We start from the raw sequence: 56,801 nt of genomic DNA, 5'->3' as shown, positions 1-56,801 counted from the left end.
CCTGCGTGAGGTTCTCCTCGTAGTAGAGCTCGGCGGCGCGGATCGAGAGAAGCTCGTCGACGGCGTCCACGATCCTCCCTTCGTCGTCCAGTCCAGGCTGACACAGACCAGAAGTCCGCGCCAACATCTGCACAGACTTTGCTCAGATGAGCACCACCGGAACCGCAAGAGGACGGATGCCTCAGCCGGTGCTCGCCGGCGGGACGGCGAGCTTCGCCTGCCGCAGCAAGACGATGACACCGATACCCACGACGACGACGAACGCGATGGTGAGCGTCGTGAACGCGAACCAGTTGTCATCGAGCGCGAGCACGATGGCTGCCGACACGACCGCGATGGCCGCCGCGATGAGCTTGGACGCGAACTTCATGCCGATGCCCGGTGTCAGCCGCCCCGCCGGCGAGTCGCCCCGCGCGAGGATGAGATCGGCGAACGCGTCGAGGGTCGCCAGCAATGAGGCGGAGTATGCGACCGCGCACCCGAGCGCACCCCACAGGTTGACGGAATCGCCGGCCGCCGCATCGGCGGCCATCAGGACCAGCGCGTGCACGCCTCGATCGTAGGGGCGAGCGGGCGCACCGGTCTACGGGTTCGGCGCTGCGGAAGAGCCGTCCGCGGGCGGCGGGTCGTACGGGGGCGGCGGTCCGTACGCGACAGGGAGGCCGGGAGACCGTGGGCTCACCAGCGACGCCACCAGCTCGTCGGGCGTGATGCCGCGCTTGGCCGATTCCGCATGCAGGAGGGCGAGCGAAGCCGGCGACAGCGAAGGGCCCGTTCCGAGAGCGTCGGCGGGACGCTCGCGCAGCAGGAGCGAGAGCACCGGGAGCACGACGGCCCCGAGCGCCGCCAGGATCGAGAAGATGCCGAGCACGCGCGAGTACATCTCGCCGCCGTAGTCGTCGGTCCAGAGCGGGACGACCACCATCCCGAAGACGATCGCGAACAGCGCGAGGGTCACCATAAGGCCGATCCGCACCGCCGTGCGGCGCCGATCCGCCAGGAGGAGGAGCAGGGAGGCGAAGGAGAATCCGATGGATGCAGCCACCGCCGTCCACAGCGCGTCCCAGAACACCCCCGAATCCCCATCGGGCTGCGCCCACACGGCGACGAGAACCAGCACCGCGGCGAGGACCGACACCCCGGCGCCGATGAATCCGAAGGTCTGGAGCCGTCGCCCCACGAGCGACACGCAGCAGAGGACCGCAACGCTGAACGCCCCCACGACGGACGTCGTGCTGAGCACGCGCCACGCCGTGGGTCCGAGTTCAGCGCCGAGCAGCACGACGATGCCGCTGATCGCGGCGGCGCTGAACGAGACGACGATGACAGCGACGATGATGCGGCGGGCGAGCGACACAGGACCTCGCGTTCGGCCCGCCGGATCTGTCATGTCAGCTCCTCACGCACCTTTGCGATGTCCGCGGTCATCGTCTCGATGAGCGGCTCGATCCCCTCGAACGCGACCATACCGCGAATCCGCGACTCGAATTCGATCTCGACGACGTGTCCGTACAGGTCGAGGTCCGTCTCATCGAGCACATAGGCCTCGACCTGGCGCACCTCGACGTCGTCGAACGTCGGATTGGTGCCGATGCTGATCGCCGCGGGGTACCGCACGCTGCTGCGCGGCTCGGATGCTCCGTTCCGCGGCCTCCCTTCGTCCACCAGCCATCCGGCATAGACGCCCTCGGCGGGCACGAAGCCTTCCAGGTCGGCCGAGAGGTTCGCGGTCGGGAAGCCGAGTTCGCGGCCGCGCTTGAGTCCGTGGACAACGTGGCCGCGCACCGCATGCGGGCGCCCGAGAAGACGCGCGGCACCGCTCACGTCGCCGGTGTCGAGCAGTTCGCGCACCCACGTCGACGAGACGCGGCGACCGGCGTCGATCGCCCGCACGTCGTCGACGACGTCGACCTCGAAGCCGAACTCCGGTCCGAGTTCGCGCAGCAGCTCGGGAGTGCCGGCACCGCCGCGACCGAAGCGGAAGTCGGCGCCGACCATCACGATCCGCACGCCGAGAGCGCCGACGAGCACGTGCTCGACGAACTCCCGCGCGCCGAGGTCGGCCAGCGCACGGTCGAAGGTGAGCATGAGCGTCGCGTCGACGCCGGCGTGGGCGAGCAGGCGGAGCTTCTGCTCGACGCCGACGAGGCTGTCGGGGCAGATCTCGGGGCGCAGCAGTGCCAGCGGGTTGCGGTCGAAGGTCACCGCCACGACGCGCGCACCGGAGGCCTCAGCATCCACTCTCGCCCGATCGATGACCGCGCGATGCCCCGAGTGAACACCGTCGAACTTGCCGATCGCGACGACCGAGGGCCCGAAGCCCACGGGAACCTCGCTCGGATCGCGGAAGACGATCACGACCCGACCGCCGCCGCTGCGGGGGTCCGCGTCTGTGCGGCGGGGTGGTGCGTCGCGAGCCACCAGATCCCGAGGAACGGCAGCACGAGCGGCACGAAGAGGTACCCCCTCCCGAACCACGACCACACCGTCGGGTGGGCGAAGAGCTCGGGCATGACGAGGCTCAGGGTTCCGATCACGAGGACGCCCACGAGCTCGAAGACGATCGCCACCCATGCCACCGCGTACCAGCCCCGGCGGCCCGCGAACACCAGCGCCAGCGTCGCGACGATGTAGACCACCGCCGAGAGCGCCGAGAGCGTGTAGGCGACCGGCGCCTCGTCGAAGCGCTCGACGATCTGCACGAAAGAGCGACCGGTGGCACCGAGGGCCATGATCGCGTAGACGATCACGAGCACGCGGCCGACGCCGGTCATGCGGGGGCGAGCGGGTGTGGTCGACATAACCAGACGAGTTTATAGTTCGTGTCGCCGGGCCGCGGATTCGTCAGGCGACCTGGACAGTCCAGATGACATACATGCGCCACACCATCACCGCGACGGACAGCGCCGCAATGCCCATGATCACGGTGCTCCAGCGGCTTCGTTCCAGCAGGGCCCAGGCGACGGCCGCGAACGGGAGCAGCACGGCCGAGACGAGATACACCCAGAATTCCAGCAGGCTGCCCGACGGCGGATTGCCGACGAACGGCGCGATGATCGCGACCACGACCTGCACGAGCAGCAGCAGTTCCACGAGGGCCAGCGCGCCGACGGTCCCATCGCTCGGGCGGCGTCCCGCGAGACCGGCGATGACGCAGAAGAGACCCGCCGCGACAGCCACGACGACCTGTGCGATCGTGAACCACAGGATCATCGGGCGGCCTCCTCGGGCATGTTCATGGCGCTCTTGACGTCGGCACCTCGTCGCTCGACGATGCCGACGAGCGCACCGTCGGGGTCGATCGCGGCGGTCGGGGTCGCGGGCAATCGCCCCGCCGCGCCGAGGAGCCGCTTGCCGTGGCGGAGGTCGCGTGCCTCGTCCGCCGTCACGTCGAACCGGCCGAGCACGCGAGCGGCCGCGGCTGCGGGATCGAGCAGCGGGGCGTCCGCCAGCGCGTCCACGGCGGCGGCCGACGTGACGTCGAACGGGCCGATGCGCGTGCGCCGCAGGGACGTGAGATGACCGCCGACGCCGAGCGCGACACCGAGGTCGCGCGCGAGCGAGCGGATGTACGTGCCACTGGAGCAGTCGACCACCACGTCCAGGTCGATGGTGCCCCCGGACCGGCGTTCAGCGAGCAGGTCGAACCGTGACACGATGACCTCGCGGGGCTTGAGCTGCACGTCCTCCCCCGCCCGCGCGAGATCGTACGCGCGGCGCCCGTCCACCTTGATCGCCGAGTACGTGCTCGGCACCTGCGAGATCCGTCCGGTCAGCGCGGCGATGCCGTCGGAGATCGCGACGTCGCCGAGGGACGCAGCATCCGTCTCCGCGATGACGGTGCCGTCGGCGTCGTCGGTTTCGGTCGCGACCCCGAGGCGGATGGTCGCCTCGTACGTCTTGTCGAGCCCGACCGCGAAGGTCAGCAGCCGCGTCGCGCCCTCGACGCCGAGCACGAGCAGTCCCGTCGCCATCGGGTCGAGCGTGCCGGCGTGGCCGATCTTGCGCGTGCCGAGCGCGCGACGAGCGCGCGCGACGACGTCGTGCGAAGTGATGCCACCGGGCTTGTCGACCAGGAGGATGCCGGGGACCGCCATCAGCTGCGCCCGACGATCCGGGGGTGTGCGAGATCCGCGTTGTCGACGATGACGGATGCAGCCTCCCGCGGCCGCGCCTCATTCACGTAGATCTCCTGTCCCTGCCGGTGGCGTGCGTTCGACGGCGCGTCGGGATCGGGATCGGAGTCGTCGCGGAGCGCCATTCGCGCATATGAGATCTCGAGGGGAACGTCGAGCCACACCGACCAGTCCCACAGGTCCTGCAACTCGGGGCGGTGGAGGAAGGTGCCGTCGACCACGAGCACCGCGTCGAGCGGGGCGGTGACCCACTGCGACTCGACGGGCGCGTCGCGCGCGACGTCGAACGCGGCGAGCTGGAAGCCCGTCGTGCCGGCCGTCTGCGCGCCGTCGCGGAACGGGTCGATGAGCACGCGGCGGAACGTGGCGTAGTCGTAGGAGTCCTGGGAGAAGCCCTCGGGGCTCCGCCGCCCGCGGACGTACCGCTCCGCGCGCGGACGATGGAAGCCGTCGATGCTCGCCCGGAACACGGCGTCGCCGGTCTCGGCGAAGACCTCGGCGAGGCCATCGGCGAACACCGTCTTGCCCGCCCCGTCGAACCCGTCGATCGCGACGATCACCCGCCCGGCGGGGTAACGCCGCCGCACGCGGTCGCGCAGCTCGCGCCACAGCGTCGTGGTCGGAGTGACGGGCAGGCGCATGGTTCCAGCCTACGGCGCAGGCCCGCGCGCCCAGATCAACCGCAGAGTTCGTACGGTGGCTCCTCCGCGCTCGTCACCGTGACGGATGTGATCACGGGGTCGTCGCGGTACGTGAAGAAGATCCGTCCGGCCCGCAGATGCACGATCGACGGATCGACCGACCCCGCGGTCTCGACCGCGTCAGGGTACGCCGCCCGGACCTCGTCGACCGACGACCCCACCCCGATGCCCTCGGCGGTGCGGGGACCGGTGGAGGCGGCTGGCGCGTTCCTGGCCGAAGTCCCCACCAGGCTGACCGGCATGTCGTCGGTCAGCGCCGCGCCCGTCACGAACAGGTCGTAGGCATCGGCGCCTTCGTTCCACCAAGCCAACCACTCGCAATAGTCGGTGTCGCGGGCCGTGCCCTCCGGCATCAGGGCCAGGGCGTCGGCGAGGGGCGCGCCGAGAGCGATAGGACCGATGCCGCTGTCGGAGATCACCCAGATCGACGGATCGTCCGCATCGACTGTCGGGGTCGGGGTCAGGGTCGGGGTCGGGGTCGGGGCGGTGGATGCCTCCGACGACGGCGTTCCTACGGACTGTGCCGACGGGGTTGTGCAGGAGGAAAGCAGCGCTGCGGAGAGAATCAGGACGATGGGGGATGCCGGCAGACGCATATGACTCCTCGTGTTCGCCTGACTACACGCTAGGGAGGCTGCGCCGTCCCCGCGGCGCGCTTCGGCAATCGTGACGAGGTCGTAACAGATCGCTGCGGACGGCCTCGAGGCCTTGGGCCCACGGCCGTCGTGCAGCGCCGAGACATAGGCTGGAGCGCATGCCCGATCTCGCCGCTCCCCTCGTGGACTGGTACCGGGTGAACGCCCGCGACCTGCCCTGGCGGCGACCGGGCTTCGGGGCGTGGGGCGTGCTGGTGAGCGAGTTCATGCTGCAGCAGACGCCCGTGAACCGCGTCATCCCGCATCTCGAGGCCTGGCTGGTGCGCTGGCCGACGCCGGCCGATCTCGCGGCAGCCGCCCCTGCCGACGCGGTGCGGCAGTGGGCGAACCTCGGCTACCCGCGGCGGGCGCTGTGGCTCCAGCGCGCGGCGGTCGAGATCCGCGATCGCCACGACGGGATCGTGCCGCGCGACGTCGACGCGCTGCTCGCGCTCACCGGCATCGGCGACTACACCGCACGCGCGGTGGCCGTCTTCGCCTACGGCGACCGGCATCCCGTCGTCGACACCAACACGAGGCGGGTCCTCGCCCGCGCGATCGACGGGAGGTCGCAGCCGGGTTCCCCGTCGCGGCGCGACCTCGACGCGATGGAGGCCATCCTGCCCGGCGACCGCGAGACGGCGGCCCTCGTGAACGCAGCGGCGATGGAGCTCGGCGCGACGGTCTGCACCGCGCGGACGCCGCGGTGCGAGCTGTGCCCACTCAGCGATCGCTGCGCCTGGCTCGCCGCGGGTCGCCCCGACACGGGCGACGAACGCCGCAAGCAGGCGCGCTACGAGGGCAGCGACCGGCAGACGCGTGGTGCGGTGCTGAAGACGCTGAGGGATGCTGCGACCCACTCCGTGCCGCTCGCCGACGTCGTCCCCGACTGGCCGGACGCGCTGCAGCGCGACCGCGCGATCGACTCGCTCATCGCGGACGGGCTCGCCGAGGCCGCCGAGGGGATGCTTCGCCTGCCGCAATGAGGAAAGCCCCGGGAACGCGGATCGCCGCGACCGGATGGAGCCGGTCGCGGCGTTCTGTTTGAGCTGCGCGCCGCCTACTCGTCGTCGTCGAGTTCGCGGGGCTTGAGGTAAGGGTCGGCGTCACCGGCGTAGGTGGCCGAGGCGGCGAGCCCCGCGACCGCGGCGTCCCGCTCCTGCGCTTCGCGCAGGAGGTCGGCGATGTGGCCCGCGTTCTCGGGGATCGCGTCGGGGATGAACTCGAGCGACGGGGTGAGGCGCACGTTGAGGTGCTTGCCCACCTCGGAGCGCAGCATCCCGGTCGCCGCCTTGAGCGCCTTCGCGGAATCCTCGCGCTCCTCCGCGGAGCCCAGCACCGTGTAGAACACGGACGCGTGCTGCAGGTCGCCCGTGACGCGCACGTCGGTGATCGTGACGAAGCCGAGACGCGGGTCGCGCAGACCCTTCTCGAGCCTCTCGGCCAGGATCACGCGGATGCGGTCACCCAGACGGGCCTGGCGTTCCGAAGACATGATGATGTTCCTTTCGAAGCGTGAGGGACGTCCTGGCGATGCAGGACGCCCCTCACGTCGCGCGGATTACGCGCGGGGCTTCTCGACCATCTCGGTGGTCTCGATCTCGTCGCCCACCTGGATGTCGTTGTACTTGCCGAGGCCGATACCCGCCTCGAAGTCCGTGCGGACCTCGGTGACGTCGTCCTTGAAGCGGCGCAGCGACTCGATCGCCAGACCGTCGGCGATGACGACGCCGTCGCGGATGACGCGCGCCTTGGCGTTGCGCGTGATCGTGCCCGAGCGGACGATGACACCGGCGATGTTGCCGAACTTCGAGGAGCGGAACACCTCGCGGATCTCGGCGACACCCGACTGGACCTCTTCGTACTCCGGCTTGAGCAGGCCCTTGAGCGACTGCTCGACGTCGTCGATCGCGTTGTAGATGACCGAGTAGAACCGGACATCCACACCCTCACGGGCGGCGCGCTCGCGCGCCTTCGTGTCGGGACGGACGTTGAAGCCGATGACGATCGCGTTGTCGATCGTCGCGAGGTTGATGTCGGACTCGGTGATCGCACCGACACCGCGGTGGATGATCCGCAGCTGGACGGAATCGTCGACCTCGATCTTGAGCAGCGACTCCTCGAGCGCCTCGACGGCACCCGACACGTCACCCTTGATGATGAGGTTGAGCGACTCGACCTTGCCCTCTTCGAGAGCGCGGGTGAAGTCCTCGAGCGAGATGCGCTTGCGGGCCTTGGCCAGCTGGGCGTTGCGCTCGGCGGCCTCGCGCTTCTCGGCGATCTGGCGGGCGGTGCGGTCCTCTTCGGTCACGATGAACGTGTCACCGGCTCGCGGCACCGAGTTCAGACCCTGAACCTGCACCGGGCGGGAGGGGAAGGCCTCCTCGACCGGGTCGCCGTTCTCGTCGATCATCGCGCGCACGCGGCCGTAGGCCGTGCCCGCGACGATCGCGTCACCGACACGCAGCGTTCCGGACTGGATGAGCACCGTGGCCACCGAACCGCGACCCTTGTCGAGCTTCGCCTCGATGGCGACACCGCGGGCGTCCTTGTTCGGGTTGGCCGTGAGGTCAAGACCCGCGTCGGCGGTGAGCAGCACCGCGTCCAGGAGCTCCTGGATGCCGGTGTTCTGACGGGCCGACACGTCGACGAACATGACGTCGCCGCCGTACTCCTCGGCCACCAGACCGTACTCGGTCAGCTGCTGTCGCACCTTGGCCGGGTTGGCCTCGGGCTTGTCGACCTTGTTCACCGCGACCACGATCGGCACGTTCGCCGCCTGGGCGTGGTTCAGCGCCTCCACCGTCTGCGGCATGATGCCGTCGTCGGCCGCGACCACGAGGATCGCGATGTCGGTCACCTGCGCACCGCGGGCACGCATGGCGGTGAACGCCTCGTGACCCGGGGTGTCGATGAAGGTGATCGCGCGCTCGATCCCGTCGTGCTCGGTCCAAACCTGGTAGGCGCCGATGTGCTGCGTGATGCCACCGGCCTCGCCGGCGACCACGTTGGTCTGGCGGATGGCGTCGAGCAGTCGCGTCTTACCGTGGTCGACGTGACCCATGACGGTCACGACCGGAGGACGGATCTCGAGGTCCTCCTCATTCTCCGCCTCCAGCTCGGCCTCGAGGTCGAGACCGAAGCCCTCGAGGAGCTCCTTGTCTTCGTCCTCGGGCGAGACCATCTGGATCTTGTAGCCCAGCTCGGCGCCGAGCACCTCGAACGTCGCCTCGTCCAGCGACTCTGTGGCCGTGGCCATCTCGCCGAGGTTGAAGAGGATCGTCACGAGCGTGCCGGGCTGCACGGTGTAGCCGCGCAGCGCCTCGAGCTTGTCGGCGAAGTCCGCGATCGAGGCGCCGCGGCGCAGGCGGATGATCTCGCCGTTGCCCTTCTGGACGTTGACGCCGCCGACGACCGGGGCCGACCGCATCTCGAATTCCTGCCGCTTCGCGCGACGCGACTTGCGCTGCTTGGACTTGCCGCCGCCTTTGCCGAAGGCACCGGCGGTGCCGCCGCCGGGGCCGCGGCCACGACCGCCGCCCCCACCGGGACGACCGGCGAAGCCGCCGCCCGGGGCGCCTGCACCGGGCGCGCCGCCGGGACGCTGGAAGCCGCCGCCGGCACCGCCGGGACGACCGGGACCACCGGGACGCTGCTGGAACGGAGCGCCGGGACGACCGCCGCCACCGGGGCGACCCGCACCACCGGGGCGCGGAGCGCCGGGACGGGGGGCACCCGGGCGCGGAGCCTGGGGACGCGGGATGTTGCCGGGGCTCGGGCGCTGGCCCATGCCCTGTGCGGAGGCGAAGGGGTTGTTGCCCGGACGCGGGCCGGCCGGGCGCTGGCCCATGCCCTGCGACGACGCGAAGGGGTTGTTGCCGGGACGCGGTGTGCCACCCGGGCGCGGAGGCTGCGGCGTGGCGGCGGCGGGGCCGGGCTTGGGCGCACCGGGCGCGGCCGGGGCGGCCGCCGCCTTGGCGGCCGGAGCCGCGGGCGCGGCCGGGGCGGGCGCGGCGGGAGCCTTGGCCGCCGGAGCAGCCGGTGCCTCCGGAGCGGCCTTCGCGGCCGGGGCGGCGGGCGCAGCCGGAGCGGCCGGGCGCGCCGGACCCGGCTTGGCAGCCGGGCCGGGTCGACCGGCCGGCGCGCCGGGCTTCGCCGCGGGCGCTGCGGGTGCCGCAGCGGCGGGCTTCGCCGCGGCGGGCGCTCCGTCAGCGGACTTGGCCGCGCCGTCGGCTTCGAGCGCAGCACGGAGCTTCCGCGCTACGGGGGGTTCGATGGTGGACGAGGGGCTCTTGACGTATTCGCCGAGCGCCTTCAGCTTCTCGAGCGCGACCTTGCTGTCGACGCCGAGCTCGGAAGCGATCTCGTGCACGCGTGGTTTGGCAGCCACAAATTCTCCTGTCTGGGTCCACCCAGACAGGGCAGACCGTTATTGGCGGACGGGTCTCATTTCGAGCCGTTCACTTTGTTTCCATAGCCGTTCAGCCTTTTCGCTGTATGTGCTGTTCGATGGTCTGCGTGTCAAGCGGGCCTGACACACGCAATGCCCGCACGAAGGCGCGGCGCCGAATCGCGGCATCCACGCACTCCGGCGTCTCGTGCACCCACGCGCCTCTTCCGGGCATCGATGCGCGCTCGTCGACGACGAGGACGGAATCGATGGAGACCACCCTGAGGAGGGTGGCCCGGGGAGCACGCGTGCGGCATCCGACGCACGTTCGTACAGCCTCCATATTACACCGCGCAGCGGGGAGCCGACGCCGCGGGTCAGCCCTCCTCGAGGATCGAGTCCGGCTGGATGTCGATCTTCGCGCCGGTGAGCTTCGCGGCCAGGCGGGCGTTCTGCCCCTCCTTGCCGATCGCGAGCGACAGCTGGTAGTCGGGCACGAGCGCGCGCACGGCCTTGTTCGAGGCATCCAGGATGAAGCTCGACGTCACCTTCGCGGGCGACAGGGCGTTCGCGACGAACTTGGCGAGCTCAGGGTCGTAGTCGACGATGTCGATCTTCTCGCCGCCGAGCTCCTCGGTGACCGCGCGCACGCGGCGACCGAGCTCGCCGATGCACGCGCCCTTCGCGTTGATCGAGGGGTCGTTCGCCTTCACGGCGATCTTGGTGCGGTGGCCGGCCTCGCGCGCGAGCGAGACGATCTCGACCAGGCCCGCGGGGATCTCGGGCACCTCGAGCGCGAACAGCTTGCGGACGAGCCCGGGGTGCGTGCGCGAGACGGTGATCTGCGGGCCCTTGGTGCCCTTCGCTACCGAGGTCACGTAGACGCGCAGCCGCGCGCCGTGCGCGTAGTCCTCACCGGGCACCTGCTCCTCGGGAGGCAGGATCGCCTCGACCGTGCCGAGGTCCACGTGCACCATGCGCGGGTTCGGTCCCTGCTGCACGATGCCGGCGACGATGTCGCCCTCCTTGCCGCGGAACTCCCCCAGCACGGCGTCGTCGGCGATGTCGCGCAGACGCTGGCTGATGACCTGCTTCGCGGCGAACGCGGCGATGCGGCCGAAGTCCTCGGGAGTCGACTCCTCCTCGCCGATGACGGCGCCCTCGTCGTCGAGCAGGGGGATGAACACGGCCACGTGACCGGTCTTGCGGTCCAGCTCCGCGCGCGCGCCCTCCGGCAGCTCGCCCGTGGGCGAGGTGTGCTTGGCGTAGGCGGTCAGGATCGCCTGTTCGATGATGCGCACGAGCTCGTCGAAGGGGATCTCCTTCTCGCGCTCGACAGTCCGCAGCAGTCCGAGATCGATGTCCACAGTGGCCTCCGTATTCAGCTCTCACCGGCGCGTCGACGCGCGCCGGAACCCTCCAACATTACCGGATGCCGCGTCCCGCGGTTCCGCGAGTCGCGCACGGCCTGGCGGCCCCGTCGTCTCGCTCCCCCGCGATCAGTGGGCCGGGCGGATCACTGGGCCGGGCAGTCATCGACGTGTGTGTCCGAGTGGCGGAATCGGGCATCCGTCCAGGTGATCAGAACGGGGACGAAGTGGGATCCCGGCAACAGCGTGCGCAGATGGTCGTAACCGCGGTACTCGAGACGGCGCACCTGGTTGCCCTCCACGCACAGCCGCTCGACGAACTCGCGCTGCAGATGGGGCGGGATGACCTCGTCCTCGTCGCCCCACGCGATGAGGATCGGCTGCGTCCAGGGCCCTTTCGGCGTGTTGTCCGCGAGGCGGCGGCCGAGAGCGCCGGCCGTGAGGTCGCCCACGTACAGCGGGCGGTCCTCCGAGACGCCGAGGGCGGTCGCGACCGACACGATCACGCCGGGCTCGGACGGGCAGCGCTGGGTCATCTCGCGGACGATCGCCTCCGAGCCCGGTGCGATGTAGCGGGTGAGGTCGACGTCGTCGTACGTGTCGGCGTACGGCACGAGCACCCACGAGATGAGGATCGACAGCAGGGCGTTCGCGTCGCCGCTGGTGAGCTCCTCCGCGAGTGCGACCGGCTCGGCGGCCGGAGCCAGCAGAGCGGTGCCACGCACGTCGAGGTCGGGCGCGTACTCCTCGGCGATCTGCGAGGTCCACAGTGCGGCGTGCCCGCCCTGCGAGTGCCCCCAGACGGCGGTCCGGCTCGAGAGTGTGAGGCCGTCGAGCTCTCGCGCCGCGACCACCGCGTCGAGCGACGACCGCGCCTCGCCGCGGCCGATGAGGTACGGGAACACGCCAGGCGCCCCCTGGCCCGAGTAGTCGGACGCCACGACCACCCAGCCGTTGGCGACCGCCCGGTCGAGCCCCGGGATCGCCCACTTCGTCGCCGACGCGTCGCGCAGGCTCGGCGCGCACCCGCGCGCGACGCCGGTGGTGCCGTGGTTCCACACCACGACCGGCCGCGGGCCGGGTGGCGGATCCTGGGGGATGATCACGAGCGCGCTGGCCACCGCCGGCTGGCCGTTGGCGTCACGGGTCGTGTAGAGGATGCGGCGGACGTCGGCGCCGGCGGGCTTCTGACCCGAGAAGTCGTCGCTGCGGATCAGACGCCCGTGGTCGTACGGCACCACGTCGGGCGGGTCGTAGAACGCGTCCACCACCTGGGCTCCGTCCTCGAACCACGAGTTCGCCCACCACCCGCCGATCGCGAGCACCACCAGCACCGCGGAGAGCGCGTAGCGCCCCGCGGCCAGCCATGTCGCACGGGCACGGCGGCGTCCCGGGGTGGATGCGAAGACGGATGCCGCGGGCAGCCCCGTCGCCGGCACCGATCGCCTTCCTTCCACGAAGGCGCGCACCGCACGCACGAGCAGCGTGGCCCCGAACACGATCGTGCGCACACCGAAGATCACCGCGACGACGAGGACCGTGACGTCGGGCCACGCGTACGAGAGGACGCCGAACGCGACCTGCGTCCCGCCCCAGACCCCGGCGAGCACCCGCTGGCTCAGACTGCCGCGTGACACCGCGTCGTAGATCGACGCCAGGCCGCCCAGCACGAGCAGCACGGCGATGATCTCGGGCAGCAGCTCGAGCGTCCGACCGAGACCGAAGAAGATCGCGAGCCCGAGCGCGATCCACAGCCCGCCGAACATGACCCGCGACCACACGGGGGTCTCGGGCGCGGCGAACAGGCGCGCCAGGCCGGAGAAGACGGCGCTGAGGCCCACGTACACGGTCAGCAGCACGAGAGACGTGAGCGGCCGCGTGACGATGAGGAGCCCGGCGAGAAGCGACAGCGCGCCCACGACGACGAGCACGACGGGAGGGGCTCCCCGCACCAGGCGGGGTACGACGCTCCAGCCGGTCGCCGGCGGTCGACGGCCCTCGCGGATCATCCCCCCAAGATAGAACCGCCTCTGCGGGAGGAATCGATGCGCCGTGCGTCAAGCCCCCTCGAGGGGCGGCGCAGCGGTCTAGCGTGAGGGGGTGACGACCGACCGGCGCGTGAAGAGCAGCGCGAAGCAGCTCGCCCGCGATGCGGAGTCGAGCAGCGTCTTCGAGGGCGTCGCCCGGGGCGGCTATGTCGCGAATGCCGTCATCCATGCACTCATCGGCGTCATCGTGATCGTGATCGCCTCGGGCGGCAACGGCGAGGGCGACCATGCCGGCGCCATGAAGGCCGTGGCGGGTGCCCCCGCGGGCTCCGTCGTGCTGTGGCTCATCGCGGTCGGGCTGTGCGCGCTCGGCGTATGGCACGCCGCCGAGGGACTTCTGGCCAGGGATCGGTCGGGCGACACGAAGGGCTCTGCCCGCAAGTGGGGACGCCGCGTCGCCGAAAGGGGGCAGGCCGCGGTGTTCCTCGTGCTCGGCCTGATCTCGGCGGCCGTGGCGATCGGCGCGCGACCCGACGCCGACCAGACGGCCGAGGACGCCAGCCGCGAGCTGCTGCGGGTGCCCGGCGGCGCCATCGTCCTGGCGGCGATCGGCCTGGCCATCGCGATCGCCGGCGTCGCGTTCGTGGTGATGGGCGTGCGGCGCAGCTTCCGCGCGCGCATGCAGATTCCGCACGGCGCGCTCGGGCGAGGGGTCGCGGTGCTCGGCGTGGTGGGATTCGTCGCCAAGGGTGTCGCCTTGGCCGGTCTCGGCGTGTTGCTCATCGTGTCCGCCCTCGGGACCGACGCCGACACGGCGGGCAGCCTCGACAGCGCCATCGACGCCATGCTGGCGCTGCCGTTCGGCCCGGCGCTCGCATGGACGATCGGCATCGGATTCCTGGCCTACGCCGCCTTCACGGTGGCCCGCGCGCGCTTCGCGCGGATGTGACCGCCCGAGGCGGTCCTACGGCGCGGCATCCGTGCTGTCAATGCCCTGGCGCCGTGCCCGCACCTGACGCAACCTGGCGGCATGACCCACACAGAGGAAGATCTCGTCACCGGCCCCGAAGCGATCGCGCGGGTCAGGGAACTCGTCGAAGACATCGACTTCACGATGCTGACCACGCGCGACTCGTCGGGGAACCTCGTCAGCCGGCCGATGAGCACGCGGCAGATGGACGAGAAGGGCGACATCTGGTTCTTCACCCTCGCCGGCACCGGCAAGGTCGCCGAGAGCCAGTCCGATCCGCAGCACGACGTCGGGCTGTCGTACCTCGACTCGAAAGGACACCGGTACGTGTCCGTCGCCGGTCGCGCGGAGGTCGTCCGCGACGAGGCGAAGATGAAGGAGCTGTACTCCCCCAGCCTCGACATCTGGTTCGAGGACGGGCTCGACACCCCCGGCATCGTGCTGCTGCGCGTGACGCCCGTCGAGTGCGAGTTCTGGGAGCCCCGGCACGGCAAGCTCGTCACGGCGGCGGGCATGCTCAAGGCGCTCGTGACCCGGGACACACCGGACGACACCATGTCGCACGGCAGAGTCAGCTGTTGACGTCCGCCGAGCATCCCGCGCCACCCCGCCGCCGCCGGCACCCGCTCGGCATCCTCTGCGCCGGCACGGCGGCCGTGCACGACTCAGGCCGCACTGATGATCCACGGGGGCACCGGCATGACCGACGGCACGACGCGGCGGGTGGTGCCCTCTGGGTCCGCCGTGAATCCTCGGCGGCCCCAATCCGAAGTCCTGAGGCCGACACGAGGACGCTCGACGCACGGGCTCAGCCGCGGTACACCTGCACGACCGACGGGCGGGGCGCCGTCGGCACGGCGCCCACCGCGGTCGAGCCGAAGTCGGGGAACAGCGAGTGCGGCTCGGCGAAGGTGCCACCCTCACCCGGGTGCTGCACCGCGACGAACACGAGGCCGTCCTCGTCGTGGATGACCGGACCACACGTCTCTGCCTCGCGCGGCACTGCGAGGAACTGCTGCACGTGCCCGCGCTCGGCTCCCTCGAGCGGCACCAGGAACAGGCCGTCGTTGTATCCGATCGTGCTCGGCGCGCCGTCGGTCGAGATCCAGAGGTTGCCGGCCGAGTCGAACGCGACGTTGTCGGGGCAGGAGATCGGCGACACGAGCTCCTTGGGGAAGCCGGCGAAGTACGAGTTCGCGAACACAGCCGGATCGCCGCACAGAAGCAGGATGCTCCAGCCGAACGTCGTGCCCGCCTGGCCGGCGGTCTCGGTCATCTCGATGACGTGGCCGTAGCGGTTCCCCGTGACCGGGTTCGCCTCGTCCAGCGTCGCCGCCGAGCGGCTGGAGTTGTTCGTGAGCGCGAGGTAGACCTTGCCCGTCTTGGGGCTCGGCTCGACGTCCTCCGGGCGGTCCATCTTCGTCGCGCCCACGGCATCCGCTGCCAGACGCGTGTAGACGAGCACCTGCTCGGTCGTGAACCCGGAGACGACGCTCTGGCCGTTCTGCGTGAGCGGGACCCAGGTGCCCGAGCCGTCGAACTTGCCGTCGGCCGGCAGGGCGCCGTTGCCGGTGATCTGGTTCGCCGGGGAGTTGCCCGCGAACTTGGCGACGTAGAGATCGCCCTCGCTCAGCAGCTCGAGGTTCTTCTTGCGCGAGCCCGAGATCTTGTTCTTCGAGACGAACTTGTAGAGGTAGTCGTTGCGTTCGTCATCGCCCATGTAGGCGACCACGCGGCCGTCCTCGGCGACGATGACGTTCGCACCCTCGTGCTTGAACCGGCCCATGGCGGTGTGCTTGCGCGGGGTCGATGCGGGGTCCTGCGGGTCGATCTCGACGATGTACCCGAAGCGGTTCGGCTCGTTGACATAGTCGGCATTGTGCGCGTCGAAGCGGGGGTCGTACTTCTCCCAGCCGTTCTCGGTGCTGGTCGACGGCGTCGCCTGATACCGCTTCTGAGCCGCGGTGTCTGCCGCCCACGCGAAGTAGCCGTTGAAGTTCTCCTCGCCCGAGAGGATGGTTCCCCAGGGGGTGGTGCCGCCGGCGCAATTGCCGAGCGTTCCGCGCACCCAGCGACCCTCCGGGTCGGCGGCGGTCTTCATCAGGTCGCCGCCGGCCGCGGGACCGGTGAGCTCGAACACCGTCTCCACGGTGATGCGGCGGTTGCGCTTGCCGTCGACGACGTACGACCACGGCTCACCGGTGCGCTTGCGCGTGATCTCGACGACGGACATGCCCTGGGCCGCTTTGAAGATGTCACCCCGGCGCTGCAGCTCGGCGGCGTCGGTCGTCGGCGGGAACATGATGTTCGGGTTGCAGTACTCGTGGTTGTTGACGAGCACGCCGGTCTTGCCGCTGGGGTCCGCGACGATGTCGAGATAGTCGCTGTTGTAGCCGAACTGCACGGCCTGGGCGGCCGGCGACTGCGCGTTGATGTCGAAGACGGGCGCGTTCGAGAACAGCGGGTCGCCCCAGCGGATGATCGGCTGCCAGGTGTAGCCGGCCGGCACGGTGAACTCGTCGACCAGACGGTTCACCGGGTCGATCGGGTCGAACGGCAGGCTGCCGCGCGCCGGACGCGCGAAAGCGGCACCCGCTCCGCCGACACCCGACGAGCCCGGACCCGACAGGGGCGTCTGCCCGCGGAGCCCGCCGACGCTGATGGCGACCGCACCGGCCGCGCCCAGCCCCAGGAGCGCGCGACGCGACAGCGCCGCCGATGCGACCTCCTGGAACGTCTCGTTGTGCGACGAGTTGCACTCGGGGCCCAAGCACGCGTTGGCGCACTTGAACTGGCACGTCACGGCGAGGCGCTTGCCTCGTGCGTGGTCGGCCATGGGCAGGGAACGGCGGAATCCTTCGACGATGCTCACGAGCGTCCTCTCGGCATGCATGACAGCGGGCTGGCGTGGGGTGGCGCCAGCCTCGTCTCGCGGGGCGAAGCGGCCTGGAACCCGAGGTGAACGGCCGGCGACGAGGGCATGAGAACGGCCTCATCGAACGGATGCTGCCACCGCCCGACGCCGGCGGTGGAAGGCGTCAGGCAGCCGGCGCCGATTCCAGCGAGTTGATCGCGCGGATGAGGCGGTGCAGCTCCCCCACCCGGAACTGGTTCAGCCGTAGGACCAGCCGCGCCAGGTGGAGCTCGTCACCGTCCTCGACCTCGACGGCGAGCGGTCCGCGCCGCTCGATCTCGCCCTCGGTGACGAGGTCGCCGAACGCGGCGTTGAGCGCCTGGACCTCAGCATCCGTCGGCTCGGCCTTCAGCCGCAGCACGAGTCGCTTGCCGACCCACCGCAGCGAGTGGTAGTTGCGATAGAAGCCGGTGAGCTCGTCGGCCGCGGCCGTCACCGAGTCTGTGACGAACACCCGATCGAAGTCGCCCGGGGAGATCACGCCGGAGGGCAGCAGATGGTCGTCCACGAAGCGGCGAAGCCCCGACCAGAACGTGCCGCCGGGTGCATCGAGCAGGACGATGGGCGTCGGATCCGCCTTGCCGGTCTGCTGCAGGGTCAGCAGCTCGAACATCTCGTCGAGGGTGCCGAACCCGCCGGGGACGCAGACGAACCCGCTCGACTCCTTCACGAGCATGAGCTTGCGCGTGAAGAAGTACTTCATCGCCACGTTGCGGGCGTTCGCGCCCACGATCGCGTTCGGCTTCTCCTCGAACGGAAGGCGGATCGAGACGCCGAGCGAGTTGTGCGGGCCCGCGCCCTCGGCGGCGGCCTGCATGATCCCCGGCCCCGCGCCGGTCACCACCATCCAGCCCCGCTCGGCGAGCGCGGTCGCCGCCTCCGAGGCCTGCCGGTAGAGCGCGTCGTCCGGCAGTGTGCGTGCCGAGCCGAAGATCGTGACCTTGGGGATGCCGCGGTACGGTGCGAACAGGCGGAACGCGGCGCGCATCTCGCTGAGCGCCGCGGACGTGATCTTGAGGTCGAGACGCTCGGTGTCGTCGATGCCCAGTCCGATGCCGGTCGCGAGGATGCGCGCCACGAGGTCGGTGCTCTCGGTGATGCCCGCTGCGGCGATCGTCGCGCGGAGCTCCTCGGTCACGGGATGCGGGATGGTTCCGGTGTCGCTGGGGCCCATGACGCCCAGAGTGCCACGCGGAGCCGCCGTTCGGTGAACGGATGCGTGAACGATCCCGTCACGGCCGGTCGCGCAGCCGGAGCCGCCGGCCCTCGGACAAGGGTCGGCGGCGCTCGGCTCAGCGGGCGCTGAGGCGGGCGACGGCGTCCGCCGGGGAGACGACTTCGCGGTCGCCGGTGCGGCGGTCCCAGAGCTCGACCTGGCCGTCGGCGGCGCCGCGGCCCACGATGACGATCTTCGGCACGCCGACGAGCTCGGCGTCGCCGAACTTCACGCCGGGCGAGACCTTGGGGCGGTCGTCATAGAGGACCTCGAGACCGGCGGCCTCGAGGTCGGCCGAGAGATGCTCCGCCACATCGAACATGACGGACTCGCGGCCGGCCGCGACCACGTGCACGTCGAACGGCGCGACGGACGCGGGCCAGACGAGCCCCTTGTCGTCATTGTTGAGCTCGGCAAGGTTCGCGAGGATGCGGGTCACGCCGATGCCGTACGAACCCATCGTCACGGTGACGAGCTTGCCGTTCTCATCGAGGACCTTGAGCCCGAGGGTCTCGGCGAAGAAACGCCCGAGCTGGAAGACGTGCCCGATCTCCATGCCGCGCGCGAGCTCCACCGGACCCGAGCCGTCGGGCGCCGCGTCGCCTGGCCGCACGTTCGCGACCTCGACGAATCCGTCGCCGGTGAAGTCACGACCCGCGACGAGGGTGTGGACGTGCTTCTGGTCGATGTTGGCGCCGGTGACCCAGGCGGTCCCGTCGACGACCCGGGGATCGAGCAGGAACCGGATGCCGGTCGCCGACTCCTCGCCGAGGACAGCGCCGGTCTCGGACCACGGCCCGATGTAGCCCTTCACGAGCAGCGGGTGCTTCTCGAAGTCCTCGGCGGTCGCGGCCTCCACGGCGGCGGGCGCGAAAGCGACCTCCGCGCGCTTGTCGTCGATGTCGCGGTCACCGGGGATCCCGACGACCACGAGCTCGCGCGTACCGTCGAGGTGCGTGAGCGCGAGGACGACGTTCTTCAGCGTGTGGGCGGCGGACCACTGCGTCACGCCGTCCGTGGCGGGACCGGCGATGCCAGACGCGGGGGCATCCAGGTGCACGTTGGAGTGATCGACGAGCGTCTGGATCGTCGGGGTGTTCGGTGAATCGAAGATCACCGGAGCCCCGATCCCGTCGAACGGGATCGGGTCGGGGACCACGGTCGTGAACGCCTCGACATTCGCCGCGTAGCCGCCGACGGTGCGGACGAACGTGTCTTCGCCGACCGGGGTGGGGTGCAGGAACTCCTCGGATCGCGCCCCGCCCATGAGCCCGTTGTCGGCGGCGACGATGACGTATTCCAGACCGAGGCGCTGGAAGATGCGCTCGTACGCATCGCGCTGGGCCTGGTACGAGGCGTCCTGACCCTCGTCGGTGTAGTCGAACGAGTACGCGTCCTTCATGGTGAACTCGCGTCCGCGCAGCAGACCTGCCCGGGGACGGGCCTCGTCGCGATACTTGTCCTGGATCTGGTAGATCGTCAGGGGAAGGTCCTTGTACGACGAGTAGAGGTCCTTCACGAGGAGCGTGAACATCTCCTCGTGCGTGGGCGCGAGGAGGTAGTCGGCCCCACGGCGGTCCTGCAGCCGGAAGATGCCGTCGCCGTAGGAGGTCCACCGGCCCGAAGCCTCGTACGGCTCGCGCGGCAGCAGCGCCGGGAAGTGCACCTCGAAGGCGCCGGCGCGGGTCATCTCGTCGCGAATGATCCCCTCGATCTTCGCCTTGACCCTCAGCCCCAGCGGCAGCCATGTGAAGATGCCCGGCGCCGCCCGGCGGATGTAGCCGGCGCGCACGAGCAGCCTGTGGCTCGCGACCTCGGCATCGGCCGGGTCTTCACGAAGGGTGCGGAGGAAGAAGTTCGACAGACGGGTGACCACGAGGGTCAAGTGTAGAGCGAGCGCATGCCGGCACGTTTCGGACGGCGCCCACACGGACTCGAGCGCATACACACCATCGATCGCGTCGGCGTCGGCGCCGCCGTCGGCTGCCGGCGGGCGTCACTGGGCGTTCGAGTACTCCGCGACCGTCGCTGCCGAGAAGGCGGAGCACGCCTTCACGTCGCAGATGGAGCACTCGGTGCCCTTGCGGTAGTGCTCGTGCGCTTCGAATGCGTGCCCGCACGCGCACATGTCATTCGCCTGCGGAACCGTCTTCTTTGAGATTCCCACGTGTCCTTGCCCCCGGATTGAAGTGGCCCGAGGCGATCGGCGCTCGGGATGGTGGTGACCGCCACCCATTCTGGACGCCGATCCTGAGATGACGCTCCATGGTGCCCGGCGCCTGCTGTTGTCCACCCAATGGAGGACATTTTATTGCATCAGCACCCGAATGTCCCCCGAAGAGGGGACACGGAATCGCCGCTGTTAACCCGAATCTGGTGCCGCGTTCACGCGGCTGAAACACCATCCGGTCACGCTCGAAGAAGAACGAAATCGGCAAACCGAGCCCCACCGGGTCCGCTTCCCCCACCAGCGGATCCCGTCAAATGGGGTGTGCTGGACCGCATCGACGCGACGGGTGCGACCAGCCCGTTCGCGTCGGACAGACAATCATCGCTCCACCGTTCCCCCATGGAAGGGCGTCACATGTCCAACGATCCGAACCTCTCCTCCCCGCGCGTCTCGATCATCGTTCCGGTCCGGAACGAGGCCAAGAACCTCGAGATCGTCCTCCCCCTCCTCCCCGACGTGCACGAGATCATCGTCGTCGACGGACACTCCGTCGACGGCTCTGCGGAGGTCGCACGGCGTGTGCGACCGTCGGTCGACGTCATCACCCAGACTCGCAAAGGCAAGGGCAACGCTCTGGTCTGCGGATTCGAGCGGGCGACCGGCGACATCATCGTGATGTTCGACGCCGACGGCTCGGCCGATGCCGACGAGATCCCCCGCTTCGTCGATGCGCTGATCGGCGGTGCCGACGTCGCCAAGGGAAGCCGCTTCATGGCCGGCGGCGGCAGCGAGGACATCACGTTCCACCGGCAGCTGGGCAACAAGTTCCTCAACCTCCTGACGAACGTCCTCCTGGGCACCAAGTACTCCGACCTCTGCTACGGCTACAACGCGTTCTGGCGGCGCATCGTGCCCGCGCTCGACCTGCCGGCGCCCGACATCGCCGGCGCCCAGGGCGAGATGCTGTGGGGCGACGGGTTCGAGATCGAGACGCTGCTCAACTGCCGCTTCGCCGAGAACCGCCTCACCGTCGTCGAGGTGCCGAGCGTGGAGCTCCTGCGCATCCACGGCGAAAGCAACCTCAACGCCGTGAGCGACGGTCTTCGCGTGCTGCGCACGGTGCTCGACGAGCGCCTCAACCGCTGGGGCCGCACACGCCGTCGCGCGACCACGCCCGTCTTCTCGACCTCCGTGCGCGAGGTTACCCCCGCGAGCGCGAGCAGCTCCGCGCCGCCCGCCCCCGTGCTCGAGGAATCGGTCAACACGGCCGCCTAGCCATGTCTGTCAGCGTCGTCGTCTGCGCCTACACGATCGACCGCTGGGACCAACTCGTGCTCGCGATGGACTCGCTGTCCGCGCAGACCCCGTCACACGAGACGATCCTCGTCGTCGACCACAACGATGAGCTGCTGGAGCGAGCCCGCTCGCGATGGCCGGAGTTCATCGTCCTGCCCAACACCGATCGCCGCGGACTCTCCGGTGGGCGCAACACCGCCCTTCAGGTGGCCACGGGTGAGGTCGTCGCGTTCCTCGACGACGACGCCGCCGCGCAACCGGGGTGGCTCGATGCACTCGTGGCCCCTTTCGCCGATGGGAGCGTTGTCGCAGTGGGCGGCAGCGCCAGCCCCATCTGGCCCGGGGCGGCACCGGCCGTGCTGCCGGAGGAACTGCTGTGGATCGTCGGATGCAGCTACCGCGGTCTTCCCGCGGCGGGGCCCATCCGCAACGTGATGGGCTGCTCGATGGCGTTCCGCCGCGAACCGCTCCTCGCCATCGGCGGCTTCAATCCCGACACCGGCCGCATCGGCGCCCTCCCGATCGGATGCGAGGAGACGGAGGCGTGCATCCTCCTGCGCCAGGCCGACCCGACGCGCACCATCATGTACGCGCCGACGGCGAACGTGCGTCATCACGTGAGCGCCGACCGCGTGCGGCTCGGCTATGTCGCGCACCGCAGCTGGTGCGAAGGACTGTCGAAGGCCGGGATCGCACGCACGGTGGGCCGACAGGACGCGCTCGCCGCGGAGTCGGCGTACGCGACGCGGGTCCTTCCCGCCGGTGCATGGCGCGAACTGCGGCGCGGTCGTGCTGGTCTGGTGCCCGCGTTCGCGATCGCCCTGTCCCTCGCACTCGCCGGGTGCGGATATGTGTGGGGCAGCCTTGCCGCAGTGCGGCCCGGCGCGGCGCGGTCGCCGCTCACCGACGGGGCACGCGTATGACCGGTCCCTCCCCCGCTCACGAGGCCGCACCTGCCACGAACATCCGCGCCCGCGTCTCGCGCGACTCGCTGTGGCTCGCGTCGGGGTACGCCGCGACGGCGGGCTCGGGCTTCGTGTTCTGGCTGCTCGCGGCGGTCTGGATCCCTCAGGCCCAGCTCGGCATCGAGGCATCCGTGCTCGCCGCAGTGATGGCCGCCGCGGCGTTGGCTTCCAACGGGCCCGGCAGCGCGCTGGTGGTGATGCTTCCCCTCGGCGGTCCTGCCGCCCGCGAGACCCTCCGACGGGCGCTCACCACCACCGCCGTGCTGTCGGTGGTGTCCGGAGTCGTCGCCGGCACGGTCGTCGCGGGCCTCCTTCCGTCGGTGCTGCCGCCGGTCGCCACTGTCTGCCTCGTCGCGACCTGCTCGGTCGCGTGGGCGCTGTTCAACGTGCAAGCGCAGGCGCTGGCCGGCGCCTCCGATGCGCGCGCGACGCTCATCGTCAACGGGTCGGCCAACCTCCTCAAGCTGGGCCTCCTCGCGCTGCTCGCGTTCGCCGCGCATGCGACGCCCCTCATCCTGGTCCTCGCCACGATCCTGCCCGCCATCGCGATGACGACAGTGAGTCTCACGGTGCTGATTCCGCGAGCGCTGCATCGTGACAATGGGCTCTCCGGCTCGGCGCGACAGTGGGACGGCGATCTCGCACGGGCCTTCCGCCGGTTCTCGTTCGAGAACGCCGTCGCCGTCGGCATCGTGATGTGCGCCGGCCTGTCGCTCTCGTTCCTCGTGACCACGCTGGCCTCGCCCGTCGAAGGAGCGATCTTCGCGATCGCGTTCCAGTTCAGTGTCGCTCTCGACCTCGTGGGCGTGGCGGTGGCCACCGCGCTCGCCCGGAGCGCGGTCGGCGCATTCGCGCACACCGCCGAACTGGCTCACGGCTTTGCGCTCAAGGTGTCGCTCGCGGTGGGTGCCCTCGGCGTGACGGCGGCGATCGCCACTCCGCTCATGTTCCTTCTCCTCGGTCGGGGGTATCCGCCCCTCTACGGAATGGCGGTCGTCGGGATCCTTGCCGCGGCGAGCGCGATCCGTCCCGGCTACGACGTCTGGTCGGCACTGTCTCGCGCGCGGCACCGTGTGCGCCCGGTGCTCGTCGGCAACGCGGTGTGGTTGCTGACGCTGCTCGCATTCGTCCTCCTCCTCGTCCCCCGCTGGGGGGCGCTGGGCGCGTCGACAGCCGTCGTCTGCGCGGCGCTCGTGCTGACGGTCATCGGCATCGTCGGTCTCCGCCACGCACACCCCTACCGCACCGCGCCCCTCCCCCCGAAAGGTGCAGCCGCATGACCACTCTCACGCTCCCGCCGGCCATGCCGCTTCACGGCACGGTCGACAGAGACGTCGCGACCTGGGTGGGTCTCGTCGAGGCATCCGACCTCGGCGGCGCACCTCAGCGCATCGTGCTCGAATCAGGCGACCAGTTCGATCGCGCCAGACTCCTGGTGCGCGATCGCGGCTCGGTCCGCGGATACATCGCGGTCCCCGTCGTGGACGGCGAAGCGGACGCCGCCGCCGTGGTGAACGCTGTCGATCGCCTCCCCGCCACCCCGCCCGCGGCACGCACGGCTCCGTGGCCGATCACCGTCGTGGTCTGCACGCGAGATCGAGGCGCCCTCCTGCGGGAGTCGCTCGGCGCGATCCGCGCCATCGACTATCCGCTCATGGAGATCGTCGTGGTCGACAACGCGCCCTCCGACGATGCGACCCGCGATCTGCTGGCGGAAGAGTTCCCCGAGTTCGGCTACGTGCGGGAGGAAAGGGCGGGGCTGTCGCACGCGCGCAACGCCGGGCTCAAGGCGGCCTCCTCGACCATCGTCGCGTACACCGATGACGACGTGATCGTCGATCCGCAGTGGCTGTGGGCGATCACGGCGGGATTCGCGCAGGCCGACGATGTGGGGTGCGTGACCGGGATCGTGCCCAGTGGCGAGTTGCGCAATGCCGTGCAGGCGTGGTTCGACGCGCGCGTCAGCTGGTCGAAGCTCACCGCTTCACGCACCTTCCGGCTGAGCGATCCGCCGGATGATCTGCCGATGTTCCCGTTCTGCGTCGGCGAGTTCGGCACGGGTGCGAACTTCGCCGTACGCCGCGACCACATGCTCGCCCTCGGCGGCTTCGACACCGCCCTGGGCGCCGGCACCCGCACGAAGGGTGGCGAGGACCTCGACATGTTCCTCCGCATGCTCTACGACGGGCAGGCGATCGTGGTCAACCCGTCCGCCGTCGTCTGGCACCGGCACCGAGACGACCTGGCAGCGCTGGAGGCGCAGGCCGTCGGCTATGGCCGCGGATTCGGCGCATGGGCCGTGACCGTCGCAATGGATCCCCGCACCGTCGGCGCGGCCATCGCCAGATCGCCGCGAGCTCTTGCGCGTCTGGTCAACAAGCCGATGGCATCTGTGGACGAGACGACGGTGACCGCCACTCTGTCGCGGGAGTCCAAGGGAATCGGGCGGATCGAGCTGGCCAGCGTCATCGGCGGCCCCGCGGCCTACTTCGCCGAGCGGCGGGCGCAGCGGGACGCCGGCACGTTCGCAGGGCCGCCCTCGCGCGACATCGTCCTCGATCGACGACTGTGGTCGGTGCTGGCCGCTCTGGGTGGACTTTTCGGGCTGCTCGCTCTGCTTCCCACCGCCGCAGGCGTGTCCTTCGCCTTCCTGGCGATCTTCATCCTGATCGGCCCCGGCTCTCTCGTGCGGGCCTGGGTGCCTCTTCCCCCGCACTTCGCGCCGATCGTCATACCCGCCCTCGGCCTGTCGGCGGTGATCCTTCTCACGACCGCGACCGTCAACCTCCAATGGTGGGCACCCGCGGTGTGGCTGCTCGCGGCCGCCGCCGCGACGTGCGCCGCCGCGTTGGCGACATTCGTCACGAGGAGGGGCGCATGACCGTCACCGAGCCGCGCGTCACCTCCCCTGCGGCGACCGACCGGTCCGCGACCCGTCGTGCGGGGAACCCCGCGGCGATCGTGCTCCTCGTGGCCGTCGTCGCCTGGGCACTCGCCATCCCCACCCTCCACGACGCCCCGTGGAACCTGTTCGGGCTGATCCCGGCCGCCAGTCCGCTCTTCCCGGTGTCGATCGCGCTGGCGACCATCGCGTTCTGCGTCGCCATCGCGTCCGGGGCCACCCGCACGGCCGGGGTCGCGCTCGTCGCGACCGTCCTCATGATGCGACTTCCCACGGCCGTGTCGACCGATGCGCCGCTCTACTCGTGGACCTACAAGCACTTCGGTCCGATCGACTACATCCAGCGCTTCGGCGGTGTCGACGTGACGGCCGACATCTACCACAACTGGCCGGGGGCGTTCTCGCTCATCGCCTGGATCAACACGATCACCGGGTCGGACACGATCGTCATCGCGCAATGGTTCGCGGTCGGTGCGCAGCTCGCATTCACGGCAGCGGTGTTCTTCCTCGCCCGCACCTACGGGTATGCCGCCCCGACCGCGCTGGTCGCCGCGTTCGGGGCGCATCTCGTCAACTGGGTCGGGCAGGACTACCTCTCGCCTCAGGCCATCGCCTTCGCCCTCGGGATCGTCGTGATCGCGCTGGTGCTGGCGTCGACCCGCACCAGGGCTGCTTCCTGGGTCGCGGTCCCGATCTTCACCGCGATCGTCGTGACGCATCAGCTCACGCCGTACTGGCTTCTGGCGGCGACCCTGCTGCTCACGCTGCTGGGACGCGTGCGACCTCGCTACCTCGTCGCTGTGTTCGCCGCGATCGCCGTCGGCTACCTGCTCCTGCACTTCGAGGTGGTGGTGAAGTTCGGAGACCTCATCAACCTCGACCTCCTCAGCAACATCCTGACGCCGTCGGCGCGCAACGAGGTGCTGGGCGCGCCGAGCGTCGGTCAGGTCTTCAACTCGTGGATCGCTCGGGGAATCACCGGGCTCGTGTGGGTGTCGACCGCAGCGGTCGTCGCGGTGCACCTCATCCGCCATCGCGACCGGTGGCGTGACATCGCTGTGCCGGCGGTGGTCGCCTTCTCCCCGGGATTGATCCTCCTCGGCCAGGGGTACGGCGGCGAGGCGATGTTCCGCGTCTTCCTGTATTCGATCCCCGGCTGCATGCTGATTCTCGCTCCCGTCCTCACACGCATGCTCAGCGGCGGGCTCGCTCTCGGTCGGCGCGCAGCGCAGGTGGCCGTCGCGGCCACCCTCACGATCGTGGCTCTGGGGTCGATCCAGACGTCATACGGCGGATGGTTCGCCAACCTCGTCACCCCCGAATCCGTGCGACTGACGACCCAGGTGCTCACAGAGGAGGATCCCTCCACCCTCACGATCGGCGTCGCACCCGGCGCACCGGGCCGGATCGTCGCTGAGTACGTCGACTTCGTCCGCGCGAACCAACTCTTCGACAGCGGCATCGACATGTGGCTGACGTCGTGGCCCGGCTGGGAGGACGAGGAATTCGCCGACCCGCGCCGCGTGGAACGCCTCACCGACAGCCTGGTGTGGGAGCAGCGGCCCGCCCTGGTGGTCATCACGGAGCAGATGCGCGCGTACAGCACGTATTACGGCACCCTCCCCGACGGAGCGCTCGACCGATTCCAGGGCTTCCTCGAGGACGACCCCCGCTGGGAACTGGTCTACGAGTCGGACGAGACCCTCGTCTACCGCCTCGATCTCACGCTCGGCGCCGACACCGCGGGGCAGGGCTGAGATGCGTGCCCCGGTCGACGCCGTGGCGCAGCGCAAGACCCGCGCCCAGCCGGACCTCGCCGCCGGCGCGGGAGGGATGACGGGCGCGGTCATCACGACCTACGCAGCGCGCTTCGCGTCGATGATCGCGTATGTGGTGCTGCTCCCGGTGGTTCTCGCCGCGTTCGGCGCAGAGGCGTACGGCCTCTACATGCTCACCGTGGCCGTCGGCGCACTGTTCCAGCAGGATCTCGGCGTCGGAGGAGCGACCACCCGGTTCATCGGTGTGGCGGCTCCCTCCAACGATTTCGCGCGCATGCGCCGGGTCGCTGCGGCGAGCAACATGTTCTTCCTCGCGACCGCGGTCATCCTCTCCAGCGCCACCGTTCTGGTGTTCGCCCTCACGATTCCTCGCACGCAGTTCAGTCCGGAACTGACCGACACCGCCTGGATTCTCGCGGCCCTCGGCGTCGCCAACGTCTTCATCCTGCTCTCGTTCTCCGCGAACCGGCAGATCCTCACCGGGATCGGGCGCCTCAACGACGTCAACTACCTCCTCATCGGCCTCGCCGTCTTCCGTGTCGCGCTCACCGTGCTGGTGTGCTGGGCGGGGATCGGGATCGTCGCCGTCGCGGCGGTGGATGTGCTCGGCATTCTCGCATTCGGCATAGCGACGTACGTCCTGCGACGTAGACGGGCACCGCAGGTCACCGCCCGCCCGCGAGACTTCCGGTGGAGCGTGTTCCGGGAGCTGTTCGCGATGTCGGCGCAGCTCATGATCCTGGGCCTCGCGGGCGTCGTGATCATGCAGGTGGGCGGCATCCTCACCGCCCTCATGCTCCCGATCGCCTACACCGCCCTGTACGCCGCGGGCCAGCGCATCTACCTCCTCGTGAAGGAGGTGACGAATTCGCTCGCGACCGCGATCCTGCCGACCGCCTCGATGCGCGAAGGCGGTGCGGCGGGCGCGTCGATAGGCCAGATGTACCTTCGGGGCACCAGCTACGCGAACATGCTGATGACGGTCGTCCTCGTGCCCGTGGTGGTCTTCATGCCCGAGATCATGAGCGTCTGGCTCGGCCCGTCGGGCGCAGGCGCGGCCGTCGTCGCGCAGATCCTCGTGCTGTCGATGTTCGCAAACAACAACCACCTGCTTGCGGTCCCCATCCTCACCGCGCAGGGATCGGTGCGCGGCTACGCGATCCTCCACACCATCTGGGCGGTCACCGGCACGGCGCTGGCAATCGTCCTCGGGGCGACGTCCGGGCTCACCGGGATCGCGTGGGGGCTCACCCTCCCGATCCTCCTGTTGGAGCCCTTCTACATCGCAATCGCGCTGCGACGTCTCGACCTCACCGTCAAGGGCTTCGCGATCCGCTGCCTGCTGCTGCCGTTCGGAACCGTCGCACCTGTCGCCGCCGCGCTGGTGCTGGTGAGTCTGCTCGACCCGCCGCTCGTGGTGATCCCCGTCGTCGGCGCCGTCTGGGCGATCACGGCGACCACGCTCTACTACTTCATCGCCCTCGACGCGACGACTCGTTCGTCGCTGCGATCCACCCTCACCCGCCGCCTGCGCGGCGCCCGTACCGTGGAGGACTCCCCGTGACGCTGCCGATCGAGAACACGAACTCGCGCATGCCGCACACCGAGGACGCGATCAGCAGGATGCAGCGCCGTTCCTACATCGCGATGTCCGCACTGCATCGTGGGATCGACCGGCTCGTGCTCACCGACTTCCCCGACTACGAGAACATCGGCGACTCCGTGATCGCACTCGGCCAGGCCGAGTTCTGGCGCCAGGCGGGGATCCGCCTGGAAGCCGCGTACTCATGGCGCACGATCTCGCCGAAGGTCTATGAATCGCGGTGGCCCGTCGCCATCCAGGGCGGCGGCAACTTCGGGGGCCTGTACCCGCAGCACAGCGAGCACCGCTATCGTCTCGCCGAGCGCCTCGATCCGCGTATCGAGCTCATCCAGGAGCCGCAGTCTGTGCACTTCGAGTCGGATGCCGATCGGCGCGCGTTCGCGTCGCGCATGGCTCCGCGGCGCCTTCTGCGCATGGCGGTGCGGGACCGGGTCTCGTTCTCCGCGGTCAGCGCCTTCGTGCCGGACGTGATCCTCGCACCCGACAGCGTGCACATGCTGGGGCGACTCGAGTCGGCGGCGCCCACCGTCGCGGTGGTCCATCTGCTGCGTCGTGACGATGAGAGCGCCGGACCCGGCAGCATCGAGACGGCGGTCGACTGGCCCGCGATGACATTCGCCGACCGGCTGCGCCAGCGGTTGAGCCGCACCTTGTTGGAGGGCGCGGTGACCCGCACGATGAACCGGTCGACCGACCGCTGGTTCGCCGACGCGTCGAAGCGGCTCGCGACCGGTGTCGCGCTCCTCTCCCCCGGCGAGACGATCATCACCGATCGACTGCATGCGATGCTCATCGCCCTGCAGATGGGCAGGCGGGTCATCGCGATAGACAACGCCAACGGCAAGCTCACCAACTATGCCGCGACCTGGTTCGGCGACCTCGACCTTCCCCTCGAGTTCGCACCCGACCTGGCCGCAGCGACGGACATGGTGTAGCCGTGGTCATCGCGCGAGAGCCCAGGGCGACGACGTCTCCCCGGCACGAACCCGTCGAGCCGGATCGCGTCGCGGTCTCATCGGGAAGGATCCCCGGCAGGGACCTGCTCTCGGAGGGCGTGCGGATCAGCGTCGAACTCGCGCCGCTGATCGTGCCCGAGCGGGAGACCGTGGTGCGCGCCGTGCGCGCCCTCATCGGGATGGGCGCCGCCGCGCGCGCAGGTCGCACGTTCGAGGGCAATCGCTGGCGCTACGACGCCGGCCGGCTCGATGCACAGGCCGAGCGCATGGTCCAGCCGCTGCCCACCGAAACCACCGGCGACGCGGGCCTGCCTCGACTGCGCGAGATCGTGGCACCCGACCTGCCCTTCATGGTCTTCCTCGGCGAGGATCGGGCGTCGCTGTGCATCGATCACCGGCTCGGCGATGGCTTCCTCAGCGTGATGCTCACCGCCGGCGCCCTCTCCGGACGCGGTACGCCGGCTGTCTTCGCGAGCGCGGACGACCGCAACCCCCTCCCTGCCGCGCTGTCTGCAACCTACGGGCGTCATGCGAGCCGCCTCGGCGCGCTGCTGCGGGACCGATGGACGGATGACCGGCCGGGCTACGCGGGCCCGACGGTGCCAGGCCCGCCAGGCCGCCTGGACCTCGTGACGGGGACGATGGATGCCGCCACCTTCCGCGCCGTCGCCGACTGGAGCAGAGGGCGTGTGCCTCCGACCCTTGCGATGATGTTCGCTCTCCACGAGGCGCTGCGCCGCTCGGGAATCCCCGTGATGGACGAGGGCGCGATCCTCGTCGACCTGCGCCGATACCTGCCCTCGGGAAGATCGACGCTCGCGAACTTCGTGGTCGGCCACCCGATCTCGGTGCGGGACGGCATCGACGTCGCGGGCGCACGCTTCCATCGGGATCTTCACGTCGGCCGTCCGCTCGCGGCCCTCACCTCGGGCCTTGCCACCCATGCGTGGCGGCGCAACGCTCCGACCGAGGTCCCCGCCGCGGCGAGCCCGACCCTCAGCGACATGGGCTTCCTCCGAGCCCTCGAGCCGCTTCCCTGGGCCTCGGACGACGCGGTGGTGCGGGTATCGGTGGATCCCGCGGGCCGCAACGGCATCACAGCGCTCACCGCGGTGCTGCGCCGTCGCCTCAACATCTCGGTCAGCTTCGACAGCTCGCTGTGGGAGCGCGATGCGGTCAGCGCCGCGTGCGACCTGCTCCGCCACGATCCGAAGGGACTGCTCCCGTGACCGCGACCGCCCCTTTCACCGACCCCGGCAGCGCCTCCTCCGAGCAGACGCGACGACGACGACGACGCCGCCGCCTGACCCTCGGCATCTGCTCCGGGATCCTCGCGATCGTGCTGGTGCTCGGCGGCGTCTGGTGGTTCACCGGCTTCTCCTTCCTCGGGGCTCGGTACGGAGACGACTCTGTGCTGTTCGAGGACTTCGACGGTGCTGCCGGTGAGAAGCCGAATCCCGATGTGTGGAGGATCCAGACGGGAGGCGGCGGCTGGGGGAACAACGAGCTGCAGGAGTACACCGAGGACGCCGTCGCTCTCGATGGCGACGGCAACCTGGTGATCACCGCCACCGTTCCCGAGGACGGCAGCCAGCCGACCTCGGGCCGCATCACCAGCCACGGCATGTGGTCGTTCACCTACGGGCGACTTTCGGCGCGCATCAAGCTGCCGGAGGGGCAGGGTCTTCTCCCCGCGTTCTGGCTGCTGGGCGACAACGTCGACCGGGTCGGCTGGCCGGCTGCGGGAGAGGTCGACATCATCGAGACGCCCAACACCACGAGCCGCAGCGCCCATCACCTTCATGGCCCTACCGGGATCACGGACAGGTGGTCGCTCGACGAGGGCTACAACGTGCCGGTACCCCTCGCGGACGACTTCCACGTCTACACGGTCGAGAAGCACGAGGGCCGGATCATCATGGCGATCGACGACCAGATCGTGATGGATGTCGAGGAGTGGGACGTGCCCATACCCGGTCGCTGGGTGTTCGATGCTCCGACCCACGCGCTGTTCAGCCTCGCGGTGGGCGGAAACTGGCCGGGCGACCCCGACGCATCCACTCCGGTGGTGAACGAGATGGTCATCGACTGGATGTCCTTCACCCCCGAGGATCAGCTCGGCGACACCCCGATCGGCTCCGCCGGAGAGGTGACTCCGTGACCGGCGACAACATCATGGCGGACGCGACGACCGTCCGGGACCTGGCCCGAAGCGTCGCGCAGGATCTGTCGTGGGGGTGGAAGTCGTTCATCACGAACAGCGTCGCCGGCTCGCCGCTGTGCCCCCGCGCGTTGCGCTACGCAATCCTGCGCATGCGGGGATTCGACGTGCAGACGCCGAAGCTCCAGTCACGCTGCACCTTCACGGGCGGCCGCGACATCCGCATCGGAGCGCGTACCTCGGTGAACGTGTGGTGCTATTTCGAGGCCGTGGCTCCGATCCGCATCGGTGTGGACTGCCACATCGCGATGTTCACCACGATCATCACCAGTTCTCACGAGGTCGGGCCTGCAGGGGTGACCCACCGCCGCAGCAGCGCCCCCGTGACGATCGGCGACCGGGTGTGGCTCGGTGCGCATGTCACCGTCCTCCCCGGTGTGACCGTCGGAGACGACGTGGTGGTCGCCGCAGGCGCCGTCGTGACTCGCGACCTCGCCGCAGGCGCGGTGTACGGAGGGGTGCCCGCACGCCTCATCCGCACTCTCGACGAGGCTCCCTCGGTGATGACCGCCAGTGCCGCCCGGTGAGTCGCAGGTCGTCCGCGGGTCCTCGTGCGGCCCGGTGCCTACACTGATCGGGTGCCTGCACGCCGACCTCGACTCGCTCCCGCACGCGCCCACGACGAGCTCGTCGAATCGTTCGCCCGGCTGCGCGGGGAACTGGATCTTCCGGCGGAGTTCCCCGCCGAAGTGCTGGCCGAGGCGGAGCACGCGGCGCGTGCCGTCGCCACCGATCCGGCCGCCGCGGGGCTCGATGATCTGCGTGACATCGAGTTCCTCACGATCGATCCCGAGGGCTCCACGGATCTCGACCAGGCACTCCACCTCGAGCGCACCCCGACCGGGGCCGTGCTGCACTACGCGATCGCCGATCTGCCGGCGTTCGTGACGCCGGACGGCGCGATCGACGCCGAGGCGCGGCTGCGCGGACAGACGCTGTACACGGCTGACGGCCGGATTCCGCTGCATCCCGTCGTCATCAGTGAGGATGCCGCGTCCCTGCTGCCCGAGTGCGACCGGAGGGCGTTCGTGTGGCGGTTCGTCCTCGACGGCGCGGCTCGGTCCGTCGAGGCGACGCTGCGTCGCGCGATCATCCGCTCTCGGACGCAGTGGAGCTACGGCGACGCGCAGACCGCGGTCGACGCCGGTACCGCTCCCCCGAGCCTCGAGGCCCTCGCATGGTTCGGCCCGCTGCGGCTCGCTCGCGAGGCGGAGCGCGGCGGAGCGAGCCTGAACGTCCCCGAGACCCGCATCGTCGCCGATGACGGCGGCTACCGCCTCGAGCGTGATGCGCCGCTCGCGATCGAGGACTGGAACGCCCAGGTCTCGCTCCTCACGGGTATGGCGGCCGCCGACATCATGCTGCGAGGCGGCGTCGGGATCCTGCGCACGATGCCCGCCGCCGAGACGGTCGACGTGGCCGCGTTCCGCGCCCAGACGGTGGCGCTCGGTATCCCGTGGCCCACCGACGTCTCCTACGGCGACTACCTGCGCGCGCTCGATCGCGATTCGCCCGCCGCGCTGGCGATCCTCGACGCCGCGTCCGGCCTCTTTCGCGGCGCCGGATACGTGACGTTCGACGGGGCCCCGCCCGCCGACCCGCTGCAGGCCGCGATCGGCGCGCCCTACGCCCACACCACGGCACCGCTGCGGCGGCTCGTCGACCGCTGGGCGCTCGTCATCTGTGAGGCGCTTGCGAACGGCCGGGATGTGCCTGCCTGGGTGCGCGGGAGCCTTGCGTCGCTGCCGAAGATCATGGCGCGCAGCGACGGCGTGGCGAATCGGCTGGACGCCGCGGCCCTCGGTCGCGTCGAAGCGGCACTCCTCTCAGGTCACGAGGGCCGGGTGTTCGAGGCTGTGGTGCTGGGCTTGCGAGGCGACGGCGCGCGCGTGCAGCTGACCGACCCGCCGGTCACCGCGAAGGTGGCGGGGCTCGACGCGGCCGCGGGCGCGACGGTGCGGCTGCGTCTCAAGACGGTCGACATCGCCTCGGGCACGGTCCTGCTCGAACCGACCGCGTAGCGTGGTCGCATGACGACTGTGCTGCCCACGGGGACTCTGCACTGACAGGACGGAGGCGTCAGCCGACGGCGGGCTCCACCGCCACGGTGACCGCCGCGGCGGCAGCGGTCACCGTGGCGACGATCGCCGCGCGACGCGCTGCGATGCGCGCGGCGCCATCACCTGCGCCCGGCACGATGAGGGCGTCGAGCTGCGGCAGCACCGGCCAGGCATTGACGAGGCTCACGAGGGTGAGCAGCAGCTCCCCGGCCTCGACGCGGCCGACGCCCGGCAGCATGCGCTGAATGCGCGTGACCTTCTCGGCGTGGAACTCGGCTCGCACCGGGCTGTCGGCCGCCGCGATGCCGCGCTCGAGCCCTTCCCAGTAGACGAGGCGCGGGATGTGGCCGTTCGCCATGTGGTGGTCGAACAGCCTCGCGGCGTAGTCGCCCACGGCTTGGGGCCCGGTGCCCTCGACCTGGACCGCCTGCAACGCGGCCTCGAGCGCCTCCGCCAGCACGGTGGCGAAGAGCTCGTCCTTCTTGCCGAAGTACTGGTAGATGCGCTCCTTGTTGACGCCGGCTGCCTCTGCGATGCGGTCCACGCGCGCCCCGGCGAGCCCGTGCTCGCTGAACTCCGACGTCGCCGCTTCCAGCAGCAGCCGCCTGGTGCGCTCGGTGTCCCACGCCATGTGCCGATGATAGCGAAGATCCAACTGCATGGTTGCGGAATAGTCTGCCGGGTGATTCACTTACAACCAGCCAGTTGCAACTATTCAGTTGTCTTTTGGAAGGATGCCGCACATGTCCATTTCTTCGAGCACCGAGCCCGTCCGCACGACCGCCCCCGCTCCCGCGCCGTCCGTCCACGTCCGCGCCGTGATCACGTGGCTCGCGATCTTCCCCCTCGTCTCGATCGGGATGCTGCTGCTCCCGCCCGTGTCGGAGTCGTGGCATCCGGTCCTTCGCGCACTGGTGCTGACCGCCGTCGTCGTGCCGCTGGCGGTCTACGTCGTCGTTCCCCGCCTGCTCCGCGCCTATACGTCGCTTCGCCGGCGCCGGGCGCCTCGCGAGGACTGAGGCCGCCGGGTCCTGTGCGACGGCGCGATCAGCGAGGGCGGCGCCCGGCGTGCAGCACCTCACGCACCAGGAGTCCGGCCGCGAGAGCCCAGAACGCAGCGCTCACACCCGCGATCGCGACGCCCGACGCCGCCACGAGGAAGGTCACCACCGCCGGCAGCCGCTCCCCCGGATCGTCGATCGCCTGCTGCACGGCTGAGCCGAACGCGCCGAACAGCGCGATGCCGGCGACCGCCGGGATGACGGCCTCCGGCGCCACCACGACCAGCGCGACGAGTGCTGCCGAGAGCCCACCGAGCACGATGCCGCTCGCACCCGTCGACACGCCCGCGACCCAGCGCCGCCGGGGGTCGGGATCAGCGTCGGGGGCCGCGGCGAGCGCGGCGCTGATCGCGGCGAGGTTGATCGCGTGTCCGCCGGCCGTCGCGCCGAGCGCGGTGCCGACGCCCGTCACGAGCATCGCCGGACGCCAGGGCACCTGATAGCCGAAACTGCGCATGATCGCGATGCCGGGCACGTTCTGCGATGCCATCGTCACGAGGAAGAGCGGCAGCGCGAGCCCAGCTACCGCGCCGAAGGTGAGCGTCGGCGCCGTGAACTCGAGTCGGGGAACGAGCAGCGCCGGGTCGATCGTCGCGCCCGTGACCGCGACATCCACCGCCACGACGACCGATGCCGCGACGAACGCGAGCGGCACCGCCCACCGCGAGGCGACCCGCACGAACACCAGCCACGTGAGCAGCACGGGGACGACGCCCCACGGGTTCAGGACCAGCCCGGTGATCGGCGCGAGGCAGAGGGGGAGCAGCACGCCGGCGAGCATCGCCTGCGCTATCGAGGGCGGGATACGTGCGATGAGCCGGCCGAGCTGGGGCCACAGCGCCGTCAGCAGGATGAGGCCGGCGGTCACGAGGAACGCGCCGACAGCCGCCGGCCAGCCGCCCTCGACCGCCCCTGTGGCGGCGAGCACGGCGGCACCGGGCGTGGACCACGCGACCGTGATCGGCATCCGGTACCGCCACGCCAGGAGGATCGCCGACGCCCCCATCGTGAGGCACAGCACGAGAAGGCCGCTCGCCGCCTGCGCGCGAGTGGCGCCGACGGCGTCGAGCCCCGTCAGCACCACGGCGAACGAGCTCGTCACGCCGACCAGCGACGTCACGATCCCCGCGACGATGGGCCGCGACAGCGGTGCGGCCGCCTCCGGCGGGGCGGGTGCGGCGGGCGGGGACACCCTCGGATCATGCCACGCCTCCGCGCCGGGTCGTGTCAGGGCCCGTCGCTGAAACCGGGGGTCCTCGCCGACGCGCGTGCCCACGACCCCGATCTGGCGGCGCATCCCTTGGCTCGGCGATCGCGAGGGATCAGCCCTCGAACTCCTCGAGCACGTCGCTGATCATGCGATGGCCCTGCGCCTCGAACTCGGTGTCGCCCACCTGGTGCGCCCAGCAGGCGGTGCCGACGGCCTCGCGCAGGCGCATCAGGATCCAGTGGGACGGATGCCGCGGATCGCGGCCGTAGCCCTCGAAGAACGCCGTCTCGCACGCGGGGTTCTCACGCCACTCCTGCGCGGCCAGTCGCACGAAGTCCGTCGCGGCGGGGCGGAAGGCGAAGCGGCCGAAATCGATGACCCGCACCTCGTCGCCGTCGACCAGCCAATTGCGTGGTTGCCAGTCGCCGTGGGTCGGCACGAGGTCGGCCTCCACCGGCGGCAGCGCGGCGAGCGCCGTCCGCAGCCGCCCTTCGACGTCCGGGGCGATCGCGTGGGTCGAGTCAAGCCAGGCGATCGCACGGCGAGTGGCGGCAGCATCCGTCCCCCTCGACGGTCGTGCCGCCAGGTTGTGGAAGGCTCGGAGCAGCGTGCCCGCGCGACGGTGCACCTCGGGGTCGATGGCGGAGGCTGTGCGATACGCCAGCTGGCCCGGCAGCCGGTCGAGCACCAGCACACGCGCGTCGCGGTCGGCGAACCGCAGTCTCGCAGCGTTACCAGACCCTGCCCAGGGCGCGACATACCCGCCCTCGTGGGCGTCGAGTTCACGGCCGAGGTGGTGATCGGCGTCGCCTGCCGCCTTGACGATGAGGGTGCGGTCGTCGTGGCGCACCTGCAGCACGACGGTCTCCACCTGGTTCCAGCTGAGATCCGCGACGACCTCGGCGCCTGGCAGCCACCCCTCCACGAGCGTGCGCTGCGCGACCGACAGCCGGCCGAAGCCGCCGACCGTCTGCGGCGACACGGCCTCGCTCGGGGACTCGTGCATCCTCGGATCTTGCCATGCGGGCGGGCATCGGCCCCGTAGGGTGGGGCTGTGCGTCGCCCCGTCTCCATGCTCACGGTCGTCGCCGCCGGGATCGGCCTGGGCTTCCTCGGCTGGGCGGAGTACGTGAGCTGGCGTGCGTCATACCGCGCGCTCGGCGACAACGCCACCATGGAGGGCCTCGAGGCGGTGGTCGTGCTGGGCTACCGCGATCGCGGCAGGCGCGCGAACTTCGTCAACCGGTACCGCGTCCGCGGTGGTCTGCGTTCCCTGAGCCCGGATCCGCGCGAGAGCGCGCTGGTGCTGTGCGGCGGCAGCGTCGGCGGTGACATCCCCGAAGCCGAACTCATGGCGCGCTACGCGCGAGAGCGAGGGTATGCCGGACGGATCCTGCTCGACGCGACCAGCGGGGACCACGCAGCAGAACATCGAGAACGTGATCGCGCTCATCGAACACGCCGGTGCGATCAAGATCGTCTCGAATTCGCCCCACGCGGCGGTCGCTCGCGAGCACCTCTGGCGCCTGAGGCCCGACCTCGCGGCCCGCCTGGTCCGCGGCACGGACTACCGTTTCGGTGAGGCGCCGCTCCTCAAAGTGGCCTCGGCCGTGATCGCGGGCCGGTACCAGGCGCGAGCGAGGCGTGACCCGGCGCGCCGCACGGTGACCCCGGGGCGCCTCTAGGACGTGAGGACCTGCGCGGTGCCGACCGGCGCGTCGGGGCCCATCTCGTCGGCGATGCGGTTCGCCTCTTCGATGAGTGTCGCGACGATGTCGGCCTCGGGCACGGTCTTGATGACCTGCCCCTTGACGAAGATCTGGCCCTTGCCGTTCCCGGAGGCGACGCCGAGGTCGGCCTCACGCGCCTCCCCCGGACCGTTCACGACGCAGCCCATGACCGCGACGCGCAGCGGCACGGTCATGTCCTTGAGGCCCTCGGTCACGTTGTCGGCCAGCGTGTAGACGTCGACCTGGGCGCGGCCGCACGAGGGGCAGGAGACGATCTCGAGCTTCCGCTCGCGGAGGTTCAGCGACTGGAGGATCTGGTGGCCGACCTTGACCTCCTCCGCGGGCGGGGCCGACAGGGACACGCGGATCGTGTCGCCGATGCCCTCCGCGAGGAGGATGCCGAATGCCGTCGCCGACTTGATCGTGCCCTGGAACGCCGGGCCGGCCTCGGTCACGCCGAGGTGCAGAGGCCAATCGCCTCTCTCCGCGAGCTGGCGGTAGGCCTTCACCATGACGATCGGGTCGTTGTGCTTGACCGAGATCTTGAAGTCGTGGAAGTCGTGCTCCTCGAAGAGGGATGCCTCCCACACGGCGCTCTCGACGAGGGCCTCGGGTGTCGCCTTGCCGTACTTCTCGAGCAGGCGCCTGTCGAGGGAGCCGGCGTTGACGCCGATGCGCAGCGACACCCCGGCGGCCTTCGCGGCCGCGGCGATCGCGCCCACCTGGTCGTCGAACTTGCGGATGTTGCCCGGATTCACGCGCACCGCGCCGCAGCCGGCGTCGATCGCCTGGAAGACGTACTTCGGCTGGAAGTGGATGTCGGCGATCACCGGGATCTGGCTCTTGGCCGCGATGATGTGCAGCACGTCGGCGTCGTCCTGCGACGGAACGGCGACGCGGACGATCTCGCAGCCCGAGGCGGTGAGCTCGGCGATCTGCTGAAGCGTCGCGTTGATGTTCGTCGTCGGTGTCGTGGTCATCGACTGGACGCTCACGGGGGCGTCGCCGCCCACCAGCACCTTGCCCACCTTGATCTGGCGACTCTTGCGACGGGGGGCGAGCGTTTCGGGGACCTTGGGCATCCCGATGTTGACGGCTGGCACGTCTGACAGCCTACGCGTCGGCGCGGGGAGCAGGCTGGGCGTCGGCCCCGGCGGGCTCCGAGCCGGTGAGCGCGCGGACGAGCGTGCGCGCGTCGTACGGCCCCACGTGGCGCACGCCGTTGATGAAGAACGTGGGCACCGACGTGATGTCCATCGCCTCGGCATCCAGCATGTCGTCGCGCACCCGCTGGGTGACTTTCGGCGAGCTGAGGTCCTCCTCGAAGCGCTCGACGTCGAGGCCGAGCTCCCGTGCGCGACGGATGATGTCGGACGGCAGCTGGTGGTCCTGGTCGGCGAAGAGGCTGCGCGAGAACTCCGGCAACCTGCCCTGCAGGTTCGCCGCCTCGGCGGCCTCCGCCGCCGCGAGCGCGTTGGGATGCTGCCTCTCGAGCGGGGCGTGGCGCCACACGTACCGCAGCCGATCGCCGAGCTCCCGCCGCACCTCCTCGATCGAGCCCGACGCCTTGAGGCAGAACGGGCATTGGAAGTCGCCGTACTCGACGATCGTGAGGGGTGCGTTCACGTCGCCGTAGATGTGGTCCCGCTTCGGATCGACGGGGCGAACCAGGGTGCGCCCGCCGTCGTCGTCGGGCCGCCGGGCGTCGGAGATGCGGAACATGATCGCGGCGAGGACGAAGGCGAGGACGGATGCTGCGAGCACGCCGACGCGCGCCTCGTTCTGCACGTCGGGGTCATCGATGGCGAGATCGATGATGAAGAGCGAGATCGTGAAGCCGATACCGCAGAGCATCGCGCCCCCGGCGATGCGGTCGAGGGTGAGGCCGAGGCCGAACTCGCCGAGCTTGAAGACCTTCATGATCGCGGCCGCGCCGAAGACGCCGACGAACTTGCCGACGACGAGACCGACGATGATGGCCCACGTCACCGGCGACTGGGCCGCCGCCGCGAGGATCGGCCCCGAGATCTCGACACCCGCGTTGGCGAGCGCGAACAGCGGCAGGATGACGTAGGCCACGTACGGCGAGTACGCCGACTGCAGCCTCTCGTTGATCGAGATCGATTCGCGCAGGCTGTTCGCCGCCTGACGCGCGTACTCGGTGTTCGGCGACTGTCGGAACACGCGGGCGAGCTCGAGCGCCTGCTCGACGTCACGGCGGTTGGGCCGGTAGACCGGGATCAGCAGGGCGATGGCGACGCCGGCGAGCGTCGGGTGGACGCCGGACGCCAGGAACGCGAGCCACACGATGATCGAGAGGGTGGCGTAGATCGGGCCGCGGCCGCGGCGCACGTAGCGGGTGAAGTAGATGCCTGCGAGCCCGACCGCCGCGAGGAGGAGCGGCGCGGGCGTGAAGTTCTCGGTGTAGAAGAGCGCGATGATGCTCAGCGCGCCGATGTCGTCCACCACGGCGAGGGCGAGAAGGAACACCCGCAGCCTTCCCGGGGCGCGTGGCCCGATGAGCGCGAGCGCGCCGACGAGGAACGCGGTGTCGGTCGAGATCACGACGCCCCACGCATGCGCATAGCCGGACCCCGCTGCGATCGCGAGGAAGAGCGCGGCCGGCACGAGCAGCCCCGCGACGGCGGCCACCACCGGAATCATCGCGCGCGACCAGCTCGTGAGCTCGCCGATCGCGAACTCGCGGCGCACCTCGAGGCCGACGGTGAAGAAGAAGATCGCCATGAGCGCGTCGTTGACCAGCGCGTGCAGCGTGAACTCGAGGTGGATGTCGCCGAAGCCGATGGTCAGCTCGGTCTCCCAGAAGTCGTGGTACGACGTCGCGGAGATGTTCGCCCACACGATCGCGACGAGCGTCGCGAGCACCAGCAGCAGCGCGCCGGTGCGCTGCTCCCCCATGCTGCGGATGCGGTCGGCGATGGAGGGACCGCGTCGACGCGGGCGCGACGGCCGCTCAGGCTCGGGCGAGCGCTCGGTCATGGTCGGCTGGGTCATGGCTACCTCCGCGGCGCGGGGATGGGAGGAGACGGGCTCGCCCCAGTATGGTGCGTAACCCGAGACGCCGGGGCGGATCGCCCGATCGGGCGTGTGGTAGGTTCGGCGCATGTCCGCGCACCTCTCCTGGTGGCTCACCGCATAGGCGGTGGGTTCGCGCGACCACAGACCGCCCACGGGGCGGTCTTCTTTTTCGTACGGGACTCCGCCCCACGACGAAAGACGACTCACCATGACCGGGTCCGCATCCCCGTCCCTTCCCGACCTCGCCGCGAGCGGTCTCCCGTTCGCGCTCATCGCGCGCGACGAGCGCACCGTCGAGGTGCTGACCGGTGACGTCGTCGACGTCGACCTGCTCGCCGACATCCCGCTGACGGACGCCTCGGGTGCGCCGCACGAGGTGCTCGCCCTGGTGCCGTTCCGTCAGGTGCGCGAGCGCGGGTTCGAATGCCACGACGACGGCGCGCCGCTGCGGTGCCTCATCGTGCGGGATCGCGCTTCGCTCCCCCGCGACGAAGCCCTCGCCCAGCTCCCCATCGACGCGGTCGCGCTCGACGACCCCGGCTTCGACATCGCCGACGAGGAGTACGCCGAGATCGTGCGGCGCGTGATCGCCGACGAGATCGGCCGCGGTGAGGGTGCGAACTTCGTCATCCGTCGCGACTTCACAGCGGGAGTGACGACGGATGCCGCCACCGCCGCCCTGACGTGGTTCCGGGCTCTCCTCGAGCACGAGCGCGGGGCGTACTGGACGTTCGCCGTCGTCACGCCCGGGCACGTCGCCGTAGGCGCGAGCCCGGAGGCGCATGTGAGCGCGCGCGACGGCGTCGTCACCATGAACCCGATCTCGGGGACGTTCCGCCACCCGGCGGGGGGCGCGACCGCCGAGACGCTCACCGAGTTCCTCCGCTCGACGAAGGAGACCGAGGAGCTCTTCATGGTCGTCGACGAGGAGCTCAAGATGATGAGCGCCGTCTGCTCCGACGGCGGCCGCATCACCGGCCCGCACCTCAAGGAGATGTCGCGGCTCACGCACACCGAGTACGTGCTGCGGGGCAGCAGCAGGCTCGATCCGCGCGACATCCTGCGTGAGACGATGTTCGCCCCCACGGTGACCGGTTCACCTATGCAGAACGCGTGCACCGTCATCACGCGCCACGAGACGACGCCGCGCGGCTACTACTCGGGTGTCGCCGCGCTCTTCACCCCCCGCGACACGCTCGCGGGGGGCGAGGCGACCCACGACCTCGACGCCCCGATCCTCATCCGCACCGCCTACCTGCAGAATGGCCGGCTGCGCGTTCCCGTCGGTGCCACGCTCGTGCGGCACTCCGATCCCTACGGGGAGGTCGGGGAGACCCACGGCAAGGCTGCCGGGGTGCTCGGCGCGATCGGCGCCGTCCCCCGTGACGCGGCGGCCGAGACCGCGGCCCCCAGCGCCGATGTCATCGACGAAGACGCACCCGCGCCGGCCCCTCGCCGTCTGGCCGACGACCCGGCGATCGCCGAGCTCCTGGCGTCGCGCAACGGACGCCTCGCCGAGTTCTGGCTCAACCCGCAGGGATCGTCCGAGCCCGGCCCCTTCGACGGACGCTCCGCGCTCGTCGTCGACGCCGAGGATCGCTTCACGACGATGCTCGCCCACCAGCTGCGCCACCTCGGGCTCGACGTCGAGATCTCGCCCTGGAGCGAGGTCACCGACACGCAGGTCGATCAGGCGGAGCTCCTCGTGACCGGCCCGGGGCCGGGCGACCCCCGGGACTCCTCGAGCCCCCGCATCCGTCGCATGCGCGATGTCGTCGCGCGCCGCCGCGCGGCCGGCCGACCGCTCCTCGCCGTGTGCCTCAGTCACCAGATCCTCGCCGACACCTTCGGCATCGACCTCGCGCCGCTCGGCGCGCCGCACCAGGGGCTGCAGAAGTCGGTCGACGTGTTCGGCGTGCCGGCGTCGATCGGCTTCTACAACACGTTCACGGCCCGTGTTCCGGCGGGGACGACGCGCGCCGGCGAGGCTGAGATCGCCGCCGACGCGTCCGGAGACGTCTACGCGCTCCGCGGCCCCGGCTTCGCGTCCGTGCAGGGCCACCTCGAGTCGATCCTGTCGCGCGACGGCATGACGACGCTCCAGCGCCTGGTCGAGCAGGCTTTCGCGCCCGTCCCCGCCTGACGCCGATCCCGCTCGTCGAGCGGAGCCCGCGCTCCGACTCGCGACGTCGGAACGCCTCGGCAATCCGGTCTGCGCCGGATTCGAGGCGTTTCGACTCGCAGGCTCTCTCAACGACCGGGGGCGGAGCCGGCGCGGGCGGCGAGGAGGCGCCGCTCGGCCTCGTTCGCCGTGAGTTCGAGGGCGCGCAGGTCCGTGGCGAGCGCCTCGTCGTCGCGGCCGAGATCGCGCAGCAGCGACGCCCGCACCGCGTGCCACAGGTGCGAGCGCTCGAGCGCACCCTCGAGCGCGTCGACCTCTGCGAGAGCGACCGCCGCGCCCTCGACGCGCGCGAGCGCGACCGCGCGGTTGAGCCGCACGACCGGCGACCAGTCGTGCGCCAGGAGCATGTCGTAGAGCGTCAGCACCTGGAGCCAGTCGGTGGACGCCGCGTCGGCGGCATCCGCGTGGCACGCCGCGATCGCCGCGTGCAGCTGCCAGCGTCCTGGCCGTCGCAGGCGCGCCGCCCGCCCGAGCGCATGCCGCGCACCGGCGAGAAGCGTCGCGTCCCACTGCGTGCGGTCCTGCTCGGCGAGCAGCACCAGCTCCCCGTCGACCGACCGCGCCGACTCGCGCGCCCGGTGGAAGCGCAACAGCGCCAGCAGCCCCCAGGCCTCCGCGGCGCGGGGAAGCGCCTCGGCGACCACCTGGGCCAGCCACAGCGCGTCGTCGGCGAGATCGCGGTCGGCCGCGGCATCCGCCCCCGCCACGAAATGGGCCTCGCTGTACATCACCGACACGATCGTCAGCACGAGGTCGAGCCGACCCGCCGCGTCCGCGCCCTGGGGCACGCGCAGCGGGATGCCGCTGTCGGCGATCTTGCGCTTCGCCCGCGAGATCCGCTGTCCCGTCGTCGGCTCGGTCGAGAACGTCGCCCGAGCGATCTGCGCGGTCGTGAGGCCGCACACGGCGCGCAGGGTCAGCGCGAGCTGGGCGTCGGGTGCGAGGGCCGGGTGGCAGCACCCGAAGAGCAGGAGAAGCCGCTCGTCCGCAGGCCGGCCGTCGACGCTCGGCTCCGACTCGAGCAGCGCCACCTTGTCGCGGAGCACACGCTCGCGCCGCACGCGGTCGAGCGCGTTGTGCCGCGCCGCCTGCATGAGCCAGGCCGCGGGCTTCGGCGGGATCCCGCGGCTGCGCCACTCGCGCAGCGCCTCCTCGACGGCCGCGGCGACCGCCTCCTCGGCGACATCGAAACTGCCGAACGAGACGGTCAGCGTCGCCGTGATGCGCGCGGACTCCTCGCGCACCACGCTCACGAGCAGGCGATCGGATGCCGCGGCCCCGCCTGAGCCCGGATGTTCCGGGTCACGGGGGGCCGCAGCATCCGTTCCGGACATCACTCGAATTGGCTGTAGTCGACGACCATGGGCCGGATCTCGACGGCCACGCCCGGAAATTCCAGGGACGGCCAGGTCTTGACGAGATCGATCGCCGCATCCAGATCCGGCACGTCGATGACGCTGAAGCCGCCGATGACCTCCTTGGCCTCCGAGAAGGGCCCGTCTGCGACGACCGGACCACCGTCAGCCGAGCGCACGGTCGTCGCGGTGCTGACCGGGTGCAGCTCCGCGCCCGAGTCGTCGATCTTGTCGGCGTTCGCGCCGAACCACTCGTAGATGCGCCCGTAGACCTCCTGCCGGCGCTCTTCGGGCACCGCGGCGTCGAGCTCGGGGGTCGAGGTGAACATGATCACGTACTTCACGGTCGTGTCCTTTCGTCAGTGGAACCGTTGCATCCCTACAGCGAACGGACAAGACCGATTTCGACACGACCCGGAAGATTCCTCAGGCCGATGCGCGAGGCGTCAGAAGAGCGTCACCGGGTTGAAGAGGTCGGCGAGGATCAGGACGCCGCCCATGACGAGAAGGGCGACGAAGACCGCGAATGTGAGCGGCACCAGTTTGGTCGCGTCGACCGGCTCAGGCGGCGGGCGACGGAAGAGCTTCGCCCACACCCGCTTGATGCCCTCCCACAGGGCGACCGCGATGTGGCCGCCGTCCAGCGGCAGCAGCGGGATGAGGTTGAAGACGAACAGGGCGATGTTGAGCGATGCCAGCAGCGACAGGAAGCCCGCGACGCGGTTCAGCACGGGTGAGTCGGCCGCGGCGACCTCGCCGGAGAGGCGGCTCGCACCTACGATGCTGAGCGGGCCGTTCGGGTCGCGCTCCTGGCCGGTGACCAGGTCGACGCCCGTCTGCCACACCTTGGCCGGCAGCTGCCAGATGATCCCGGCGACCGCGCCGACGTTCTGGACGGCCATCTGGGGTCCTGCCCAGATCGGCTGCTGCACGTACTCGACGGTGGGGCCGACCCCCACGAAGCCGACCTCCTGGGTGGTGGTCGTGCCGTCGGCGGCCGTCACCTCGCTCTGGATCGTCGCGGGGGTGATCTGCAGAGTCTGCTCGGCGCCGTCGCGCTCGATGACGAACGTCAGCTGGTCGCCGGGCGACGAGCGGATGATGGCGGATGCCTCGCCGAAGTCCGCGACCGGCTCGCCGTCGATCGAGACGATGACGTCGCCGGGCCGGATGCCCGCCGCCTCGGCCGGGGCGGCGGAAGAGGAGTCGGTGCACTCCGTCGAGCTGGTGGTCGGAACGCACTCCGACAGGCGCGCGACCTCGGTCGTCGCCGTCTGGACGCCGATGCCGCTGAGCAGGATCGTGAAGAGCACGACGGCGAAGAAGAGGTTCATCAACGGCCCGCCGAGCATCACGACGATCCGCTTCCAGATCGGCAGGCGGTAGAAGACGTGCGTGTCGTCCTCACCCTGCAGCGTCTCGTCGTTCGCGTCGCGCGCGTCCTGCACCATCGTCGCGAAGAAGCCGCCGGCGGCGCGGCCGTCGCGCCGCGCGGCGTGCGGCGACGGCGGGTACATGCCGGCCATCGAGATGTAGCCGCCGAGCGGGATCGCCTTGAACCCGTACTCCGTGCCGCGCCAGCGCTTCGACCACAGCGTCGGGCCGAACCCGATCATGTACTGGCCGACGCGCACGCCGAACTTCTTGGCCGGCCACAGGTGGCCGAGCTCGTGCAGAGCGATCGACACGGCGAGGCCCACGACCATGAGGGCGACACCGATGACGAAGGCGAGGATCTCCACACGCTCACGGTACCCGCGCCAGCCTTTGAGTTGGGTGTGACGATGGATCGCGGGAAGCGGCATGGGAGCGCCTCGCTCCCTCCCGTAGGCTCGACGCGAGGAGGAGCCGTGACCCCACGCCACGTGCGCGCGCTGCGCGGCACCTCTGCCGCGTGGGTTGCGACCGTCGTCGCCGCCGCAGCGCACACGCTCGGCGGGGGCGGCGCGCCGTCACCGGCCCTCGTCGCGGCGGTCGGCATCCTCGCCGCGCCCTTCGCTGTCGCCCTCATCGGCCGCGGGCTCTCGACCTGGCGCCTCGGCGCTTCGGTGCTCGCGAGCCAAGCGCTGTTCCACGTCGCCTTCGCCGTCACCGCCGACGCCGATCCCGCGCCGCTCCACGGCCACCACGTGACGCACCTCGGGGGCGACCTCAGCGCGGTCGTCGTCCCCGATACACCCATGCTCGCGGCCCACGCGCTCGCGGCGATCGCGACCCTCGCGGGGCTGTACGGCGGAGAACGGATGCTGCGCGCTCTGGGCAGCGGCATCCGTTCGCTCTTCACCCGCCTGCGGGGCGTGGCGCGCCGGCCGTCACAGCCGCAGGTCGCGCCGGCGCCTGCCAGGCCCCCGCTCGTCGCGGCGCGGATCGTCCTGTCGGACGTCTCGCGGCGCGGTCCTCCCGCTCTCGTCTGAGCGGCGCTTCGCGCCGCGCCCGTCGCCGGCCCGCGCCCGATGCGTGCGCCGGAACCCTCTCGCGCGCCCGCTCTCGCGGCGCGCGTCGATCGGCGATCCCGCCGACGACTCAGACGAAAGACGAAACACAGCCATGACCGATTCCACCATCCGTTCCGCCCGCACCCGCCGCGTCGTGATCGGCCTCACCGCCGGCCTCGCACTCGCGATCGGCGCGCCGCTCGCCGCATCGGCCCACGTGCACGTCACGCCTGAGGCGGCATCCGCCGGCGGCACCCAGACCCTCACGTTCTCGTTCTCGCACGGGTGCGACGGCTCCCCCACCACCGCTCTCGCCGTCGACATCCCCGAGGGCGTCGGCAACGCGACGCCGGTCGTCCAGGGCGGCTGGACGGTCACGCGCCAGCTCGGTCCCGACGGCGTGCCGACCCGCGTCGTGTACACCTCCGACGCACCCGTCGAGGACGGCCTCAAGGCCGCCGTCTCGATGGACGTGCTCTTCGCCGAGGGGACCGCCGACTCGACCCTGGCCTTCCCCGTGACGCAGACCTGCGCCGAGGGGGAGACGGAGTGGACGCAGATCGCCGAGGACGGCGAGGATCCGCGCGAACTCGACGCCCCCGCGCCGCTGGTCGCGGTCGGCGCCGTCGTGGACGAGGCGGACGCCGGCCACGGTGGCACCGACGGTTCCGGCCACGCGTCGGACGACGCAGCCTCAGCCGCCGCGGATGCCGAGGCCGCGGCATCCGTCTCCTCCACCGACCCGGTCGCGCGCTGGCTGGCGGCCGGCGGACTCGCCGCGGGGATCGCGGCGCTCGTGGTCGTGCTGGTGCGCGGACGCCGCAAGGCCTGACACGAGCCCACGCCGGTCGTCGGGCGCGCGCACCCCGCCGCTCGACGACCGGCCCCCATGCGAAGATGGATGCGCCATGCCGACCGACGCGCCTTCGAACCTGCCCCCGGTACTCCGCCCCGACGCGCCGCCGACACACTCGCTCTCAGACCTCGCGGCCCGCTTCGCCGGCGACGTCCGCGGTGACGTCGCCGGCGCCACCCTGACCGGCCTCACCCTCGCGACCGCCGACCTGCGCCCCGGCGACGTCTTCGTCGCGGTGCAGGGCGTCAACCGCCACGGCGCAGACTTCGCCGCGACAGCCGCCGAGAAGGGCGCTGTCGCGGTCGTGACGGATGCCGCCGGAGCCGACGCCGCCGCCGCGAGCGGGCTGCCCGTGGTGCTGGTGGACAACCCTCGCGCGATCCTCGGCGAACTCTCGGCGTGGGTCTACAGCACGGGCCGCGACGACGACCTCCCCACGCTGTTCGGCACGACGGGCACCAACGGCAAGACGAGCGTCTCTCACCTGCTCGAAGGCATCCTCGGGCAGCTCGGCGTGACGACCGGTCTGTCATCGACCGCCGAGCGCCACATCGCCGGGCAGGTCATCGTGTCGCGCCTCACGACTCCCGAGGCGTACGAGATGCACGCTCTGCTCGCCCTCATGCGCGAACAAGGCGTGGAGGCCGTCGCGGTCGAGGTGAGCGCTCAGGCGCTCAGCCGCCGCCGTGTCGACGGCATCGTGTTCGACGTCGCCGGTTTCACGAACCTCACGCACGACCACCTCGACGACTACGCCGACATGCGCGAGTACTTCGAGGCGAAGCTGCCGCTGTTCCGTGCCGACCGCGCGCGGCGCGCCGTGGTGTGCATCGACTCGGAGCCCGGTGCCGAGGTGGTCGCGCGCAGCGAGGTGCCCACGGTGACGGTGGGTACCCCCGCTCTCGCTTCCGATCCCGATGCTGCGGCCGCCGCAGACTGGGTGGTCGAGATCCTCGACGAGCGCCAGGTCGGCACCGAGTTCCGTCTCACCGCCCGGGACGGCCGCACGCTGACGACGCTGGTCCCCGTGATCGGCCGGCACATGGCGGCCAACGCCGGACTCGCGATCGTCATGATCCTCGAGGGCGGGTACGCCTGGGAGCGCCTGGTCTCCACGCTCGACGGGAGCCGGATCGAGGCGTACCTGCCCGGGCGCACCGAGCTCGTCTCGGGCGAGACCGGCCCCGCCGTCTATGTCGACTTCGGCCACTCCCCCGACGCCTTCGAGAAGACGCTCGCCGCCGTCCGTCGCGTCACGCCGGGCAAGGTCGTCATGCTGTTCGGCGCCGACGGCGACCGCGACGCCACGAAGCGCCACGACATGGGCCGCACCGGCGTCGAAGGAAGCGACATCCTCGTCATCACCGACCACCACCCCCGCAACGAGGACCCGGACTCGATCCGCGCGACCCTCGTCGAGGGCGCGCGCCGCGCGCAGCCCGATGCCGAGATCCACGAGTACTCGCCTCCCGAGCGCGCGATCATCGAGGCGGTCGCGCTCGTCGGCGACGGCGACGCGATCCTCTGGGCCGGCCCTGGTCACCAGGATTACCGCGACATCCGCGGCGTCCGCACCCCCTACTCGGCCCGCGAGCTCGCCCGTCGTGCGCTGCGCGAGGCCGGGTGGCCCGTGCCCGAGCCGCACTGGCCGGTGCCGTACCCGGACGACGTGACCCCGGCATCCGACCCCCTGCGCCCGGTGTATCCGGAGGCCTGAGCACTCGCATCCCTGGGGCGCCGCTCTTCGCGTCCAGAGCCGCATCGACTCGCCCGCGCTCCTCAACTGAGGACGGTTGCCGAAATGCGGAGACCATCGCGGATCGCGGTCAGCATTTCAGCAACGCTCCTCAACTGAGGACGGTTGCCGAAATGCGGAGACCATCGCGGATCGCGGTCAGCATTTCAGCAACGCTCCTCAATCGAGGACGAGCAACAAGCCGAGACGAAGGAAACGCCGGACGGATCAGGATGCTGCGGCGATGACCCTGTCGGCCTTGCGGCGCGCCCAGTCCTCGGCGTCGGCGAGCGCCGCCCGTGTGAGGGTGTCGGGCGCCTCGTGCTTGTCGACCACGCGCTCGATGACATCGATGATCCCGAGGAAGCTCAGGCGCCCCTCGTGGAAGGCGTCCACCGCCTGCTCGTTCGCCGCGTTGAACACCGCGGGGTAGGTGCCGCCGGCGCGCCCGACCTGCTTGGCGAGCCGCACGGCGGGGAACGCCGCGTCGTCGAGCGGCTCGAAGGTCCACGAGGTCGCGGTGGTCCAGTCGAGCGGCCGTCCGACGCCGGCGACCCGGTGGGGCCAATCGAGGCCGAGCGAGATCGGCAGGCGCATATCGGGCGGTGACGCCTGCGCGATCGTGGAGCCGTCGACGAACTCGACCATCGAATGCACGATCGACTGCGGATGGACGACGACGTCGATCTCGGAGTAGGGCACCGTGAAGAGGAGGTGCGCCTCGATCACCTCGAGGCCCTTGTTGACGAGGGTCGCCGAGTTGGTCGTGACGACGCGGCCCATGTCCCATGTCGGGTGGGCGAGGGCCTCTGCGGGGGTCACGCCCTCGAGCGACGCGCGGGTGCGGCCTCGGAATGGGCCCCCGGATGCCGTCAGCACGAGCCGGCGGATCTCGCTGCGCTCCCCCGACCGCAGCGCCTGCGCGAGGGCGGAGTGCTCGGAATCGACGGGGACGATCTGCCCGGGACGCGCGAGCGCCGTGACGAGGTCGCCGCCGACGATCAGCGACTCCTTGTTCGCGAGCGCGAGCGTGCGACCCGTCTCGAGAGCGGCGAGGGTCGGGCCGAGGCCGACGGAGCCCGTGATGCCGTTGAGGACGACGTCGGCGTCGACATCGCGCACCAGCTGCTCGGCCTCAACGACTCCGAGGGCGGTACTCTCGACGCCGAACTCGGTCGCCTGCGCTTCGAGCGTCTCGCGGTCGGATCCCGCAGCGAGACCCACGACTTCGAACCGCCGAGGGTTCGCCCGCACGACGTCGAGCGCCTGCCTGCCGATGGAGCCGGTCGAGCCGAGGATGAGGACGCGCCGCATCCGGCCAGCCTATCGCCGGGCGGGATGCGGCCGCCTCGGCTACTGCTGGGCGGCGGCGCGCTGCACGCCGAGGATGTCGACGACGAAGATGAGCGTCGAATTCGCGGGGATCGACCCCTGCTCGGTGTCGCCGTAGCCCTCGGACGCCGGAATCACCGCGATCACCTGCGAGCCGACCGTCTGGCCTTCCAGCGCCTTCTGGAAGCCCTGCACGACGCCGGTGGTCTGGAACTGGGTGGGGGCGCCCCGCTGCCAGCTGGAATCGAACACCGTGCCGTCGGGGAGGACTCCGGTGTACTGCACGAACACGTTGTCACCCGACTCGACCGTCGCGCCGTCGCCCTTCTTCAGGACCGCGATCTCCGTGGTGTCGGGAGCCGCGAAGTCGCTCGGGACAGTGATCGTGGGCTCGCCGTTGTCGGCGAGCTCGACCTCGGGCATGCCCTCGACGGGCTCCTGGTCCTCACCGGTGGCGACCGTCGGAAGCTCATCGACGGACTGCGCGATCACGACGACGTTCGATGCGCCATCGCCCAGCATCGAGCCGGGGATGGTGAACGCGGCGGACGAGCCGAGCGGCGTGCACAGGACGGCGCTTCCGACGATGCTGCTGGCGTCGACGATGAGCGGGACGAGCCCGCTGTCGTCCGCCGAGGTCGTCGCGGAATCCAGCTGGATCTCACCGGTGGCGGGATCGATGATCTGGTACTGACCGGAGACGAGCTGCCCGACGGCGAGGTCGTCACCGTCATCCGCCGTCGAAACGGTGCGCTGAAGCTCGGCGAACTCCAGGTCCGTGGGGACGTCGCCCGTGAGCTCGGGAGCGGTGCCCGACACGGTGACCGCGTCGGAGTCGGCACCCGCCTGCGGGTCGAGACCGCACTCGGAAGAGGCGGTGGAGGTCGGCGTGGGGGTGGCGTTCGGATCGGCCGACCCGGAGCACCCGGCGAGCAGCAGGGTCGACACGGCGACGACGGACAGGGCGGCGAACGGGCGAATGCGCACGGAACAACCTCGAGTCAAGGGAAGGGAAGCCTCCATCCTTTCGCATCTTTCCTCTGTTCGCGCTGGGAAACGGCATGCCGATACCGGAATGCAACGGGGAGTACCCTCTACGGATGACTTCCGACCTCGTGCCCGGCGCCGAAGACACAGCCGACGAGACGGCGGAAGAACCCGGATCTCCGGCCGCTCCCGCCCGCCGCATGGGCTTCACGTACGCGCTGGGGCGCAGCATCCTGACCCCCCTCGCTCGGATCGTGTATCGCCCCCACATCGAGGGCAGAGCCAACGTCCCCAAGTCCGGCCCGGTGATCTTCGCGAGCAACCACCTGTCGTTCATCGACTCGATCGCGATCCCGGTCGCCGCGCCGCGACCCGTCCACTTCCTGGCGAAGTCGAGCTACTTCGATAAGCCCGCCTCGCGCTGGTTCTTCACCTCGATCGGCGCGATCCCGGTGCAGCGGGGTGCGGGGCAGGCCGCGCTCGACGCGCTCGACCAGCAGCGCGCCCTCCTCGACGACGGCAAGGCTGTCGCCCTGTACCCGGAGGGCACCCGTTCGCTGGACGGTCGCCTCTACAAGGGCCGCACCGGTGTCGCGTTCCTCGCGCTGCAGGCCGGGGCACGCGTCGTGCCGGTGGGGCTCATCGGCACCGACAAGGTGATGCCCGTCGGGGCGAAGAAGCCGTCGTTCCAGCACCGCATCACCGTCAGATTCGGCGAGCCGCTCGATCTCGCCCACCACGGGCCGGCCTCATCGGGCAAGGCGCGCCGCCTCGCCACCGACGAGATCATGGCCGCGATCCACTCGCTCTCTGGCCAGGAGCTCGCGAACGCCTACAACGAGGTCCCCGCGCACAACACCATCGACCGCATCAAGCAGGTCCTGCCCCACGAGCGCCGCTGACGCTCGTCCGCGAGCGCACATCCTCCGGGCGAGAGTGCGGTTGCTCCCCTCCCTCGCTTCCTCTCGCTGTGCTCTCGCGGTCTGAGAAAGCCGCGGGAGCAGCGGGCGTCAGGCGCCGGCGACGAGGATCGTGGGCTCGTGGCGGACGGGGAAGTTCACCGAGTTCGCGATGAAGCACCATTCGTTCGCCTGCGCGTGCGCGGCGGTCGCGGCATCCGTCATCGACGCGTCCGCGACGATCACGCGCGGCCGCAGCACGACCTCGCGGAAGGCGCCGCCGCCGCGGCCGTCTTCGACCATGAGACCGGATGCTTCGTCCTCATAGCCGACGACCACGACGCCCGCCTGCACGCAGGCGTGGAGGTACGACAGCAGGTGGCACTGGCTGAGGGCAGCCAGCAGCATGTCCTCGGGGTTCCAGCGGGACCGGTCGCCCCGGAACGGCTTGTCGGAGGAGGCGAGGAGCGCCGGCTTGCCGTCGATCGCGATCGTCGTCGCCCGGTCGTACTCGCGGTAGCCCGAGGTGCCGGTGCCGCGGTCGCCGGTCCACGTCGTCCGGACGGAGTATCGATGCTCGCCCCACATGTGCACAGTCTGTCATGCGGGCCAAAGGCCGCTCCGGCGGTAGGCTGACGGGGTGCCGCAGACCTTCGCCGCGACCGACGCCGTCGAGCTCGCCGTCGTCGAACGCAGCGGTTTCGTCGAGTCGCGTCACGCCGGCATCGCCATCGTGCTCGCCCCAGACGGCACCATCGCCGAGAAGCTCGGCGATCCGTCGGCGCTGATCCTCCCCCGCTCCAGCCTCAAGCCGCTGCAGGCGCTCGCGTGCCTCTCGGCCGGAGTGCCGCTCGAGGGCGAGCGACTGGGCCTGGCCACCGCGAGCCACTCGGGCACCGACCGTCACGTCGCAGTGGTCCGTGACATCCTCTCCCTCGGCGAACTCGGTGAGGACGCCCTCGGGTGCCCCGCCGCCTGGCCGGGTGACACCGTGACCCGCGACGAGATCGTGCGCGAACTGGGTCAACCGTCGCGCATCCGCATGAACTGCTCGGGCAAGCACGCCACGATGCTCCTCACCAGCGTGGTGAACGGCTGGGACCCCGAGGGCTACCTCGCGCCGGAGCATCCCGTGCAGATCCTCGTCCGCGAGACCATCGAGCGCCTGATCGGCGAGAAGGTCGCCGCGACGGCCGTCGACGGCTGCGGCGCGCCGGTGTACGCGATGACCCTCTTCGGCCTCGCCCGCGCGATCCACCGGATCGGCAACTCGTCGACGACGTCCCCGTTCGCGCTGCACCGCAGCGCGGGCGCCCTCGTCGAGGCGGTGCGGGCCGACCCGTGGACCATCGACGGCCCCGGCCGCGCCGACACGGTGACCATCGAGCGGCTGGGCGTGTTCGCCAAGGGCGGCGCCGAGGGCGTCATGGTGATGGTCGCCCCGAACGGCACGACGGTGGCGCTCAAGATGCTCGACGGCAGCGGCCGCGCCGCGACCGCCGTCGCTCTGCGCCTGCTCGAGCGGCACGGCGCGCTGGCGTCAGCGGATGTCGCCGACACGATGTCGAGGCTTCCGCTGGCCGTCACCGGCGGCGGACAGGATGTCGGGGCCATCCGCCCCGCTTTCTAGAGGCGCTCCCACGAGGAGCCCGAGCGCTCCAACGGCGGAGCGGAAAGGATCACACGATGCGGATCAGCGTCCCCACCGAGGTGAAGAACAACGAGTACCGGGTCGCTCTCACTCCCGCGGGCGTGCACGACCTGGTCGCCTCCGGCCATGAGGTGTTCGTGCAGCGCGGGGCGGGCGAGGGCTCGTCGATGCCGGATGCCGAGTATGCCGACGCGGGGGCGGTGCTCCTCGACGGTGCCGCCGAGGTGTGGGCGCGCGCCGAGCTGCTCCTGAAGGTCAAGGAGCCGATCGCGAGCGAGTACGGCTACTTCCGCGACGATCTCGTCCTGTTCACCTACCTGCACCTCGCTGCGGACCGTCCGCTCACCGAGCGCCTCGTCGCCGACGGCGTGACCGCGATCGCGTACGAGACCGTCCAGTTGGCGGGCGGCGGGCTTCCGCTGCTCGCCCCGATGAGCGAGGTCGCCGGGCGTCTCGCCCCGACCGTCGGCGCCGCGACGCTGATGCGCTCCGCGGGAGGCCTCGGGCTGCTCATGTCGGGCGTGCCGGGCACGCGCCCCGCGGCCGTCACCGTCATCGGCGGCGGCGTCGCGGGCGCCAACGCGGCCGTGATCGCGGTCGGCATGGGGGCGGACGTCACGGTGTTCGACACCAACGTGCAGCGTTTGCGCTACCTCGACGACCACTTCCAGGGCAGGGTCAAGACCGCCGCGTCGAACCCGCTCGACCTCGACCGGGCGGTCACCGCCTCGGATCTCGTCATCGGCTCGGTGCTGATCCCCGGCGCCAAAGCGCCGAAGCTCGTCACTAACGACATGGTCTCGCGCATGCGCCCCGGCTCCGTGCTCGTCGACATCGCCGTCGACCAGGGCGGCTGCTTCGAGGACACGCACCCGACGACCCACGCCGACCCCACCTTCCCGGTGCACGGCAGCATCTTCTATTGCGTCGCGAACATGCCGGGCGCGGTGCCCAACACCTCGACGTCGGCGCTCACCAACGCCACACTCCCCTACATCCGGCAGATCGCCCGACGCGGCTGGAAGGAAGCGCTTCGAACGGATGCCGCGCTGGCGAGCGGGCTGAACACCGTGGGTGGCCGCGTGGTCAATGCCGGGGTGGCCACCGCGCACGAGCTCGAGCTCGCCCCGCTGGACGCCGCCCTGGTCTGACGGCGTTCCCTGCTTCGACAGCCCCCGGGCTCCAGCGGAAGTCCGGGGCTGTTGCGCGGGCACGATGGCCGTTTGTTCGTGCGCCCGTTCCGCCTCGCCGACGAGAGCGAGTTCGACGAGGAGGTCGTCGCGTGGCTGCGCGAGGCCTACGAGATCGGTTGCGGAGCGCACCTGGGCCGCTGACGTCGCCGGCACCGCGCGGTGGCGGCCCGCCGGCTCAGGCGAGGCCGCCGTCGATCGACCTCGCGTAGTCGCCCGGGTCCTCGGGGACCAGCACCGGCGTGTCGCGGTTGAGGCTCTCGCCCCGGAAGAACGCCTTCGCCCGGGGGAACAGGAACCACAGAAGCATGAGCAGCACGCCGAACGCGAGCGACCCGATGCCGAGGACGAATGTGCCACCGATGCCGAGAAGAACGGTGTACCCGTAGTCGACGTCGTACATGTCGATGGCCGATTGCACGAACGCGTAGGTCAGCATCAGCGATCCGAGCAGCGGGAAGAGGAACCGGTAGAAGAAGTTCCTGGCGCTGTTGAACAGCTCCCGCCGGAAGTACCACACGCAGGCGTAGCCGGTGATGGCGTAGTAGAAGGCGATCGCGAGCCCCAGCGACAGGATCGAGTCCTGCAGGATGTTGTCGCTGATCAGGGTCATGCCGACGTAGTAGACGATGGCGACCACACCCATGACCAGGGTCGAGAACGACGGCGTCTTGTAGCGCGGATGCACCGTCGCGAACCGGCGCGGCAACGCCTTGTAGGCGGCCATCGAGAGCGTGCCGCGCGCCGTCGGAAGGATCGTGGTCTGCGTCGACGAGATCGCCGAGATCATGACCGCGACCACCAGGACCCACCCGAGCGGACCGAGCAGGCCGTCTTTGATGGCGAGGAAGAAGTCGTCCGCGTTCGC

Annotated in this window: 53 protein-coding genes and 1 pseudogene (2 of these 54 only partly in view); 24 read left to right on the top strand and 30 right to left on the bottom strand. The window is 70.6% G+C overall.

The genetic code is table 11. The features are described from left to right. From MRBLWH3_RS09875 to MRBLWH3_RS09835, 9 genes are all read right to left on the bottom strand, one after another. Positions 1 to 70: the 5' portion of a sugar-binding transcriptional regulator gene (locus MRBLWH3_RS09875; protein ID WP_363431163.1), read on the bottom strand. It extends 875 nt beyond the left edge of the window; only the first 70 of its 945 coding nucleotides appear in the window; the start codon lies at positions 68 to 70; the stop codon falls past the left edge of the window. Between the two features lie 111 nt (positions 71 to 181). Then, on the bottom strand, positions 182 to 550 hold the full coding sequence (locus MRBLWH3_RS09870; RefSeq protein ID WP_363431160.1) for a hypothetical protein: 369 nt from the start codon (positions 548 to 550) through the stop codon (positions 182 to 184). Positions 551 to 583: 33 nt separating this feature from the next. Further along, a complete protein-coding gene (locus MRBLWH3_RS09865) occupies positions 584 to 1,390 on the bottom strand; it encodes a hypothetical protein (RefSeq protein ID WP_363431157.1) in 807 nt (268 codons plus the stop codon). Further along, on the bottom strand, positions 1,387 to 2,358 hold the full coding sequence (locus MRBLWH3_RS09860) for a bifunctional riboflavin kinase/FAD synthetase (protein ID WP_363431155.1): 972 nt from the start codon (positions 2,356 to 2,358) through the stop codon (positions 1,387 to 1,389). The genes MRBLWH3_RS09865 and MRBLWH3_RS09860 overlap by 4 nt, the downstream gene beginning before the upstream one ends. Beyond that, positions 2,355 to 2,801, bottom strand: a complete 447-nt coding sequence (locus MRBLWH3_RS09855) for a hypothetical protein (RefSeq protein ID WP_414685345.1) — start codon at positions 2,799 to 2,801, stop codon at positions 2,355 to 2,357. The genes MRBLWH3_RS09860 and MRBLWH3_RS09855 overlap by 4 nt, the downstream gene beginning before the upstream one ends. 43 nt (positions 2,802 to 2,844) lie before the next feature. Then, entirely contained in the window at positions 2,845 to 3,213 is a 369-nt protein-coding gene (locus tag MRBLWH3_RS09850; protein ID WP_363431152.1) for a hypothetical protein, read from the bottom strand. Next, entirely contained in the window at positions 3,210 to 4,097 is an 888-nt protein-coding gene (gene truB, locus MRBLWH3_RS09845; protein ID WP_363431150.1) for a tRNA pseudouridine(55) synthase TruB, read from the bottom strand. Before truB ends, MRBLWH3_RS09850 begins: the two co-directional genes overlap by 4 nt. Next, positions 4,097 to 4,777, bottom strand: coding sequence for a uridine kinase (locus MRBLWH3_RS09840; RefSeq protein ID WP_363431147.1), 681 nt, complete (start codon positions 4,775 to 4,777; stop codon positions 4,097 to 4,099). Before MRBLWH3_RS09840 ends, truB begins: the two co-directional genes overlap by 1 nt. Before the next feature lie 35 nt (positions 4,778 to 4,812). After that, entirely contained in the window at positions 4,813 to 5,256 is a 444-nt protein-coding gene (locus MRBLWH3_RS09835) for a hypothetical protein (protein WP_363431145.1), read from the bottom strand. Positions 5,257 to 5,591: 335 nt separating this feature from the next. Here MRBLWH3_RS09835 and MRBLWH3_RS09830 point away from each other — a divergent pair, with 335 nt between their 5' ends. Beyond that, positions 5,592 to 6,458 (top strand): A/G-specific adenine glycosylase, encoded by an 867-nt coding sequence (locus MRBLWH3_RS09830; RefSeq protein ID WP_363431143.1) that lies wholly within the window; start codon positions 5,592 to 5,594, stop codon positions 6,456 to 6,458. Positions 6,459 to 6,532: 74 nt separating this feature from the next. Here MRBLWH3_RS09830 and rbfA read toward each other — a convergent pair whose 3' ends face one another. The 5 genes from rbfA to MRBLWH3_RS09805 all read right to left on the bottom strand — a co-directional run bounded on the left by rbfA (position 6,533) and on the right by MRBLWH3_RS09805 (position 13,241). After that, complete coding sequence (gene rbfA, locus MRBLWH3_RS09825; protein ID WP_056370212.1) at positions 6,533 to 6,967, bottom strand: 30S ribosome-binding factor RbfA; 435 nt, start codon at positions 6,965 to 6,967, stop codon at positions 6,533 to 6,535. Between the two features lie 66 nt (positions 6,968 to 7,033). Beyond that, a complete protein-coding gene (gene infB / locus MRBLWH3_RS09820) occupies positions 7,034 to 9,862 on the bottom strand; it encodes a translation initiation factor IF-2 (RefSeq protein WP_363431140.1) in 2,829 nt (942 codons plus the stop codon). Between the two features lie 91 nt (positions 9,863 to 9,953). Continuing rightward, positions 9,954 to 10,205 carry a YlxR family protein gene (locus tag MRBLWH3_RS09815; protein ID WP_342000598.1) on the bottom strand — a complete coding sequence of 84 codons (252 nt, stop codon included), beginning with the start codon at positions 10,203 to 10,205 and terminating at the stop codon, positions 9,954 to 9,956. A gap of 34 nt (positions 10,206 to 10,239) precedes the next feature. After that, the gene (nusA, locus tag MRBLWH3_RS09810) at positions 10,240 to 11,229 is read right to left on the bottom strand and encodes a transcription termination factor NusA (protein ID WP_363431137.1); all 990 of its coding nucleotides are present in this window, start codon (positions 11,227 to 11,229) and stop codon (positions 10,240 to 10,242) included. A 149-nt stretch (positions 11,230 to 11,378) separates the two neighbouring features. After that, positions 11,379 to 13,241 (bottom strand): lipase family protein, encoded by a 1,863-nt coding sequence (locus MRBLWH3_RS09805; protein WP_363431134.1) that lies wholly within the window; start codon positions 13,239 to 13,241, stop codon positions 11,379 to 11,381. Positions 13,242 to 13,332: 91 nt separating this feature from the next. Here MRBLWH3_RS09805 and MRBLWH3_RS09800 point away from each other — a divergent pair, with 91 nt between their 5' ends. Together MRBLWH3_RS09800 and MRBLWH3_RS09795 are read left to right on the top strand one after the other, a co-directional pair. After that, entirely contained in the window at positions 13,333 to 14,169 is an 837-nt protein-coding gene (locus MRBLWH3_RS09800; RefSeq protein WP_363431131.1) for a DUF1206 domain-containing protein, read from the top strand. Positions 14,170 to 14,250: 81 nt separating this feature from the next. Continuing rightward, entirely contained in the window at positions 14,251 to 14,772 is a 522-nt protein-coding gene (locus MRBLWH3_RS09795; RefSeq protein ID WP_363431129.1) for a pyridoxamine 5'-phosphate oxidase family protein, read from the top strand. A gap of 226 nt (positions 14,773 to 14,998) precedes the next feature. Here MRBLWH3_RS09795 and MRBLWH3_RS09790 read toward each other — a convergent pair whose 3' ends face one another. The 4 genes from MRBLWH3_RS09790 to MRBLWH3_RS09775 form a co-directional block, all read right to left on the bottom strand. Then, positions 14,999 to 17,026 (bottom strand): PhoX family protein, encoded by a 2,028-nt coding sequence (locus MRBLWH3_RS09790; RefSeq protein WP_363435430.1) that lies wholly within the window; start codon positions 17,024 to 17,026, stop codon positions 14,999 to 15,001. 202 nt (positions 17,027 to 17,228) lie between these two features. Beyond that, on the bottom strand, positions 17,229 to 18,278 hold the full coding sequence (locus tag MRBLWH3_RS09785) for a TIGR00730 family Rossman fold protein (protein WP_363431127.1): 1,050 nt from the start codon (positions 18,276 to 18,278) through the stop codon (positions 17,229 to 17,231). A 118-nt stretch (positions 18,279 to 18,396) separates the two neighbouring features. Next, positions 18,397 to 20,196 (bottom strand): proline--tRNA ligase, encoded by a 1,800-nt coding sequence (locus tag MRBLWH3_RS09780; protein ID WP_363431125.1) that lies wholly within the window; start codon positions 20,194 to 20,196, stop codon positions 18,397 to 18,399. A 120-nt stretch (positions 20,197 to 20,316) separates the two neighbouring features. After that, positions 20,317 to 20,487, bottom strand: a complete 171-nt coding sequence (locus MRBLWH3_RS09775) for a hypothetical protein (RefSeq protein ID WP_363431122.1) — start codon at positions 20,485 to 20,487, stop codon at positions 20,317 to 20,319. A 417-nt stretch (positions 20,488 to 20,904) separates the two neighbouring features. Here MRBLWH3_RS09775 and MRBLWH3_RS09770 point away from each other — a divergent pair, with 417 nt between their 5' ends. Genes MRBLWH3_RS09770 through MRBLWH3_RS09720 form a run of 11 tightly spaced genes read left to right on the top strand, consistent with a single transcriptional unit; the run spans position 20,905 to position 34,232 of the window. Further along, positions 20,905 to 21,765 carry a glycosyltransferase family 2 protein gene (locus tag MRBLWH3_RS09770; RefSeq protein ID WP_363431119.1) on the top strand — a complete coding sequence of 287 codons (861 nt, stop codon included), beginning with the start codon at positions 20,905 to 20,907 and terminating at the stop codon, positions 21,763 to 21,765. A 2-nt stretch (positions 21,766 to 21,767) separates the two neighbouring features. Then, on the top strand, positions 21,768 to 22,709 hold the full coding sequence (locus MRBLWH3_RS09765) for a glycosyltransferase family 2 protein (RefSeq protein WP_363431117.1): 942 nt from the start codon (positions 21,768 to 21,770) through the stop codon (positions 22,707 to 22,709). After that, positions 22,706 to 24,031: a lipopolysaccharide biosynthesis protein gene (locus tag MRBLWH3_RS09760; protein WP_363431115.1), complete on the top strand. Its 1,326-nt coding sequence runs from the start codon at positions 22,706 to 22,708 to the stop codon at positions 24,029 to 24,031. The genes MRBLWH3_RS09765 and MRBLWH3_RS09760 overlap by 4 nt, the downstream gene beginning before the upstream one ends. Then, a complete protein-coding gene (locus MRBLWH3_RS09755; RefSeq protein WP_363431112.1) occupies positions 24,028 to 25,632 on the top strand; it encodes a glycosyltransferase family 2 protein in 1,605 nt (534 codons plus the stop codon). Before MRBLWH3_RS09760 ends, MRBLWH3_RS09755 begins: the two co-directional genes overlap by 4 nt. Beyond that, the gene (locus MRBLWH3_RS09750; RefSeq protein WP_363431109.1) at positions 25,629 to 27,410 is read left to right on the top strand and encodes a hypothetical protein; all 1,782 of its coding nucleotides are present in this window, start codon (positions 25,629 to 25,631) and stop codon (positions 27,408 to 27,410) included. The genes MRBLWH3_RS09755 and MRBLWH3_RS09750 overlap by 4 nt, the downstream gene beginning before the upstream one ends. Position 27,411: 1 nt before the next feature. Continuing rightward, positions 27,412 to 28,995, top strand: a complete 1,584-nt coding sequence (locus MRBLWH3_RS09745) for an oligosaccharide flippase family protein (RefSeq protein WP_363431107.1) — start codon at positions 27,412 to 27,414, stop codon at positions 28,993 to 28,995. Then, entirely contained in the window at positions 28,992 to 29,969 is a 978-nt protein-coding gene (locus MRBLWH3_RS09740; RefSeq protein ID WP_363431104.1) for a polysaccharide pyruvyl transferase family protein, read from the top strand. The genes MRBLWH3_RS09745 and MRBLWH3_RS09740 overlap by 4 nt, the downstream gene beginning before the upstream one ends. Before the next feature lie 2 nt (positions 29,970 to 29,971). After that, a complete protein-coding gene (locus MRBLWH3_RS09735) occupies positions 29,972 to 31,219 on the top strand; it encodes a hypothetical protein (protein ID WP_363431102.1) in 1,248 nt (415 codons plus the stop codon). After that, positions 31,216 to 32,151 (top strand): glycoside hydrolase family 16 protein, encoded by a 936-nt coding sequence (locus MRBLWH3_RS09730; RefSeq protein WP_363431100.1) that lies wholly within the window; start codon positions 31,216 to 31,218, stop codon positions 32,149 to 32,151. The genes MRBLWH3_RS09735 and MRBLWH3_RS09730 overlap by 4 nt, the downstream gene beginning before the upstream one ends. Then, the gene (locus MRBLWH3_RS09725; RefSeq protein WP_363431097.1) at positions 32,148 to 32,738 is read left to right on the top strand and encodes an acyltransferase; all 591 of its coding nucleotides are present in this window, start codon (positions 32,148 to 32,150) and stop codon (positions 32,736 to 32,738) included. Before MRBLWH3_RS09730 ends, MRBLWH3_RS09725 begins: the two co-directional genes overlap by 4 nt. A 51-nt stretch (positions 32,739 to 32,789) precedes the next feature. Continuing rightward, positions 32,790 to 34,232, top strand: a complete 1,443-nt coding sequence (locus MRBLWH3_RS09720; RefSeq protein ID WP_363431095.1) for an RNB domain-containing ribonuclease — start codon at positions 32,790 to 32,792, stop codon at positions 34,230 to 34,232. A 58-nt stretch (positions 34,233 to 34,290) separates the two neighbouring features. Here MRBLWH3_RS09720 and MRBLWH3_RS09715 read toward each other — a convergent pair whose 3' ends face one another. Continuing rightward, the gene (locus MRBLWH3_RS09715) at positions 34,291 to 34,902 is read right to left on the bottom strand and encodes a TetR/AcrR family transcriptional regulator (RefSeq protein WP_363431093.1); all 612 of its coding nucleotides are present in this window, start codon (positions 34,900 to 34,902) and stop codon (positions 34,291 to 34,293) included. Positions 34,903 to 35,014: 112 nt separating this feature from the next. Between MRBLWH3_RS09715 and MRBLWH3_RS09710 the strand changes: the two genes are divergently transcribed. Then, positions 35,015 to 35,290, top strand: a complete 276-nt coding sequence (locus MRBLWH3_RS09710) for a hypothetical protein (protein WP_363431091.1) — start codon at positions 35,015 to 35,017, stop codon at positions 35,288 to 35,290. Between the two features lie 28 nt (positions 35,291 to 35,318). On the opposite strand, the gene MRBLWH3_RS09705 is transcribed toward MRBLWH3_RS09710, so the two are convergent. Next, entirely contained in the window at positions 35,319 to 36,524 is a 1,206-nt protein-coding gene (locus MRBLWH3_RS09705; protein WP_363431088.1) for a benzoate/H(+) symporter BenE family transporter, read from the bottom strand. Positions 36,525 to 36,654: 130 nt separating this feature from the next. Beyond that, complete coding sequence (locus tag MRBLWH3_RS09700) at positions 36,655 to 37,548, bottom strand: aminoglycoside phosphotransferase family protein (RefSeq protein ID WP_363431086.1); 894 nt, start codon at positions 37,546 to 37,548, stop codon at positions 36,655 to 36,657. Positions 37,549 to 37,614: 66 nt separating this feature from the next. Here MRBLWH3_RS09700 and MRBLWH3_RS09695 point away from each other — a divergent pair. Both MRBLWH3_RS09695 and MRBLWH3_RS09690 read left to right on the top strand, forming a co-directional pair. Then, a pseudogene (locus MRBLWH3_RS09695) lies at positions 37,615 to 37,899 on the top strand (YdcF family protein); the annotation flags it as partial. Between the two features lie 82 nt (positions 37,900 to 37,981). Then, a complete protein-coding gene (locus MRBLWH3_RS09690; protein WP_363435640.1) occupies positions 37,982 to 38,227 on the top strand; it encodes a hypothetical protein in 246 nt (81 codons plus the stop codon). On the opposite strand, the gene ispG is transcribed toward MRBLWH3_RS09690, so the two are convergent. Both ispG and nhaA read right to left on the bottom strand, forming a co-directional pair. After that, positions 38,224 to 39,375: a flavodoxin-dependent (E)-4-hydroxy-3-methylbut-2-enyl-diphosphate synthase gene (gene ispG, locus MRBLWH3_RS09685; protein ID WP_342000631.1), complete on the bottom strand. Its 1,152-nt coding sequence runs from the start codon at positions 39,373 to 39,375 to the stop codon at positions 38,224 to 38,226. The genes MRBLWH3_RS09690 and ispG overlap by 4 nt on opposite strands. 10 nt (positions 39,376 to 39,385) lie before the next feature. Then, positions 39,386 to 41,287 (bottom strand): Na+/H+ antiporter NhaA, encoded by a 1,902-nt coding sequence (nhaA, locus tag MRBLWH3_RS09680; protein ID WP_363431083.1) that lies wholly within the window; start codon positions 41,285 to 41,287, stop codon positions 39,386 to 39,388. A 232-nt stretch (positions 41,288 to 41,519) separates the two neighbouring features. On the opposite strand from nhaA, the gene MRBLWH3_RS09675 reads away from it, so the two are divergent. After that, positions 41,520 to 43,454, top strand: a complete 1,935-nt coding sequence (locus MRBLWH3_RS09675) for an anthranilate synthase family protein (RefSeq protein ID WP_363431080.1) — start codon at positions 41,520 to 41,522, stop codon at positions 43,452 to 43,454. 107 nt (positions 43,455 to 43,561) lie between these two features. Here MRBLWH3_RS09675 and MRBLWH3_RS09670 read toward each other — a convergent pair whose 3' ends face one another. The 3 genes from MRBLWH3_RS09670 to MRBLWH3_RS09660 form a co-directional block, all read right to left on the bottom strand. Further along, on the bottom strand, positions 43,562 to 44,827 hold the full coding sequence (locus MRBLWH3_RS09670; RefSeq protein ID WP_363435427.1) for an RNA polymerase sigma factor: 1,266 nt from the start codon (positions 44,825 to 44,827) through the stop codon (positions 43,562 to 43,564). Beyond that, positions 44,827 to 45,192, bottom strand: a complete 366-nt coding sequence (locus MRBLWH3_RS09665; RefSeq protein ID WP_363431077.1) for a YciI family protein — start codon at positions 45,190 to 45,192, stop codon at positions 44,827 to 44,829. The genes MRBLWH3_RS09670 and MRBLWH3_RS09665 overlap by 1 nt, the downstream gene beginning before the upstream one ends. A 102-nt stretch (positions 45,193 to 45,294) precedes the next feature. Then, positions 45,295 to 46,590: a M50 family metallopeptidase gene (locus MRBLWH3_RS09660; protein WP_363431074.1), complete on the bottom strand. Its 1,296-nt coding sequence runs from the start codon at positions 46,588 to 46,590 to the stop codon at positions 45,295 to 45,297. A gap of 108 nt (positions 46,591 to 46,698) precedes the next feature. Between MRBLWH3_RS09660 and MRBLWH3_RS09655 the strand changes: the two genes are divergently transcribed. The 3 genes from MRBLWH3_RS09655 (at position 46,699) to MRBLWH3_RS09645 (ending at position 49,856) form a co-directional block, all read left to right on the top strand. Then, entirely contained in the window at positions 46,699 to 47,262 is a 564-nt protein-coding gene (locus MRBLWH3_RS09655; RefSeq protein WP_363431071.1) for a hypothetical protein, read from the top strand. A 133-nt stretch (positions 47,263 to 47,395) separates the two neighbouring features. After that, on the top strand, positions 47,396 to 48,115 hold the full coding sequence (locus MRBLWH3_RS09650) for a YcnI family protein (protein WP_363431069.1): 720 nt from the start codon (positions 47,396 to 47,398) through the stop codon (positions 48,113 to 48,115). A gap of 76 nt (positions 48,116 to 48,191) precedes the next feature. Beyond that, positions 48,192 to 49,856 (top strand): Mur ligase family protein, encoded by a 1,665-nt coding sequence (locus tag MRBLWH3_RS09645; protein WP_363431066.1) that lies wholly within the window; start codon positions 48,192 to 48,194, stop codon positions 49,854 to 49,856. A 246-nt stretch (positions 49,857 to 50,102) separates the two neighbouring features. On the opposite strand, the gene dxr is transcribed toward MRBLWH3_RS09645, so the two are convergent. Further along, entirely contained in the window at positions 50,103 to 51,188 is a 1,086-nt protein-coding gene (gene dxr / locus MRBLWH3_RS09640; RefSeq protein ID WP_363431064.1) for a 1-deoxy-D-xylulose-5-phosphate reductoisomerase, read from the bottom strand. A 39-nt stretch (positions 51,189 to 51,227) separates the two neighbouring features. After that, complete coding sequence (locus MRBLWH3_RS09635) at positions 51,228 to 52,193, bottom strand: FKBP-type peptidyl-prolyl cis-trans isomerase (RefSeq protein WP_363431061.1); 966 nt, start codon at positions 52,191 to 52,193, stop codon at positions 51,228 to 51,230. A gap of 113 nt (positions 52,194 to 52,306) precedes the next feature. On the opposite strand from MRBLWH3_RS09635, the gene MRBLWH3_RS09630 reads away from it, so the two are divergent. Then, on the top strand, positions 52,307 to 53,095 hold the full coding sequence (locus MRBLWH3_RS09630) for a lysophospholipid acyltransferase family protein (protein ID WP_363431058.1): 789 nt from the start codon (positions 52,307 to 52,309) through the stop codon (positions 53,093 to 53,095). Between the two features lie 108 nt (positions 53,096 to 53,203). Here MRBLWH3_RS09630 and MRBLWH3_RS09625 read toward each other — a convergent pair whose 3' ends face one another. After that, positions 53,204 to 53,680 (bottom strand): OsmC family protein, encoded by a 477-nt coding sequence (locus tag MRBLWH3_RS09625; RefSeq protein ID WP_363431055.1) that lies wholly within the window; start codon positions 53,678 to 53,680, stop codon positions 53,204 to 53,206. Positions 53,681 to 53,732: 52 nt separating this feature from the next. Here MRBLWH3_RS09625 and MRBLWH3_RS09620 point away from each other — a divergent pair, with 52 nt between their 5' ends. Both MRBLWH3_RS09620 and ald read left to right on the top strand, forming a co-directional pair. Next, the gene (locus tag MRBLWH3_RS09620) at positions 53,733 to 54,722 is read left to right on the top strand and encodes an asparaginase (RefSeq protein WP_363431052.1); all 990 of its coding nucleotides are present in this window, start codon (positions 53,733 to 53,735) and stop codon (positions 54,720 to 54,722) included. A 56-nt stretch (positions 54,723 to 54,778) separates the two neighbouring features. Further along, a complete protein-coding gene (ald, locus tag MRBLWH3_RS09615) occupies positions 54,779 to 55,894 on the top strand; it encodes an alanine dehydrogenase (RefSeq protein ID WP_363431050.1) in 1,116 nt (371 codons plus the stop codon). Between the two features lie 217 nt (positions 55,895 to 56,111). Here the strand turns inward: ald and MRBLWH3_RS09610 are convergent, their stop codons facing one another. After that, positions 56,112 to 56,801 carry the end of an APC family permease gene (locus MRBLWH3_RS09610; RefSeq protein WP_363431047.1) on the bottom strand. Its footprint extends 876 nt past the window's final position, so only the last 690 of its 1,566 coding nucleotides appear in the window; the start codon falls outside the window, past its right edge — the gene reads right to left on this strand; its stop codon occupies positions 56,112 to 56,114.

This window comes from Microbacterium sp. LWH3-1.2 (genome assembly GCF_040675855.1).
In the GTDB taxonomy this organism is placed as follows: Bacteria; Actinomycetota; Actinomycetes; order Actinomycetales; family Microbacteriaceae; genus Microbacterium.
This window is presented reverse-complemented; position numbering and strand designations above follow the sequence as displayed.

Excerpts from the sequence above, each read along its gene's own strand:
- MRBLWH3_RS09865 (WP_363431157.1), bottom strand. The coding sequence starts at position 1,390 with ATGACAGATCCGGCGGGCCGAACGCGAGGTCCTGTGTCGCTCGCCCGC.
- MRBLWH3_RS09855 (WP_414685345.1), bottom strand. The coding sequence starts at position 2,801 with ATGTCGACCACACCCGCTCGCCCCCGCATGACCGGCGTCGGCCGCGTG.
- MRBLWH3_RS09850 (WP_363431152.1), bottom strand. The coding sequence starts at position 3,213 with ATGATCCTGTGGTTCACGATCGCACAGGTCGTCGTGGCTGTCGCGGCG.
- truB (WP_363431150.1), bottom strand. The coding sequence starts at position 4,097 with ATGGCGGTCCCCGGCATCCTCCTGGTCGACAAGCCCGGTGGCATCACT.
- MRBLWH3_RS09840 (WP_363431147.1), bottom strand. The coding sequence starts at position 4,777 with ATGCGCCTGCCCGTCACTCCGACCACGACGCTGTGGCGCGAGCTGCGC.
- MRBLWH3_RS09830 (WP_363431143.1), top strand. The coding sequence starts at position 5,592 with ATGCCCGATCTCGCCGCTCCCCTCGTGGACTGGTACCGGGTGAACGCC.
- rbfA (WP_056370212.1), bottom strand. The coding sequence starts at position 6,967 with ATGTCTTCGGAACGCCAGGCCCGTCTGGGTGACCGCATCCGCGTGATC.
- MRBLWH3_RS09815 (WP_342000598.1), bottom strand. The coding sequence starts at position 10,205 with ATGGAGGCTGTACGAACGTGCGTCGGATGCCGCACGCGTGCTCCCCGG.
- MRBLWH3_RS09805 (WP_363431134.1), bottom strand. The coding sequence starts at position 13,241 with ATGATCCGCGAGGGCCGTCGACCGCCGGCGACCGGCTGGAGCGTCGTA.
- MRBLWH3_RS09795 (WP_363431129.1), top strand. The coding sequence starts at position 14,251 with ATGACCCACACAGAGGAAGATCTCGTCACCGGCCCCGAAGCGATCGCG.
- MRBLWH3_RS09790 (WP_363435430.1), bottom strand. The coding sequence starts at position 17,026 with ATGGCCGACCACGCACGAGGCAAGCGCCTCGCCGTGACGTGCCAGTTC.
- MRBLWH3_RS09785 (WP_363431127.1), bottom strand. The coding sequence starts at position 18,278 with ATGGGCCCCAGCGACACCGGAACCATCCCGCATCCCGTGACCGAGGAG.
- MRBLWH3_RS09770 (WP_363431119.1), top strand. The coding sequence starts at position 20,905 with ATGTCCAACGATCCGAACCTCTCCTCCCCGCGCGTCTCGATCATCGTT.
- MRBLWH3_RS09765 (WP_363431117.1), top strand. The coding sequence starts at position 21,768 with ATGTCTGTCAGCGTCGTCGTCTGCGCCTACACGATCGACCGCTGGGAC.
- MRBLWH3_RS09760 (WP_363431115.1), top strand. The coding sequence starts at position 22,706 with ATGACCGGTCCCTCCCCCGCTCACGAGGCCGCACCTGCCACGAACATC.
- MRBLWH3_RS09755 (WP_363431112.1), top strand. The coding sequence starts at position 24,028 with ATGACCACTCTCACGCTCCCGCCGGCCATGCCGCTTCACGGCACGGTC.
- MRBLWH3_RS09750 (WP_363431109.1), top strand. The coding sequence starts at position 25,629 with ATGACCGTCACCGAGCCGCGCGTCACCTCCCCTGCGGCGACCGACCGG.
- MRBLWH3_RS09745 (WP_363431107.1), top strand. The coding sequence starts at position 27,412 with ATGCGTGCCCCGGTCGACGCCGTGGCGCAGCGCAAGACCCGCGCCCAG.
- MRBLWH3_RS09715 (WP_363431093.1), bottom strand. The coding sequence starts at position 34,902 with ATGGCGTGGGACACCGAGCGCACCAGGCGGCTGCTGCTGGAAGCGGCG.
- MRBLWH3_RS09710 (WP_363431091.1), top strand. The coding sequence starts at position 35,015 with ATGTCCATTTCTTCGAGCACCGAGCCCGTCCGCACGACCGCCCCCGCT.
- MRBLWH3_RS09700 (WP_363431086.1), bottom strand. The coding sequence starts at position 37,548 with ATGCACGAGTCCCCGAGCGAGGCCGTGTCGCCGCAGACGGTCGGCGGC.
- nhaA (WP_363431083.1), bottom strand. The coding sequence starts at position 41,287 with ATGACCCAGCCGACCATGACCGAGCGCTCGCCCGAGCCTGAGCGGCCG.
- MRBLWH3_RS09675 (WP_363431080.1), top strand. The coding sequence starts at position 41,520 with ATGACCGGGTCCGCATCCCCGTCCCTTCCCGACCTCGCCGCGAGCGGT.
- MRBLWH3_RS09670 (WP_363435427.1), bottom strand. The coding sequence starts at position 44,827 with ATGTCCGGAACGGATGCTGCGGCCCCCCGTGACCCGGAACATCCGGGC.
- MRBLWH3_RS09650 (WP_363431069.1), top strand. The coding sequence starts at position 47,396 with ATGACCGATTCCACCATCCGTTCCGCCCGCACCCGCCGCGTCGTGATC.
- MRBLWH3_RS09645 (WP_363431066.1), top strand. The coding sequence starts at position 48,192 with ATGCCGACCGACGCGCCTTCGAACCTGCCCCCGGTACTCCGCCCCGAC.
- dxr (WP_363431064.1), bottom strand. The coding sequence starts at position 51,188 with ATGCGGCGCGTCCTCATCCTCGGCTCGACCGGCTCCATCGGCAGGCAG.
- MRBLWH3_RS09630 (WP_363431058.1), top strand. The coding sequence starts at position 52,307 with ATGACTTCCGACCTCGTGCCCGGCGCCGAAGACACAGCCGACGAGACG.
- MRBLWH3_RS09625 (WP_363431055.1), bottom strand. The coding sequence starts at position 53,680 with ATGTGGGGCGAGCATCGATACTCCGTCCGGACGACGTGGACCGGCGAC.
- ald (WP_363431050.1), top strand. The coding sequence starts at position 54,779 with ATGCGGATCAGCGTCCCCACCGAGGTGAAGAACAACGAGTACCGGGTC.